At 71.1% G+C, this 55,692-nt stretch carries 51 protein-coding genes and 6 pseudogenes (1 of these 57 only partly in view); 24 read left to right on the top strand and 33 right to left on the bottom strand.

The genetic code is table 11. From position 1 onward, the window contains the following. Positions 1-1,368, top strand: partial view of a glycosyl hydrolase family 95 catalytic domain-containing protein gene (locus ADK65_RS08750; protein ID WP_053669379.1) — the 3' portion only. Its footprint begins 1,002 nt before the window's first position; 1,368 of the gene's 2,370 nt are visible here — the last part of the coding sequence; the start codon falls outside the window, past its left edge; the stop codon is at positions 1,366-1,368. A 99-nt stretch (positions 1,369-1,467) separates the two neighbouring features. On the opposite strand, the gene ADK65_RS08745 is transcribed toward ADK65_RS08750, so the two are convergent. From ADK65_RS08745 to ADK65_RS37965, 5 genes and pseudogenes are all read right to left on the bottom strand, one after another. Continuing rightward, positions 1,468-3,231, bottom strand: a complete 1,764-nt coding sequence (locus tag ADK65_RS08745) for a cellulase family glycosylhydrolase (protein ID WP_053669378.1) — start codon at positions 3,229-3,231, stop codon at positions 1,468-1,470. Positions 3,232-3,334: 103 nt separating this feature from the next. After that, positions 3,335-4,846 (bottom strand): glycoside hydrolase family 43 protein, encoded by a 1,512-nt coding sequence (locus ADK65_RS08740; protein ID WP_053669377.1) that lies wholly within the window; start codon positions 4,844-4,846, stop codon positions 3,335-3,337. Positions 4,847-4,864: 18 nt separating this feature from the next. After that, a complete protein-coding gene (locus ADK65_RS08735; protein ID WP_053669376.1) occupies positions 4,865-7,000 on the bottom strand; it encodes an alpha-galactosidase in 2,136 nt (711 codons plus the stop codon). A 28-nt stretch (positions 7,001-7,028) separates the two neighbouring features. Next, entirely contained in the window at positions 7,029-9,014 is a 1,986-nt protein-coding gene (locus ADK65_RS08730; protein ID WP_053669375.1) for a beta-galactosidase, read from the bottom strand. 141 nt (positions 9,015-9,155) lie between these two features. Next, a pseudogene (locus ADK65_RS37965) lies at positions 9,156-9,257 on the bottom strand (LacI family transcriptional regulator); the annotation flags it as partial. 192 nt (positions 9,258-9,449) lie between these two features. Between ADK65_RS37965 and ADK65_RS39160 the strand changes: the two are divergent. Continuing rightward, positions 9,450-9,783: pseudogene (locus tag ADK65_RS39160) on the top strand (glycoside hydrolase); the annotation flags it as partial. A gap of 273 nt (positions 9,784-10,056) precedes the next feature. Here ADK65_RS39160 and ADK65_RS08720 read toward each other — a convergent pair. Beyond that, positions 10,057-10,595 (bottom strand): annotated as a pseudogene (locus ADK65_RS08720) (amidohydrolase family protein); the annotation flags it as partial. A gap of 2 nt (positions 10,596-10,597) precedes the next feature. Between ADK65_RS08720 and ADK65_RS08715 the strand changes: the two are divergent. Next, positions 10,598-11,050: pseudogene (locus tag ADK65_RS08715) on the top strand (DUF3533 domain-containing protein); the annotation flags it as partial. A gap of 47 nt (positions 11,051-11,097) precedes the next feature. On the opposite strand, the gene ADK65_RS08710 reads toward ADK65_RS08715, so the two are convergent. Together ADK65_RS08710 and ADK65_RS08705 are read right to left on the bottom strand one after the other, a co-directional pair. Next, positions 11,098-12,006 carry an SDR family oxidoreductase gene (locus ADK65_RS08710; RefSeq protein ID WP_053669371.1) on the bottom strand — a complete coding sequence of 303 codons (909 nt, stop codon included), beginning with the start codon at positions 12,004-12,006 and terminating at the stop codon, positions 11,098-11,100. 58 nt (positions 12,007-12,064) lie between these two features. Beyond that, the gene (locus ADK65_RS08705; RefSeq protein WP_053669370.1) at positions 12,065-12,841 is read right to left on the bottom strand and encodes an SDR family oxidoreductase; all 777 of its coding nucleotides are present in this window, start codon (positions 12,839-12,841) and stop codon (positions 12,065-12,067) included. Between the two features lie 79 nt (positions 12,842-12,920). On the opposite strand from ADK65_RS08705, the gene ADK65_RS08700 reads away from it, so the two are divergent. Genes ADK65_RS08700 through ADK65_RS08685 form a run of 4 tightly spaced genes read left to right on the top strand, consistent with a single transcriptional unit; the run spans position 12,921 to position 16,397 of the window. Further along, positions 12,921-13,712 carry an enoyl-CoA hydratase family protein gene (locus ADK65_RS08700; protein ID WP_053669368.1) on the top strand — a complete coding sequence of 264 codons (792 nt, stop codon included), beginning with the start codon at positions 12,921-12,923 and terminating at the stop codon, positions 13,710-13,712. Continuing rightward, the gene (locus ADK65_RS08695) at positions 13,709-14,572 is read left to right on the top strand and encodes a CoA transferase subunit A (RefSeq protein ID WP_053669367.1); all 864 of its coding nucleotides are present in this window, start codon (positions 13,709-13,711) and stop codon (positions 14,570-14,572) included. The genes ADK65_RS08700 and ADK65_RS08695 overlap by 4 nt, the downstream gene beginning before the upstream one ends. Further along, positions 14,569-15,336, top strand: a complete 768-nt coding sequence (locus tag ADK65_RS08690; protein ID WP_053669364.1) for a CoA-transferase subunit beta — start codon at positions 14,569-14,571, stop codon at positions 15,334-15,336. The genes ADK65_RS08695 and ADK65_RS08690 overlap by 4 nt, the downstream gene beginning before the upstream one ends. Then, positions 15,333-16,397, top strand: coding sequence for an NAD(P)H-dependent flavin oxidoreductase (locus ADK65_RS08685; protein WP_053669362.1), 1,065 nt, complete (start codon positions 15,333-15,335; stop codon positions 16,395-16,397). Before ADK65_RS08690 ends, ADK65_RS08685 begins: the two co-directional genes overlap by 4 nt. An 18-nt stretch (positions 16,398-16,415) precedes the next feature. On the opposite strand, the gene ADK65_RS08680 is transcribed toward ADK65_RS08685, so the two are convergent. Genes ADK65_RS08680 through ADK65_RS08670 form a run of 3 tightly spaced genes read right to left on the bottom strand, consistent with a single transcriptional unit; the run spans position 16,416 to position 19,443 of the window. Next, entirely contained in the window at positions 16,416-17,417 is a 1,002-nt protein-coding gene (locus tag ADK65_RS08680; RefSeq protein ID WP_053669360.1) for an acyl-CoA dehydrogenase family protein, read from the bottom strand. Next, complete coding sequence (locus ADK65_RS08675) at positions 17,417-18,586, bottom strand: acyl-CoA dehydrogenase family protein (protein WP_053669358.1); 1,170 nt, start codon at positions 18,584-18,586, stop codon at positions 17,417-17,419. Before ADK65_RS08675 ends, ADK65_RS08680 begins: the two co-directional genes overlap by 1 nt. After that, positions 18,586-19,443 (bottom strand): enoyl-CoA hydratase, encoded by an 858-nt coding sequence (locus tag ADK65_RS08670; RefSeq protein WP_053669356.1) that lies wholly within the window; start codon positions 19,441-19,443, stop codon positions 18,586-18,588. The genes ADK65_RS08675 and ADK65_RS08670 overlap by 1 nt, the downstream gene beginning before the upstream one ends. A gap of 128 nt (positions 19,444-19,571) precedes the next feature. On the opposite strand from ADK65_RS08670, the gene ADK65_RS08665 reads away from it, so the two are divergent. The 4 genes from ADK65_RS08665 to ADK65_RS08650 all read left to right on the top strand — a co-directional run bounded on the left by ADK65_RS08665 (position 19,572) and on the right by ADK65_RS08650 (position 23,171). Then, complete coding sequence (locus ADK65_RS08665; RefSeq protein WP_053669354.1) at positions 19,572-20,360, top strand: SDR family oxidoreductase; 789 nt, start codon at positions 19,572-19,574, stop codon at positions 20,358-20,360. A 54-nt stretch (positions 20,361-20,414) separates the two neighbouring features. Continuing rightward, entirely contained in the window at positions 20,415-21,002 is a 588-nt protein-coding gene (locus ADK65_RS08660) for a TetR/AcrR family transcriptional regulator (protein WP_420708992.1), read from the top strand. A 38-nt stretch (positions 21,003-21,040) separates the two neighbouring features. Further along, entirely contained in the window at positions 21,041-22,198 is a 1,158-nt protein-coding gene (locus ADK65_RS08655) for an acetyl-CoA C-acetyltransferase (RefSeq protein ID WP_053669350.1), read from the top strand. Between the two features lie 190 nt (positions 22,199-22,388). Beyond that, a complete protein-coding gene (locus ADK65_RS08650) occupies positions 22,389-23,171 on the top strand; it encodes a sulfite exporter TauE/SafE family protein (protein ID WP_053669348.1) in 783 nt (260 codons plus the stop codon). Between the two features lie 80 nt (positions 23,172-23,251). Here the strand turns inward: ADK65_RS08650 and ADK65_RS08645 are convergent, their stop codons facing one another. Beyond that, positions 23,252-23,617 (bottom strand): STAS domain-containing protein, encoded by a 366-nt coding sequence (locus ADK65_RS08645; RefSeq protein ID WP_107092241.1) that lies wholly within the window; start codon positions 23,615-23,617, stop codon positions 23,252-23,254. A gap of 171 nt (positions 23,618-23,788) precedes the next feature. Between ADK65_RS08645 and ADK65_RS08640 the strand changes: the two genes are divergently transcribed. Further along, positions 23,789-24,292 carry an ATP-binding protein gene (locus tag ADK65_RS08640; RefSeq protein ID WP_234352828.1) on the top strand — a complete coding sequence of 168 codons (504 nt, stop codon included), beginning with the start codon at positions 23,789-23,791 and terminating at the stop codon, positions 24,290-24,292. A gap of 281 nt (positions 24,293-24,573) precedes the next feature. On the opposite strand, the gene ADK65_RS08635 is transcribed toward ADK65_RS08640, so the two are convergent. Continuing rightward, positions 24,574-25,011: a glutaredoxin domain-containing protein gene (locus ADK65_RS08635; RefSeq protein ID WP_053669345.1), complete on the bottom strand. Its 438-nt coding sequence runs from the start codon at positions 25,009-25,011 to the stop codon at positions 24,574-24,576. Between the two features lie 35 nt (positions 25,012-25,046). Beyond that, entirely contained in the window at positions 25,047-25,580 is a 534-nt protein-coding gene (locus ADK65_RS08630; protein WP_053669483.1) for an AAA family ATPase, read from the bottom strand. Between the two features lie 371 nt (positions 25,581-25,951). Here ADK65_RS08630 and ADK65_RS08625 point away from each other — a divergent pair, with 371 nt between their 5' ends. From ADK65_RS08625 to ADK65_RS08610, 4 genes are all read left to right on the top strand, one after another. Next, entirely contained in the window at positions 25,952-27,367 is a 1,416-nt protein-coding gene (locus ADK65_RS08625; protein ID WP_053669342.1) for a family 2B encapsulin nanocompartment shell protein, read from the top strand. A gap of 80 nt (positions 27,368-27,447) precedes the next feature. Then, positions 27,448-28,818: a family 2 encapsulin nanocompartment cargo protein terpene cyclase gene (locus tag ADK65_RS08620; protein ID WP_053669340.1), complete on the top strand. Its 1,371-nt coding sequence runs from the start codon at positions 27,448-27,450 to the stop codon at positions 28,816-28,818. Between the two features lie 15 nt (positions 28,819-28,833). Continuing rightward, the gene (locus ADK65_RS08615) at positions 28,834-29,709 is read left to right on the top strand and encodes a geranyl diphosphate 2-C-methyltransferase (RefSeq protein WP_053669338.1); all 876 of its coding nucleotides are present in this window, start codon (positions 28,834-28,836) and stop codon (positions 29,707-29,709) included. 166 nt (positions 29,710-29,875) lie between these two features. After that, complete coding sequence (locus tag ADK65_RS08610; RefSeq protein WP_234352827.1) at positions 29,876-30,271, top strand: DUF6281 family protein; 396 nt, start codon at positions 29,876-29,878, stop codon at positions 30,269-30,271. A gap of 50 nt (positions 30,272-30,321) precedes the next feature. Here the strand turns inward: ADK65_RS08610 and ADK65_RS08605 are convergent, their stop codons facing one another. Then, positions 30,322-31,497: a spore photoproduct lyase family protein gene (locus tag ADK65_RS08605; protein WP_053669337.1), complete on the bottom strand. Its 1,176-nt coding sequence runs from the start codon at positions 31,495-31,497 to the stop codon at positions 30,322-30,324. Between the two features lie 298 nt (positions 31,498-31,795). Here ADK65_RS08605 and ADK65_RS08600 point away from each other — a divergent pair, with 298 nt between their 5' ends. Beyond that, a complete protein-coding gene (locus tag ADK65_RS08600; protein ID WP_053669335.1) occupies positions 31,796-32,371 on the top strand; it encodes a hypothetical protein in 576 nt (191 codons plus the stop codon). 30 nt (positions 32,372-32,401) lie between these two features. Then, positions 32,402-32,806, top strand: a complete 405-nt coding sequence (locus ADK65_RS08595; protein WP_159038748.1) for a hypothetical protein — start codon at positions 32,402-32,404, stop codon at positions 32,804-32,806. 39 nt (positions 32,807-32,845) lie between these two features. On the opposite strand, the gene ADK65_RS08590 is transcribed toward ADK65_RS08595, so the two are convergent. Further along, positions 32,846-33,502 (bottom strand): DUF1326 domain-containing protein, encoded by a 657-nt coding sequence (locus tag ADK65_RS08590; RefSeq protein ID WP_053669331.1) that lies wholly within the window; start codon positions 33,500-33,502, stop codon positions 32,846-32,848. Between the two features lie 114 nt (positions 33,503-33,616). Further along, a complete protein-coding gene (locus ADK65_RS08585; protein WP_053669328.1) occupies positions 33,617-34,453 on the bottom strand; it encodes a DUF2182 domain-containing protein in 837 nt (278 codons plus the stop codon). A 339-nt stretch (positions 34,454-34,792) separates the two neighbouring features. On the opposite strand from ADK65_RS08585, the gene ADK65_RS08580 reads away from it, so the two are divergent. After that, positions 34,793-35,818, top strand: a complete 1,026-nt coding sequence (locus ADK65_RS08580) for a 6-phosphofructokinase (RefSeq protein WP_053669326.1) — start codon at positions 34,793-34,795, stop codon at positions 35,816-35,818. Positions 35,819-35,822: 4 nt separating this feature from the next. Here ADK65_RS08580 and ADK65_RS08575 read toward each other — a convergent pair whose 3' ends face one another. From ADK65_RS08575 to ADK65_RS08565, 3 genes are all read right to left on the bottom strand, one after another. After that, the gene (locus tag ADK65_RS08575) at positions 35,823-36,710 is read right to left on the bottom strand and encodes a universal stress protein (protein ID WP_053669324.1); all 888 of its coding nucleotides are present in this window, start codon (positions 36,708-36,710) and stop codon (positions 35,823-35,825) included. 120 nt (positions 36,711-36,830) lie between these two features. Next, entirely contained in the window at positions 36,831-37,895 is a 1,065-nt protein-coding gene (locus tag ADK65_RS08570) for a fatty acid desaturase family protein (RefSeq protein WP_053669323.1), read from the bottom strand. A 156-nt stretch (positions 37,896-38,051) separates the two neighbouring features. Then, positions 38,052-39,575: an alpha/beta fold hydrolase gene (locus ADK65_RS08565; RefSeq protein WP_053669321.1), complete on the bottom strand. Its 1,524-nt coding sequence runs from the start codon at positions 39,573-39,575 to the stop codon at positions 38,052-38,054. A gap of 120 nt (positions 39,576-39,695) precedes the next feature. Here ADK65_RS08565 and ADK65_RS08560 point away from each other — a divergent pair, with 120 nt between their 5' ends. Then, entirely contained in the window at positions 39,696-40,682 is a 987-nt protein-coding gene (locus ADK65_RS08560; protein ID WP_107092240.1) for a MerR family transcriptional regulator, read from the top strand. On the opposite strand, the gene ADK65_RS08555 is transcribed toward ADK65_RS08560, so the two are convergent. The 3 genes from ADK65_RS08555 to ADK65_RS08545 form a co-directional block, all read right to left on the bottom strand. Next, positions 40,642-41,415: a polysaccharide deacetylase family protein gene (locus tag ADK65_RS08555; protein ID WP_053669317.1), complete on the bottom strand. Its 774-nt coding sequence runs from the start codon at positions 41,413-41,415 to the stop codon at positions 40,642-40,644. The genes ADK65_RS08560 and ADK65_RS08555 overlap by 41 nt on opposite strands. 210 nt (positions 41,416-41,625) lie before the next feature. Beyond that, entirely contained in the window at positions 41,626-42,429 is an 804-nt protein-coding gene (locus ADK65_RS08550; protein ID WP_199825592.1) for a phosphatidate cytidylyltransferase, read from the bottom strand. Then, positions 42,426-44,183: a histidinol-phosphate aminotransferase family protein gene (locus tag ADK65_RS08545; RefSeq protein WP_053669315.1), complete on the bottom strand. Its 1,758-nt coding sequence runs from the start codon at positions 44,181-44,183 to the stop codon at positions 42,426-42,428. The genes ADK65_RS08550 and ADK65_RS08545 overlap by 4 nt, the downstream gene beginning before the upstream one ends. Positions 44,184-44,356: 173 nt before the next feature. Here ADK65_RS08545 and ADK65_RS08540 point away from each other — a divergent pair, with 173 nt between their 5' ends. Continuing rightward, positions 44,357-44,977 carry a LysE family translocator gene (locus ADK65_RS08540; RefSeq protein WP_053669313.1) on the top strand — a complete coding sequence of 207 codons (621 nt, stop codon included), beginning with the start codon at positions 44,357-44,359 and terminating at the stop codon, positions 44,975-44,977. A 52-nt stretch (positions 44,978-45,029) separates the two neighbouring features. Here the strand turns inward: ADK65_RS08540 and ADK65_RS08535 are convergent, their stop codons facing one another. The 5 genes from ADK65_RS08535 to ADK65_RS08515 form a co-directional block, all read right to left on the bottom strand. After that, positions 45,030-45,791: a class I SAM-dependent methyltransferase gene (locus ADK65_RS08535; RefSeq protein ID WP_053669311.1), complete on the bottom strand. Its 762-nt coding sequence runs from the start codon at positions 45,789-45,791 to the stop codon at positions 45,030-45,032. Positions 45,792-46,386: 595 nt separating this feature from the next. Continuing rightward, positions 46,387-46,845: an SRPBCC family protein gene (locus ADK65_RS08530; RefSeq protein WP_053669309.1), complete on the bottom strand. Its 459-nt coding sequence runs from the start codon at positions 46,843-46,845 to the stop codon at positions 46,387-46,389. Between the two features lie 181 nt (positions 46,846-47,026). Continuing rightward, positions 47,027-48,535, bottom strand: a complete 1,509-nt coding sequence (locus ADK65_RS08525) for a cryptochrome/photolyase family protein (protein WP_053669307.1) — start codon at positions 48,533-48,535, stop codon at positions 47,027-47,029. 476 nt (positions 48,536-49,011) lie between these two features. Continuing rightward, positions 49,012-49,245, bottom strand: a complete 234-nt coding sequence (locus ADK65_RS08520) for a hypothetical protein (RefSeq protein WP_053669480.1) — start codon at positions 49,243-49,245, stop codon at positions 49,012-49,014. A gap of 131 nt (positions 49,246-49,376) precedes the next feature. Next, positions 49,377-49,949 (bottom strand): DUF6328 family protein, encoded by a 573-nt coding sequence (locus ADK65_RS08515; RefSeq protein WP_053669306.1) that lies wholly within the window; start codon positions 49,947-49,949, stop codon positions 49,377-49,379. A gap of 203 nt (positions 49,950-50,152) precedes the next feature. On the opposite strand from ADK65_RS08515, the pseudogene ADK65_RS08510 reads away from it, so the two are divergent. Continuing rightward, positions 50,153-50,938, top strand: a pseudogene (locus tag ADK65_RS08510) (phytase); the annotation flags it as partial. A gap of 114 nt (positions 50,939-51,052) precedes the next feature. On the opposite strand, the gene ADK65_RS38460 reads toward ADK65_RS08510, so the two are convergent. The 4 genes and pseudogenes from ADK65_RS38460 to ADK65_RS08490 all read right to left on the bottom strand — a co-directional run bounded on the left by ADK65_RS38460 (position 51,053) and on the right by ADK65_RS08490 (position 53,330). Next, entirely contained in the window at positions 51,053-51,514 is a 462-nt protein-coding gene (locus ADK65_RS38460) for a hypothetical protein (protein ID WP_159038747.1), read from the bottom strand. 499 nt (positions 51,515-52,013) lie between these two features. Beyond that, complete coding sequence (locus ADK65_RS08500; RefSeq protein ID WP_053669301.1) at positions 52,014-52,280, bottom strand: hypothetical protein; 267 nt, start codon at positions 52,278-52,280, stop codon at positions 52,014-52,016. 87 nt (positions 52,281-52,367) lie between these two features. Continuing rightward, a pseudogene (locus tag ADK65_RS38770) lies at positions 52,368-52,592 on the bottom strand (IS5/IS1182 family transposase); the annotation flags it as partial. Between the two features lie 273 nt (positions 52,593-52,865). Continuing rightward, the gene (locus ADK65_RS08490) at positions 52,866-53,330 is read right to left on the bottom strand and encodes an SRPBCC family protein (RefSeq protein WP_053669297.1); all 465 of its coding nucleotides are present in this window, start codon (positions 53,328-53,330) and stop codon (positions 52,866-52,868) included. 55 nt (positions 53,331-53,385) lie between these two features. Here ADK65_RS08490 and ADK65_RS08485 point away from each other — a divergent pair, with 55 nt between their 5' ends. Both ADK65_RS08485 and ADK65_RS37960 read left to right on the top strand, forming a co-directional pair. Further along, positions 53,386-53,985 carry a TetR/AcrR family transcriptional regulator gene (locus tag ADK65_RS08485; protein WP_053669294.1) on the top strand — a complete coding sequence of 200 codons (600 nt, stop codon included), beginning with the start codon at positions 53,386-53,388 and terminating at the stop codon, positions 53,983-53,985. Between the two features lie 445 nt (positions 53,986-54,430). After that, positions 54,431-54,835, top strand: coding sequence for a DUF6336 family protein (locus ADK65_RS37960; RefSeq protein ID WP_053669479.1), 405 nt, complete (start codon positions 54,431-54,433; stop codon positions 54,833-54,835). 190 nt (positions 54,836-55,025) lie between these two features. Here the strand turns inward: ADK65_RS37960 and ADK65_RS08475 are convergent, their stop codons facing one another. Then, the gene (locus tag ADK65_RS08475) at positions 55,026-55,514 is read right to left on the bottom strand and encodes a hypothetical protein (protein ID WP_053669292.1); all 489 of its coding nucleotides are present in this window, start codon (positions 55,512-55,514) and stop codon (positions 55,026-55,028) included. Positions 55,515-55,692: the final 178 nt, after the last annotated feature.

The following is a 55,692-nucleotide window of genomic DNA, read 5'->3' as shown; positions in this document are numbered from 1 at the left end:
CTCCTCATCGCCTCCTCCCGCCCCGGCACCCAGCCGACGAACCTCCAGGGCATCTGGAACACCGAGGTCCAGCCGCCCTGGCAGTCCGACTGGACCACCAACATCAACCTCCAGATGAACTACTGGCACGCCGAGACCACCGGTCTGCCCGAATGCCACGAGCCGCTGTTCGACCTGATCACCGACCTCGCCACGGCCGGGCGGCGCACGGCCCGGGCCTACTACCGCTGCGGCGGCTGGACCGCGCACCACAACGTCGACGTCTGGCGCAGCACCAACCCGGTGCAGGGCGGCCCCCAGTGGGCCAACTGGCCGATGGCCGGCGCCTGGCTGTGCGCCCACCTGTGGGAGCACTACCGCTTCACCGGCGATCGCGCCTTCCTCGCCGAGCGGGCCTGGCCGGTGATGCGCGAGGCCGCCGTCTTCCTGCTCGACTTCCTCGTCGAGGACGCCGACGGCCACCTCGTCACCTGCCCCTCCACCTCCCCCGAGCACCGCTTCCAGGTGGAGACACCGGGTGGGCCGGCCCTCGTCGCGACCACCGCCGCCGTCACCATGGACCTGTGGCTCATCGACGAGCTCTTCGGCAACTGCCTCGATGCCATCGACGACTTGGGACTCACCGATTCGCTCTCGGACAGCCTGGACAGCGCCCGGCGACGGCTGCCCCCGCTGCCGTACCGTCCCGGACAGCCCCTCGCCGAGTGGCGTCACGACGCCGTGCCCGAGGATCCGGGCCACCGCCACCTGTCCCACCTCTACGGGCTGTATCCCGGCGACCGGGTCGACGCGGAGCGCACTCCGGAGCTCTTCGCCGCCGCCCGGGCCGCCCTCGACCTCAGGCTGGCGCACGGGGGAGGAGGCACCGGCTGGAGCCTGGCCTGGGTAGTCGCACTCGCCGCGCGGCTGGGCGACAGTGCCCTGGCACACGAGAGCCTGCGCAGGCTGCTGGCCGACTCCACCTCCGACAACCTCTTCGACCTGCACCCGCCCGAACTCTTCCAGATCGACGGCAACTTCGGAGCCACGGCAGCCGTCGCCGAGATGCTGCTGCAGAGCCACACCGGCGAACTGCGGCTGCTGCCCGCGCTGCCGGACGCCTGGCCCAGCGGCACCGTCCGCGGCCTGCGCGCCCGCGGCGGCGTCACCGTCGACCTCGACTGGCGGCACGGCCGGCTCTCGCACGCCCGCCTGCACCTCCCGCGCCCCGGCCGGTACCGCGTCCGGCTCCCCGCGTCCGACCCGCTCCCGGCCGTCACCGACGACCTCTCCGACAGCATCGAGACGCGGTGGACCGCACTGGAGGGAGGCTTCGTCCTCGCCGAGTTCACGGCGAAGCGCGCCACCGTGCACCACGTGCGTTGCTGAGGCGGCGGGCAGGTGAACGGTCGGCCCGGCGGTCAGGCCGGTGTGATGCCGGGCGTGGGCCAGGCGCCCGTCACTCATCCGGGGCGAGGCGAGGCACGGTCAGGCGACGGTTCCCGTCACCGAGCCTCCGTTCTTCGTCACCCGGTACGTCACGGTCGAGCCGCTCCAGAAGTGGAAGGTCAGCGTCACCTGCTCACCGTCACGCAGGGCGTTGAGGTAGGCGGGGGTCAGGTCGATCGCGTTGCCGGAGTAGAGGGGTGAGAAGGCGCCGTTGAACTCCTGGTAGGGGGTCCAGGAGGTGTTGCCGGCGACGCTGCCGTCGGCGTACTTGGACTCCATGGTCGCCAGCTCGTCGCCGCGGAAGCGGGTGGGGATGCCGAGCCCGTCGGAGGTGTTGCCGCTCGCGCCCGAGAGCACCGGCTTGTCGTACGTGGTCACGTAGATGTTCCAGGGGACGCCCGCGGAGAAACGGGCCTGGATCGTCGCGTTGATCCCGTAGGCGCGGTTGCCCGCCAGTCTGGTGAGAGCGGAGGCCGTGAGGGTGAGCTGGTTTCCGGAGACGGTGTAGTCCCGGCCCCGGACGAGTGGTGTGTTGCCCTGCCAGAGGCCCCGGAAGGTGGTGCCGTTCGGGTTCAGCGTGAGCGATGTGGCCGTGATGGCGCTCGACTTCGCCAGGTAGAGCCGGTCCGAGGAGGCGGTTCCCGAGCGGGTGGTCCAGCTGGACTTGATCGCGGCGAACAGCTCGGGGTCGGACCACCGCAGGGTGGTGCGGTTCAGGTAGTTCCAGCTTCCGGCGTCCCACAGGGCCGTGGTCACACCGGCGGTGCGGGCGTCGTAGCCGAGCTGCTCGTAGAACTTCAGCGCCTCGCCCCGCTCGATGCGGGAGGGGTGGTTGGAGTCGGGGAACTGCAGCAGGCCGTACTCGCCGAGGTAGACGGGGATGCCCTTGGACGTGAAGGTGGCACGGATCCTGGAGAAGTTGTCCCTCATGTCCTGCTGCGAGGTGGCGTCGAAGGTGGTGCCGCCCGCGACGTTCACGCTGAACGGGTAGTAGCCGTAGTAGTGCACGGTGGCCACGAGATTCTTGTCGTCCAGCGCCTTCATCTCGCCCGCCAGGGCGTCCAGGAAGGCCTGGCCGGAATTGGTGTGCAGGGTGGGCAGGACGAGCAGCCGGGTCGCGTTGTTGCCGCCGGACCGGCGTACCACGGTGTGGAACGCGGTGTTCAGCTCCCTGTTGTACCGGATGCCCTGGGCGTCGGTGGTGTTGTCGAACTGCGGCTCGTTGTTGCTCTCGAACAGCAGCCTCTGCGGGGAGTTCCTGAACTTGGCGGCGATCTGGGTCCAGCTGGCCTTGAAGCGGGCCAGGACGCCGTCGTGGTCGGTGGGCATGTCGGCGATCCACTGCCACGAGTCGTGATGCACGTTGATGACGACGTACAGACCGTCGGCCAGGGCCATGTCGACGACTTCCTTGACGCGGTTCATCCACGTCGCGTCGATCGTGTAGGGGGCCGTGGAGGACTGGTGGTCGGTCCAGGTGACGGGAATGCGGACGCTGCGGAAGCCCTGGGCCTTGATGGTGTCGAACACGGCCTTGGTGGCCTTCGGGTTGCCCCAGGACGTCTCGTCGGGAATGGCGTCCAGCGTGTTGCCCAGGTTCCAGCTGGGCTGCATCGCGGCCACCGTGTCCATCGGGGTGGCGGCGAGTTTCGGGAGCCGTGTCGGGAGCGAGCCCCGATGGCCGGGAGCGGCGAAGGCCGTGGTGCTGGTCAGCCCGATCATGGTGACCAGCGCCAGCAGGAGGCCGAGCACGCGGCCCGGGCCGCGACGACGGCGGCCGGTCAGGTGGTGCGATCTCTTCATGTCTGACCCTTCTCTGTCAGCCGGGCGGAACCCGCCCGTGGGGGGATGGTGCCTTCAGGCAGGTCGAGGAAGAGCGGCTCGCGCGGTGCGCCCCGGCGCCGGATCAGGAGCCGAGGGGCTCGTAGTCGAACCAGTCGAAGTGGACCGTGCCGGCCCCGGCGTACAGGCCGATGACGCGGCCGGTGAAGCCGCCGGCCACCTCGGTCGACAGGTAGCGGCCGTCGAGGGTGCCGAGTTCGGTGAACGTGCCGTCCGGCTCCTCGACGCCGAACGTGAGGGTGTCCGGCCCGGTGCGGGCGTCCCGTGCACGGGTGGGGGAGACGTGGAGCCCGAGGACCACGGGCCCGGCGGGCACGGACCGTGACGCCACGACGGTGCGCAGGGGCCCCACCCGGGCGAGCATCCGCACCTCTCCCGCGGACGCCTCGATCTCGTAGTGGTGCTCCTCGTCCAGGCGGACCGCGAGGCCGCCGCGGCCCTCCGCCGGGTCGACGCGGGTCCGCGCGTGGCACGTCAGGTGCTGCTGACGGCGACCCACGAACACGACGTCCCGTTCGTCGAGCGAGGCGCCGCGGGCGCGCAGGGTCAGCCAGCCGGCGCGTTCCTTGGTGGTGCAGTGCTCCACGAGACGGTCCCGCACGGAGATCCACTGCGGCCGCAGCTCAGTGAGGTCGAAGTCGTCACGGACGGGCTCGGTGGGCACGGGGACGAGCGGCCAGGCCGGTGCGGGCAGTTCGGACGGCACCTCGCCGACGACCGGCCATGCCTCCACCCACTCCACCGGCACCAGGAACGTCTCACGGCCCAGCACGTGCCAGCCCGGCGTGCCGCCCCGCGGCCGCACGGCGAGCAGCACCATCCACCACGAGCCGTCGGGTGCCTGGACCAGATCCGCGTGTCCGGTGTTCTGGACCGGGCGGTTGGTGCCGCGGTGGGTCAGGACCGGGTTGTGGGGGCACGGCTCGAACGGGCCGGAGGGAGACGTGCCGCGGGCGATCGAGACACCGTGGCCGCGCTCGGTGCCGCCCTCGGCGATGAGCAGGTACCAGTACGCGCCGATGCGGTACAGGTGCGGTGCCTCCGGGGCCATCGCGTCGACGCCGCCGGACCAGAGCGGTCGCGGCTCGCCGAGCGTCTCCCCGGTGGACGGGTCGATGCGCACCTGAGAGACCCCGGCGATCGTGCACCAGCAGGTGCCGTCCTCGTCCCAGGCGAGGTCCGGGTCGATGCCCTTGACGCCCGGCAGCCGCACCGGTTCGGACCAGGGCCCGGCGGGGTCGGTGGCGGTGAACAGAAGGTTCCCCTCGCCCTTGGCCACATTGGTGACGATCAGCCAGAAACGGCCGTCGTGGTGGCGCAGAGTGGGGGCGTAGATGCCGCCGGACGACGACATCTCCGTGGGCAGACGCAGCTGGCTGGGCCGGTCCAGGGCGTTGCCGATCTGCGTCCAGTGCACCAGGTCGCGACTGTGGAAGACGGGGATGCCGGGGAAGTACTCGAAGCTGGAGCACACCACGTAGTAGTCGTCACCCACCCGGCAGACACTGGGGTCGGGATGGAAGCCGGGGATCACGGGGTTGGTCACGGCGGTCTCGGGGAGCTGATGTTCTGGCACTTGGTCACATCCTTCTGGTCAGCGGTCGGTCGACGTGGTGCCGAGACGGATCAGCACCGCGGACGGAGCCGTGGGCAGCGTCAGCATGAGGTCGGATGTGCCGGGATCCCAGTGGGCGGCGGCCTGGCTCGCGGCCGGGTAGAGCACCTCGATGCGCGCCGCGGAGCCGTGCAGGTGCGGTAGGGGAAGACGCGTGGTGGCCTCGGCGCCGGAGCGGCGCCACACCGTGAGGTACGTGGTGTCGGAGGTGCGCAGGGCCAGGGCGAGCCACGGATCCTCCCAGGCCGGCAGGCCGAGCGGCCAGAGGGGGACGGCCCGGGCCAGGTCGCTGCGGATGGCCTTGTACACGGCGACGGCCTCGTGCACCAGGGCAAGGGCCTCGGGCCGCAGGTCCGGCAGCGGACCCGACAGGTGGATGCGCCCGAGGAGGGCGTTGGCCAGGGTGAAGGCCACCTCGTCCAAGGAGTCCTGCGGCAGCGGGTAGGCCCAGACGGCGCCCTGCTCGGGGGTGACCGCTGTGGGGGCGGAGGCGGCGATGGGCGCGTACAGCCGGAGGTTCTGCTGATCACTGGTGGACTGCAGCTGCAGCCGGGACAGCAGGGCGTAGTCCCAGCGCATACCGCCGGACGAGCAGTTCTCCACCACGAGCTGCGGAAAGCGGTCCAGGATGCCGTCGAGCCAGTCGAGGTGGGCCCGGTTGTGACCGAGCAGACCGGCGCCCGGTGTTTCCCCGGGGTGGGCACTGGTACCGGAGCCCGGGTCGATGTTGTGGTCGAGTTTGAGGTAGCCGACGCCCCACTCGCCGACCAGTCGGTCCACGACCTGGTCCAGGTGGGCGCGGGCGGCGGGGTGGCGCAGGTCGAGGTGGTGGCGGCCGGTCTCCGTGACGCGGACACCGTCACGGCGGAAGAACGCCTCGTCCGGGAGGGACTTCGCCATGGGGCTGCGGACGCCGATCACCTCGGGCTCCAGCCACAGACCGGGCACCATGCCGCGCTCCCGGATGCGGTCCAGCACCTCGTGGATCCCGCGCTCGCCGGGAAAGCGCGAGGCGGCGGGCTCCCAGGCGCCCACGCTGTCCCACCAGCCGCCGTCGTCGCCGTCGTACCAGCCGGCGTCGATGACGAAGTACTCCGCCCCCGCGTCGGCGGCCGCGTCGATCAGCGGCAGCAGCTTCTCCGTCGTCGGGTCGCCCATCAGGCAGTTCATGTAGTCGTTGAAGATGACGGGGAGCCGCTCGTGGTCCGGATGCGGGCGGCGGATGAGGCGCCGGTAGCGGGTGAGTGCGGCGAACGCCTCGTCCGGGCCGCCGTCGTCGCCGAAGGCGAGGGCGACCGGTACGGTGGCGAACTGCGCACCGGGCTCCAGCGGCTGCCGCCAGCCGTGGTGGGTGTCGTTCGGGCCGTACAGGGCCACGTAGACCAGCGTGTCGCGTTCGCCGCACTCCCAGTGCCAGCCGCCGCCGTTGTGCTCGATCTGCCACAGCCAGGTACGGCCCGTGCCACGACCGGTTAGGCCCCCCATGGGGAGCCGGCCGCAGCTGGACCACACGCCCCGGCCGGTCCGGGTGAACTCGCCCTTGCCGTTGTCGTAGACGACGCGGTCGCCGAGGAAGGGAGAGGTCACCCGCATCGGCTGCCGCTGCCACCGGCATTCGGCGACCCAGTCGTTCTCGGCCCACAGCAGGTCCGCCGCCTCGACCGCATCCGGCCCGTCGGCTAGCGCGCCCACGACGAGGGAGGAGACCGACTCCAGGTGGAGGGTGGCTTCCCCCTCGTTGCGCAGGGCCACTTCGGCACGCAGCACAGGCACGCCGCCCGGGGAGCGGTAGGTGACTTCCGCGGCGAGACCGCTCTCGGGGTCGTGAAGTCCGACCGTGAGCAGATGCCACTCGCCGTCACGCGTCACTCGGTGCTCGCGGTACCGCAGACGCGTGCCGAGGGAGGTGTCGATGAGGCGCCCGCCCGACCAGGCGCGGCCGTGACCCGCGGCCGTCACCTCCACCAGGGGCAGCGGAGGCCGGCTACGCGGCTCGGGAGGCGTGCCACCGGGGCGGCCGATCCGGGTGAGGCGGGCGATGCCGTCCTCGGCGACGCCGATCTCGACCTCCAGGGCCCGGTGGCCCCATCGGAGGATCTGCGGTGCGCTGGTCATGGGTGCCCTTCCGATCGGTCGGCGGGGTTCAGGCGATACGGAGCACGACGCAGCCGCCGGGCGGCAGTTCGGACACCGGGCCGCCCGTGAGCAGGTCGTGGGCGGGCTCGGGCAGCGGCACGGGTTCGGTGCGATGGCTGATCAGGAAGCGCCAGCGGCGGCCGTCCGGGGCGTGCCGGGTCACGGCCTCGACCCGGCGAGGCAGACCCTGCACCTCGGGTCCCACGCCCGCCTCGCCGAGGAGCCGGGCGACCAGGGCCGCGTATGCGGTGTCGTCGAGGAGGGTGGAGAGGTACCAGCCCTGACCGGTGCCGAAGCGGTGACGGGTGAGCGCCGGGCGGTCGGCGAGCATGCCGTGGGTGTACGCGGCGAGCGTCTGCGCACCGTCGGCGCGCACGGACTCGCTCCACACGGTGCCGTGCGACCCGTCCGACAGGGTGAGCCGCTCGTCCCGCCGCAGCGGCCGGTACTCCTCGACGCGGATGCCCAGTGCCTCGCGCAGGGGAGGCGCCGGATACCCGCCCAGACGGGCGTGCAGGCGGTCGTCGACGTATCCGCTCGCGTGCTGCACCAGAAGCGTTCCGCCGCCCGCGACGTAGCGGCGCAGGTTCTCGGCTGCCTCGTCGGAGAGGAGGAAGAGGGCCGGTGCGACGACGAGCGGGTACCGGCCCAGATCGTGTCCGGGGTGGGCGAAGTCGACCGTGACACCGGCGTCCCACAGAGCGCGGTGGGCCCGGCCGAGTGCCGCGTGGTAGTCGAGGCCCGCAGACGGCAGGCCGTCCACGCCGAGTGCCCACCATGCGTCCGCGTCGTGCAGGACCGCCACCGAGCCGGTGACGGTCGACCCGGCCAGCTCGCCGAGCCGGGCGACCGCCTCGCCGGTCTGCGTGACCTCGCGGAAGATCCGGCTGTCCGATCCCGCGTGCGGCACCATCCCCGAGTGCCATGTCTCGGCACCGGCCCGGGACTGCCGCCACTGGAAGAAGAGGGCGCCCTCCGAACCGCGCGCGATGTGGCCGAGGGTGTGGCGCAGGACGTCCCCGGGCTCCTTGGCGAGGACCCGGTCCCGGTCGTACACCGTGTTGGTGCCCTGTTCCATCAGCAGCCACGGCCGTCCGCCGCCCAGTGAGCGGGCGCGGTCGGCGTGGAAGGCGGCGTCGGCGGCGGCATCCAGACCCGGAGCGCTCGGGTACTGGTCGGAGCTGACCACGTCGAGCTCGCGGGCGAGGGCCCACAGATCCATGTTCTGGTAGGCGGGCAGCATGAGGTTGGTGGTCACCGGGCGGTCGCTGTGCGCGCGGATCGTCTCGCGCTGCTCGCGGTAGGCGGCGATCACCTCGTCGGACCAGAAGCGGTGGAAGTCCAGCTGCTGGCCGGGGTTCTTGTGCCAGTTGGTCGCGCGCGGCGGCAGCACCTGTTCCCAGGAGCCGTAGCGCTGGCTCCAGAATGCCGTCCCCCACGCCTCGTTGAGGGCGTCCAGTGATCCGTGGCGGTCACGCAGCCACACCCGGAAGGCGGCCGCCGTGTGGTCGCAGTAGCACAGCGTGGCGTACTCGTTGTGCACGTGCCACAGTGCGAGGGCGGGGTGGTCGCCGTAGCGTTCCGCGAGGGCCCCGGCGATCCGGCGGGACGCGTTCCGGTACGCGGGAGCCGTCAGGCAGTAGGTGTCCCTGCTGCCGTGGGTGAGGCGGGTGCCGTCGGGCCGGACGGTCAGCGCGTCGGGGTGGGCCAGGGTGAACCAGGGCGGCGGGGAGGCGGTGGGGGTGGCCAGGTCGACGGCCACGCCGTTCGCGTGCAGCCGGTCGACGTGGGTGTCGAGCCAGGCGAAGTCGTAGCGGCCCTCCTCGGGTTCCAGCAGGGCCCAGGAGAAGACACCGACGGTGGCCAGGTTGACCCTGGCCCGGCGCATCAGCTCGTCGTCCTCCTTCCAGACCGGTTCGTCCCACTGCTCGGGGTTGTAATCGCCACCGAAGGCGAGTCCGCCCAGACGGTCGGTGAGGTGTAGCGAGGTCATGACGGGCCCTCCCGATGGATCGACGTGGCAAAGCTGCTGCTCTGGCGCACCGTCAGAAGCGGTGTGAGGAGCAGCCGTTCGTCCGCGGCGACTCGCCCCGGGACGTGGCGTCGGGCCGACGCATCAACTGCCTGACCGCCTCTCCATCATGATCGGGACGTGCACGTCGGTGCGCAGCGGCACCGCCAGGGCGATGACGTGCGAGCGGCGGCCCGCCAGGGCCCGGGCGCCGGCGTCGGGGTGCTCATGAGCGGCCTTCTTTCTCAAAGCGTCGAAGCGCTTCACTTGTCGGCGAACGTTAATGACATGTTTCTCTCGAAACAAGAGGGCGTGATACCAGAGAAAGCATCCCTTTCCGCCTGTGCATTGACAGTTCGTGAGACCGGTGGCATTGTCGAAGCGCTTCAACACTCCAAAACCGGCCTGCTTCAAGGGATGTGCCTCGTGGCTTCTGCGTCCCTGCCCGCCGCCGATCGGCTTCCGCTCCGTGGCCCCGCGCTGCCCGTGGCGAAGCGCGTCGACGACCTGCCGGGGCGGCTCACACTCGACGAGCGGATCGCCCTCCTGCACCAGTACGCCCCGGCCGTCGAGCGACTCGTCCTCGCCTCGTTCCGCACCGGCACGGAGGCACTGCACGGTGTGTCCTGGCTCGGCGAAGCGACCGTTTTCCCGCGGGGCCCTGGGGCTCGGGGCGACTTGGGACGAGGGCCTCGTGCGGGAGGTCGCCCAGGCCGTCTCGGTCGAACTGCGTGCCTTCCACCGCCACCGCAGCCGGCTGTCGGCGCCTGTCGGCGCTCGTGTTTGTCTTCGGGCCACCGGTGTCGTTCCACCGGATGCCCGCGTCCCGGCCCGCGTCCACGGCGGCCGACGCTGCCTGGGCGGGAGTCAGCTGGTCGAGGTTGCCGAACACCGAGGCCCGAACACCCAGGCCCCGAAGCCCGGTTCTGTCACGGCGATCGAGATGTTTCCCATGGTCCGCCGCGCCACGTGTCCTTCGCGGGCCGCAGGCGGACGGAGACGCAAGGTCAACCGTCCGCCCTCGTCATGCGCCTCGTGAGGTCGCCTCCTGCCGAGGCGGCGTGAGGCGGTAGAAGGCGGTCGCGGTGCCGGACAGGACGGACTGGATCTCGTCATCGGTGCAGCCGTCGAGCAGTTCGTCCACGGTGGCGGCCAGCGCTTCCAGCCGCCCGCGAGGTTCGCGACCGGCCAGTCCGAGCCGAACATCAGCCTGTCGGGGCCGAAGGAGTCGAGCAGGACCTCCCGGACGGGCCGGATGTCGGCCGTGGTCCAGCTGTCGTGGTCGGCTTCGGTCATCAGTCCCGACACCTTGCACACCACGTGGGGATGACCGGCCGGCCGGCGCACCTCGCGTTCCCAGCCCGACAGGTCACGCGCGGCGATGGGCGGCTCGCCCGCGTGGTCGAGCACCTGGGGCAGGTCCGGGAACCGTTCGGCCAGCCGGATCGCCTGGTCGAGCTGGTGGCTGCGGACGAGCACGTCGTAGCCGAGCCCGCGGTCCCGGAGTGCCGCCAGGCCACGCTCCACATCGGGCCGCTGCAGCCATCCGGGGTCCGTCTCGCCCCATCGCCGGAGCGGCCGTCGTGGGACCGGTGTTCGGCGCGCTCGACGGTCACTTCTGGGCCCTGAGCGGCATCGGTGCCCTGGTCGTCCTCGCCTCGGCGGCGACCGCGCTCGCCCTGCAGACCCTGCTGGGACTGCTGGGCACCGGCGTGGTCATCCTGCTCTTCGTGGTGCTGGGCAACCCGAGCTCCGGCGGCGTCTACCCGGCACCGCTGCTCCCCGCGTTCTGGAGCGCGATCGGACAGGCACTGCCGCCGGGGGCCGGCACCACGCTGGTCCGCAACACGGTCTACTTCTCGGGCCATGCGGTCACGTCCGCACTCTGGGTGCGCGGGGCCTACGCCATGGGCGGCGCGCTGCTCTCCTGGGCGGCCTCGTGGCGAAACGAACGCCGGCACCCGGACGCCCCCGCCACAGAACCCGAGACGCTGCCGGAGACGTCCCTCGCGGGCTGACGTGCCGCCCGCGGGCACGTACCCGAGGTGGCACACCCGTCCGGTGTTCACCTCGCCCCGTACACCGGCTCCGGAGTCGCCGCCTCCGCAAGGAGTCTCCGTGCGGCCTCCCCGGCTTCGGACGGGGACCAGCGGGCGCCCTTGTCCGCCGTGGGACCGGGGCGCCACCCTTCCATCACCGTGATGCGACCGCCCGACGCCTCGAAGACCCGCCCCGTCACACCGGCGGAAGCCGCGGAGCCGAGCCACACGACGAGTGGGGACACGTTCGCCGGTGCCATGGCGTCGAAACCGGCGTCGGGAGCCGCCATGGTCTCGGCGAACGTCGCCTCCGTCATGCGGGTGCGAGCCGCCGGGGCGATGGCGTTGACCAGGACGCCGTAGCGGCCCATCTCGGCGGCGGCGACCAGGGTCAGCCCGATGATCCCGGCCTTGGCCGCGGAGTAGTTGCCCTGACCGAGGCTGCCCGACAGCCCGGCCCCGCTGCTGGTGTTGACGACCCGGGCCGCGGGGGCACGGCCCGCCTTCGTCTCCGCGCGCCAGTGGGCCGCCGCGTGCTTCAGCGGCAGGAAGTGCCCCTTGAGATGGACGCGCATGACGGCGTCCCAGTCGTCCTCGTCGAGGTTCACCAGCATACGGTCGCGCAGGAACCCGGCGTTGTTGACCAGGGTGTCGAGGCGGCCGTAGGTCTCGACGGCGGTACGGATCAACGAGGCCGCGCCCTCCGCCGTGGCGACGTCCCCGCCGTGGGCGACCGCCTGCCCGCCGCGAGCGACGATCTCGTCGACGACCAGCCGGGCGGGCCCCGCCTCGGTGCCGGTCCCGTCGAGACCGGCACCGAGATCGTTCACGACGACCTTCGCGCCCTCGCCGGCGAGAGCGAGGGCGTGCGCCCGGCCCAGCCCGCGCCCCGCCCCGGTGACGATCGCGACACGTTCGCTGCACAGTCCGGACATGCTCTGATTCCCTTCGCTGAGAAGTCTGGGAGACCGGGGAACGGGCGTGCTCGGCACGTCAGTTGTCGGCGGTGGCGGCATCGAGGAAGGCCGGGCGTTCGCCGCCGCCGTGGACGAGCAGACTCGCGCCACTGATGTACGCCGCGCGTTCGGAGGCGAGGAAGACACAGGCGTCACCCACCTCCGCCGGGTCGGCGAGCCGGCCGAGCGGCACGGTGCGGCCGACGGCCGCGACGCCCTCCTCGTCGCCGTAGTGCAGATGCGACAGCTCGGTGCGCACCATGCCGAGGACCACGGTGTTGACCCTGACCCGCGGGGCCCACTCCACGGCCATGCTGCGGGCCAGCTGCTCCAGCCCCGCCTTGGCGGCGCCGTAGGCCGCCGAGCCCGGCGAGGGACGGCTGCCGCTGACACTGCCGATCATGACGATCGACCCGCCGCCGGGCCGGCCGCGCATGTGCTCGTAGGCGGCGAGGGAGGCGGTCAGGGGAGCGAGCAGGTTCAACTCGACGACCCGGGCGTGCCGTTCGGCGCCGCCCCCCGCGAGCATCCGGTACGGCGTGCCCCCGGCGTTGTTGACGAGGATGTCCAGCCCGCCGTACTCGCCCTTCAGGCGGGTGAAGAAGGCACCGACGGTGTCCGCCTCGCGCAGGTCGACCGGGAAGAACCGGGCGGTGCGCCCGGCCGCTTCGACGGGCCGGGCCGGGGGGCGCCGGGCGCAGGTCACCACCTCGGCACCGGCCTCCAGCAGGGCCCGGGTGATGCCCGCGCCCACGCCCCTCGTGCCGCCGGTGACCACCGCCACCCGTCCGCTCAGGTCGGTGATCGTTGCCATGAGGGGCCTCCCGCGACGTGTACCGCGCTGCTACCTTCACACCTAACAAACGTTTGGTGGAAAGGTAGCTGATCCGCCCATGGGTGTCTCCACCGCAAACCCCGAAGAGGGCATCACCGTCATCACCGTGGACTTCCCACCCGTCAACGCCGTCCCCGTCCAGGGGTGGTACGACCTGGCCGCCGCGGTGCGCGCGGCCGGTTCCGACCCCGCCGTGCGCTGTGTCGTCCTCACCGCCGCGGGGCGCGGGTTCAACGCCGGCGCCGACATCAAGGAGATGCAGCGCACCGAGGGGTACACGGCGCTCGTCGGCACCAACCGCGGCTGCTACGAGGCGTTCGCGGCGGTCTACGAATGCGAGGTCCCCGTGGTCGCCGCAGTGCAGGGCTTCTGCGTGGGCGGCGGCATCGGCCTCATCGGCAACGCCGACTCGATCGTGGCGAGCGACGACGCGACCTTCGGACTGCCCGAGCTGGACCGGGGCGCGCTCGGCGCGGCCACCCACCTGGCCCGGCTGGTCCCCCAGCACCTGATGCGCACGCTCTACTACACCTCGCGCACCGTGACGGCCGGGGAACTCCACCGCCACGGCTCGGTGTGGCGGGTCGTCCCGCGTGAGCAGTTGCACGCCGCGGCGATGGAGCTGGCCAGGGAGATCGCCGCCAAGGACGGGCTCCTCATCCGTTTCGCCAAGGCCTCGATCAACGGCATCGACCCGGTGGACGTCCGCCGCAGCTACCGCTTCGAGCAGGGCTTCACCTTCGAGGCCAACCTCCGGGGCGTGTCGGACAGCTACCGCGAGGCCTTCGTGTCGTCGACGTCCTCCGAGCCGTCCACACCGCCCAAGCCGTCCGAAGGGGAGACGCGTTGAGCGACAAGACGATGACGGCCGAACAGGTGGTCGGCCGGCTCCGCAGCGGCATGACGCTGGGCATCGGAGGCTGGGGATCACGCCGCAAGCCGATGGCCCTGATCCGCGCACTGCTGCGCTCCGGCGTCACCGACCTGACCGTGGTGTCCTGCGGCGGTCCCGACGTCGGCCTGCTCGCCGCGGCGGGACGCATCCGTACCCTCGTCGCCCCGTTCGCCACCCTGGACTCCATCCCGCTGGAGCCCCACTTCACCGCGGCCCGGCAGCGCGCGGCCTTCGACCTGGTCGAACTGGACGAGGCGATGTTCATGTGGGGTCTGACCGCCGCCGCGCAGCGGCTGCCTTTCCTGCCCGTCCGGGCCGGTCTCGGCTCCGACGTGATGAAGGTCAACCCGCACCTGCGCACGGTGGTCTCGCCCTATGCGGACGGCGAGGAGTTCGTCGCGGTTCCGGCGCTGCGCCTGGACGCGGCGCTGGTGCACCTCAACCGGGCGGACGCACAGGGCAACGCCCAGTACCTGGGGCCAGACCCGTACTTCGACGACCTGTTCTGCCAGGCGGCCGACGCCGCCTACGTCTCCTGCGAGCAGCTCGTCGACACGGCCGACCTGCTCAAGGACGCGGCCCCGCAGACCCTGCTCGTCAAGCGCGCCTTCGTGACAGGGGTCGTCCGGACACCCGACGGCGCCCACTTCACCTCCTGTGCCCCCGACTACGACCGCGACGAAGCCTTCCAGCGCGCCTACGCCGTCGCCGCCCGCGACCCGGAGGCGTGGCAGGCGTTCACGGAGCGCTGGCTGTCCGCAGACGAAGAGACCTACCAGATGGCGGTCACGGCATTCCACGAGGAGCGGGCATGAGCAGTCCTGCAGACAAGGCGACGCGCGCCGAGCACTGCGTGGTGGCCTGCGCGGAGGCATGGCGCCACGCCGGGGAGGTCCTGGCCGCACCCATGGGCACCGTCCCCACCGCCGGCGCCCGCCTGGCGAAGCTGACGTTCGCGCCCGACCTGTTGCTCACCGACGGCGAGGCACTGCTGATCGGCGACGTCCCGGCGCTCGGTGCCCGGGCCCAGGTGGTGGAGGGCTGGCTGCCCTACCGGCAGCACCTGGCTCTCGTGGCCACGGGACGGCGGCACGTGATGATGGGGGCCAGTCAGATCGACCGCCACGGCAACCAGAACATCTCGTGCATCGGCGACTGGACCCGACCCGCCCGGCAACTCCTGGGGGCCCGGGGCGCCCCCGTCAACACCCTGAACAATCCGACCAGTTACTGGGTACCCAAGCACTCCCGGCGGGTCTTCGTGGAGCAGGTCGACATGGTGTGCGGAGTCGGCTACGACCGTGCCGCCGAGGCCGGCCCGTCGGCCACCCGCTTTCACCACGTCCCGCAGGTGATCAGCAATCTGGGCGTCTTCGACTTCGCCACCCCGGACCGCTCGATGCGGCTGCGCTCGCTGCACCCCGGGGTCACGGTCGGACAGGTCCTCGCGGCCACCGGTTTCGCCCTCACCGTCCCCGACGAGGTGCCGTACACCCGTGAACCCACCACCGAGGAGCTGCGCCTCGTCCGGGAGGTCATCGACCCGGAGGGCGTCCGAGACCGGGAGGTGCCCGCATGAGCGACACCCCGATCGCCACGGCCTTCACCGAACTCGTCGGTGTGCGCACTCCCATCGTCCAGACCGGCATGGGATGGGTGGCCGGCCCCCGCCTGGTCTCCGCCGCCGCCAACGCGGGGGCCCTGGGCATCCTCGCGTCCGCCACCATGACCCCGGAGCAGCTCCGCTCGGCCGTGCGCGAGGTCAGGTCCCGCAGCGGCGCGCCCTTCGGTGTCAATCTGCGGGCCGACGCCTCGGACGCGGGGGAGAGGGTCCGGATCATCCTCGACGAGGGCGTCAAGGTCGCCTCGTTCGCGCTCGCGCCCCGGCCGGAGCTGATCGCCCGGCTGAAGGACGCCGGAGTCGTCGTCATCCCCTCCGTGGGCGCCCGCCGGCACGCCGAGAAGGTCGCGGCCTGGGGCGCCGACGCCGTACTCGTGCAGGGCGGCGAGGGCGGCGGCCACACCGGCAGCGTCGCCACCACCGTGCTGCTGCCGCAGGTCGTGGACGCCGTCGACATCCCCGTCATCGCCGCCGGCGGCTTCCGGGACGGACGCGGACTCGTCGCGGCCCTCGCCTACGGCGCCGCCGGCGTGGCCATGGGCACCCGCTTCCTGCTCACCTCCGACAGCACCGTCCCCGACGCGGTCAAGGCCCGTTACCTCGCCGCGGGCGTCCAGGACGTCACCGTCACCACCAAGGTCGACGGCCTGCCCCACCGGATGCTGCGCACCGACCTCGTGGACGCGCTGGAGCGCTCCGGCCGTACGGCCTCCCTGCTGCGTGCCCTGCGGCACGCCTCCGCCTTCAAACGGGACTCCGGCATGAGCTGGGCCGCCGTGATACGCGACGGCCTGGCCATGAAACACGGCAGGGAACTGACCTGGAGCCAGGTCCTCCTGGCCGCCAACACCCCGATGCTCCTCAAGGCCGCGATGGTCGACGGCCGCACCGACCTCGGTGTGATGGCCGGCGGCCAGGTCGCAGGACTGATCGACGACCTGCCGTCCTGCGCCGAACTGGTCGAAAGGATCATGGCAGAGGCACACGCCACTCTGGGCCGTCTGCCGACGGTCGTGTGAGGGTGCTGCGCGCGCCGCTCATCGCTGACCGTGCGCCGCCAGGACGCGTGCACGGCAGGCGGCCGGCGTGCCCCAAGCGCTGCGCAGCGGGCGGGCCTTGCGGATCCACAGCGAGAGGTCGTATTCCTCGGTGTATCCGACAGCGCCGTGGAGTTGCAGTGCCGTTCTCGACGCCGCGCACGCCGCTTCGCAGGCCGACACCTTCGCCGCGGCGACCTCCCGGCCCGCCGCAGGGTCGTCCGCGGCCAGGGCCAAGGCGGCGCCGTACACGAGGGGTTGGGCGAACTCCAGGGCGATCAGGGTGTCGGCCAGTCGGTGCTTCACCGCCTGGAACGAACCGACGGCCACGCCGAACTGGGTGCGCTGCCGCACATACCCCACCGTGCGTTCCAGCAGCGCACGTCCCAGCCCGAGGGCCTGCGCGGCCGTCGCCAGCGCCGCGACATCGGCGGCGTACGCGGCAGCCGCCACCACCGCGGGCCCCCGCACGAGCACGGCTTCCCCCAGCGGACGGGCAAGCCGCCGTGCCGGGTCGGCCGACGGCTGCACCGGACCGTGCGACCGGGCGAGCCCCAGAGCGGCGCCGTCCACGACGAACACCGCGTCCGCTGCGTCGGAGTCCAGGGCGTACGGGCTGCCCCCTGGGGACCGGACGTACAGGGACGCCACCGCCTTGCCGGACGCGAGCTGCGGCAGCCAGGCGTGGGCCACGTCGCCCCCGAGCCGGCCCAGCAGGGTACCGACGGCGGCCGCCTCGGCCAGCGGACCGGGCACGGCATGCCGGCCCAGCTCGGTGAAGGCGACGGCCAGCTCCACGGGGAGCGGTCCCAGGCCCTCGTACTCCTCCGGAACGGAGAGGGCGAAGACGCCGGCCTCCGCGAGCCCGGCCCACAAGGCCCGCCCCGGGCCGTGGTCGCCGGCCGCCCAGGACCGTACGACACCGGGCGTGCCCGCGGATCCCAGCATGCGGTTCAGGGTGCGGGCGAACTCCCGCTGCCCGTCGTCGAGGAGGAAGCGCATCACCGGCGGCCCTTCGGCAGGCCGAGCAGCCGTTCGGCGATGATGTCGCGCTGGATCTCATTGGTGCCGGCGTAGATGGGGCCGGCGAGCGAGAAGGTGTGGCCCTCCGCCCAACTGCCGTGCGCCGGAGCCTCACCGGCCTCGTCGGACAGCTCGCCCCAGGGGCCGAGCAGATCGAGGGCGGTCTCGTGCAGCGAGATGTCCAGCTCCGACCAGAAGACCTTGTTCAGGCTGGACTCGGCGCCGATCGACCCACCGGCGGCGATGCGTGAGGCATGGGCGTAGGTGAACAACTGGTAGGCGCGCGCACGGATGACCGCGTCGGCGACCCGGTCGCGCAGCGCTGCGGCACCGGGCTCGGCGCCGGAGCGCCACAGCTCCGTCAGCCGGCCGGCGGCGGCGGTGAAGCGGCCGGGGCTGCGCAGGGTCAGCCCCCGCTCGTTCCTGCTGGTGCTCATGGCGACCGGCCATCCCTGTCCCGGCTCCCCGATGACGTCCTCGTCGGGCACGAAGACGTCGTCCAGGAACAACTCGGCGAAGGCGGGCTTGCCGTCCAGCCGGCCGAGGGGCCGCACGGTCACCCCGTCGGCGTCCAGCGGGAACATCAGATACGTCAGGCCCAGGTGCGGCCGGCCGGCGTCCGGGTCACTGCGGAACAGACCGAACGCACGGTCCGCGAAGGCCGCCCGGGACGACCACGTCTTCTGGCCGCTGACGCGCCATCCTCCCTCCGTCCGCACGGCCGCGGACCGCAGCGAGGCCAGGTCGGACCCCGCCTCCGGCTCGGACCAGGCCTGTGCCCAGATCACCTCACCGCTCGCCATGGACGGCAGGACCCGCGCACACTGCTCTTCGGTGCCGTGCTCGAAGAGCGTGGGGGCCAGGAGGCTGATGCCGTTCTGGGAGACCCGGCCGGGCGCGCCGGCCCAGTAGTACTCCTCCTCGAAGATCAGCCACTCCAGCAGGGAGGAGCCCCGGCCGCCGAACTGCTCCGGCCAGGAGACCACCGACCAGCGGTCGGCGAAGAGCGTGCCCTCCCACTCCCGATGGGCGGCGAACCCCTCGGCGGTCTCCAGCGACGGCAGCGGGACGGACGGCACACGGGCGGCGAGCCAGTCCCGCGCCTCCGTCCGGAACGCCTCCTCGGCGGCGCTGAAGTCGAGATCCATCAGCGGCGTGCCTCCTTCATCGCGCGCACGTCCATCCCGCCGAGCGGGTCGTCGCTCGTCTCGGCGTTGTGGGCGTGGGCGAGATGGTGCAGCCCGAAGACCGAGTCCAGCCCCGCGTGCAGGCCCTGGAGGTCCTCGGCCTGGTTGACGGCACGCTTCGTCAGCGCCAGGCCCAGCCGGGGCATCGCCGCGATCCGCTCCGCCAGTTCCAAGGCGTGCCCGGCCAGTTCCTCGCGGGGCACGACCCGGTTGACCATGCCGACCTCATAGGCGCGCCGCGCGCTCATCCGGTCGCCGGTGTAGAGGAACTCCTTGGCGATCCGCGGCGGCATCACCCACGGGTGGGCGAAGTACTCGACGCCCGGTATGCCCATGCGTACCACCGGGTCGGCGAAGAAGGCGTCCTCGGAGGCGACGATCAGATCGCACACCCATGCCAGCATCAGCCCACCGGCCACACACGCGCCCTGCACGGAGGCGACGAGCGGCTTGGGCAGTTCGCGCCAGCGCCGGCACATGCCCAGGTACACCTCGGACTCGCGGGCGAAGCGGTTCTCGGCCCCCGTCGTCCGCGAGTGGTCCCACCACAGTCCCGCCCTGCGGTCGAACGGCAGATGAGCGTCCCGCTCGGGAGTGCCGATGTCATGGCCGGCGGAGAAGTGCTTTCCGGCTCCGGCGAGGACCACCACCTTCACCTCGTCGTCGTCCGACGCGCGGTAGAAGGCCCGGTCCAGTGCGTAGGTCATCGCGGAGTTCTGGGCGTTGCGGTACTCGGGCCGGTCCATCGTCACCAGGGCGACGGCTCCCCGGCGCTCGTAACGGACGGGTTCGGTGGGCGCGGGGCGGGCAGTGGACATCGCCCCCTCCTTCCCTAACAAGTGTTTGGTAGGTTAACGTACGAGGCGTCGGCCGTCGAGCGTCGTCCCGGCGCCACAGCCCGCCGAGGGAACGGACACCGGCGGCACGCTGTCCGAGGAGGCAGGCCATGACCGCGGCCCCACCGCCCTATCTGCCCGGCCACCACCTGCTCGCCGGCCGCGCCGCCGTCGTCACGGCAGCCGCGGGCGCCGGGATCGGAGGCGCGACCGCCCGCCGGCTGCTGGAGGAGGGCGCACGGGTCGTGATCTCCGACGCCCACGCCCGCCGCCTGAAGGAGTCCGAGGCGGAACTGGCCACCGAGTTCGGAGCGGACCGCGTCACCGCACTGCTCTGTGACGTGACGGACGAAAACCAGGTCACCTCGCTGTTCGACCATGCCGAGGAACACCACGGACGCCTGGACATCGTGGTCAACAACGCGGGCCTCGGCGGCACGGCCGACATCGCCGACATGACCGACGAACAATGGCACAAGGTCCTCGACGTCACCCTCAACGGCACCTTCCGCTGCACCCGCGCCGCACTACGCCGCATGAAAGCCGCGGGCACCGGCGGCGTCGTGGTCAACAACGCCTCGGTGATCGGCTGGAGGGCGCAGCAGGGGCAGGCCCATTACGCCGCCGCGAAGGCCGGTGTCATGGCCCTCACCCGCTGTGCCGCGATGGAGGCCGCCGCCTACGGAGTGCGGGTGAACGCCGTCTCGCCGAGCCTGGCCATGCACCCGCACCTCGCCAAGGTCACCACCCCCGAGCTGCTGGAGGAACTCACCGGCCGGGAGGCCTTCGGGCGCTGTGCCGAACCGTGGGAGGTGGCCAACGTGATCGTCTTCCTGGCCAGCGGCTACTCGTCGTACCTGACCGGCGAGGTCCTGTCGGTCAGCAGCCAGCACCCGTGAGGCGAGAATGGTCCCGTGCCGAAAAGCAGCGACAGCGACCACAAGAAGTCCACGGTGAGCCCGGCCGAGCGGCGCGAGGAACTCCTGGCCATCGCGGCCCGGGTGTTCGCCGCGCAGGGCTACAACGCCACGACCGTCCGCAAGATCGCGGACGCGGCGGGGATCCTGGCGGGCAGCCTCTACTACCACTTCGACTCCAAGGAGTCGATGCTGGACGAGATCCTCTCCGGCTTCCTGGACGAGCTCTGGGCCCGGTACGACGCCGTGCTCGGTGCCGGTCTCGGCCCCAGGGAAACCCTGGAGGCCCTGGTCACCGAGTCCTTCCGGGAGATCGACCGGCACCTCGACGCGGTCGCCATCTACCAGAAGGAATCCAGGCACCTCGGTACCCGGCCGCACTTCGCCTACCTCGTCGAGTCGCAGCAGAAGTTCGAGAAGGCATGGCTGGGAACCCTGGAGCGCGGAGTGGCCGCCAAGGTCTTCCGGCCCGACCTGGACGTACGGCTCACCTACCGCTTCGTTCGCGACACGGTCTGGGTCGCCGCGTCCTGGTACCGGCCGGGCGGCCGGCACAGCCCCGAGGAGATCGCCCGCCAGTATCTGTCGATGGTGCTGGAGGGCATCGCCCTGCACGACTCCTAGGCAGTCCTGCAACGCGCAGACACAGAGAAGGAGACGTCATGGCCGAGGCCTACATCGTCGAAGCGGTGCGCACCCCGGTCGGCCGACGCGGCGGCGGACTGTCCGCCGTTCACCCGGCCGACCTGGGCGCCCATGTGCTGACCGCGCTCATGGATCGATCGGGCGTCGATCCGGCCGCCGTCGAGGACGTGGTGTTCGGCTGCCTCGACACCGTCGGCCCGCAGGCCGGTGACATAGCACGCACCTGCTGGCTGGCCGCCGGACTGCCCGAGGAGGTGCCCGGTGTGACTGTCGACCGCCAGTGCGGCTCCTCTCAGCAGGCCCTGCACTTCGCCGCGCAGGGGGTCCTGTCGGGCACCCAGGACCTGGTCGTGGCCGGCGGCGTGCAGAACATGTCGCAGATCCCCATCGCCTTCGCCACCCGGCAGGCCGCCGCACCGCTCGGCCTGACCGAAGGCCCGTTCGCCGGATCGGCCGGGTGGCGGGCCCGCTACGGCGACCGGCCGGTCAACCAGTTCCTCGGTGCCGAGGAGATCGCCCGCAAGTGGGACATCTCCCGCACGGCGATGGAGGAGTTCGCGTTCCGCTCCCACCAGCGGGCGATCCGGGCCATCGACGAGGGCCGCTTCGACCGGGAGACCGTCGCGTACGGCGACGTGGCCCACGACGAGGGGCCGCGCCGCGACACCAGCCCGGAGAGGATGGCGGGCCTGCAGCCGCTGGTGGAGGGCGGCCGGCTGACGGCCGCCCTCTCCTCGCAGATCTCCGACGGCGCTTCGGCCTTGCTCATCGCGTCGGAGCGGGCCGTACAGGAGCACGGTCTGACCCCCAGGGCCCGTGTGCACCACCTCTCCGTACGCGGCGAGGACCCGATCCGCATGCTGACCGCCCCGATCCCGGCCACCGCGTACGCCCTGAAGAAGTCGGGGATGACGCTCGACGAGATCGACCTGGTCGAGATCAACGAGGCCTTCGCCTCCGTGGTGCTGGCGTGGCTGAAGGAGACCGGCGCCGACCCCGCGAAGGTCAACGCCAACGGTGGCGCCATCGCCCTCGGCCACCCGCTCGGAGCCACCGGCACCCGGCTCATGACCACCCTCCTGCACGAGCTGGAACGCACCGGCGGCCGCTACGGGCTGCAGACGATGTGCGAGGGCGGCGGCCAGGCCAACGTGACCATCATCGAACGCCTGTGACCGAAATACAGGCGCTGGAGGACGTCAGCCGGCCCGAGCGGGCTCAGGTGGCCGTCGCCTGCCGGGGAACGCTCGTCGTGCCGGTCGGGGTCAGACCGTCCCGACTCCGTCCATCAGGTCGGGGGCCCCGACGACCGCCCCCGGTCCGCACCCGATACTGGACGGAGGCTCGGGAAAGGGCGGGAAACGGTTGGACTGGTCGGCACCGCTGCTCGCCTTCGCCGCAGGCGCCCTGATCGCGCTGGTCACCGCACCGGTCGGAGTGTCCGGCGCCGTGTTCCTGCTGCCGGTCCAGCTCAGCGTCCTCGGCGTCCCCAGTCCCGCCGTCACCCCCACGAACCTGCTCTACAACGTCGTTGCCGGACCTGGCGCGCTGCTGCGCTACCGGCGTGACGGCAACCTCTTCGGCCCGCTGACCCGCCGTCTGATCGCAGGCACGCTCCCGGGCGTCGTCCTCGGCGCCGTCATCCGTGTGTTCGCCGTTCCCGGGCCGGGCGTGTTCCGCCTGCTGGTCGCCGTCCTGCTGCTCCCCCTCGGACTCTGGCTGATCACCCGCACGCTCCGCACACCGACCGCCCTCGGCACGACCGGGCCCTCCCCGCGCACGATCACCATGCTGGCGCTGGCCGTCGGCACGATCGGCGGCATCTACGGCATCGGGGGTGGTTCCATCCTCGGACCCGTCCTGGTCGGCCGGGGCATGCCCATCGCCCAGGTAGCACCGGCCGCCCTCGCCTCCACCTTCCTGACCTCGCTGATCGGCGCCGGCACCTACGGACTCCTCGCCCTCACCGGCGGCGACGACATCGCCCCTCACTGGTTCCTCGGACTGGCCTGCGGACTGGGCGGGCTGACCGGCGGCTATCTGGGCGCACGTCTCCAACCCCGTCTGCCGGAAGCGTTTCTCCGCCTCCTGCTGGGCACCCTCGCCGCCACGATCGGCGCGCTCTACGCAGCGCAGGCACTCACCTGAACCGCATTGCCGGGAGCCGGGCACGGCCGCGCGGTGCCCGGCGTCCCTCTGCGCCGCCCGACACCGCTCGACGGCAGATGTCAGGCAGTCAGAGCCTGCTCGGTCGTGGGGTGGCAGGAGATGAGGGTGTCGACGCCGACCAGTTGCAGGACGCGCAGGACGGAGTCCTGGGCCCCGGCGATGCGCACCCAGCCGTCTGCGTCGCTCAGTTCCTGATAGGCCGCGACGAAGACGTTGATGCCGCTGGAGTCCATGAACGTCACCGCGTTGAGGTCTGCCACTATCCGCGGCGGAGCGGCCCCGCCCTCGGCCTGCAGGGCTCGCCGCAGCACATCCTGGACGTCGTGGTCGATTTCGCCCCGCAGCGTCACGACACGGATGCCCTCGACCATGCGGTGTTCGACGGAGAGCCGTTCTGGCCGGTCCGCTGGTTCGATGTGGGCCACGGTCTCCTCGACTGCGATTTAGGCTTGTCACCGGTTCAGGACGTGCGCGGATGATTCTGCCCCACCGATCGCCCGGATGCACCCACGGGATCGTTTCCGACATCCCCGTGCGGCATGCATGCCGGCCAGGGGGGTAGTCGCGCGCGAAACGGGGGAGTGAGGGCGAGGCCAGTGGCAGATGGTACCGACGGTGACGGCTGTACAGCACGCGACGAGCATGTGGTGCGTGTCGGCTTCGCCCTGGGCGGCGACGACGGCTGCATCGCCGACGCACGCCAGCACGCGGCCGCTTTCCTCGACCAGGCGGGCGAAGAGTACGGCCTGCTGATCACCGCGCGTGTGAGGGACCTCACCCAGCTGGTGGTCAGCGAGCTGGTCACCAACGCGTGCAAGTACGCTCCTGGACCCGTCCTGGTGGAGCTGGGTCTGACCGCGGGCGCCGTGGAGGTGGCCGTATGGGACAGCGGCCCCGAGCTCCCGACGGCCCGCGCCGCGGATCCCGGCAGGATCGGGGGTCACGGCTTGGAGATCGTCAAGGCCGTGTCGGAGGGTTTGTCCGTCGACCGGGAGGCGGTCGGCAAGCGCATCACCGCCCGCATCGCCCTGACCGAACCCTCCGCCGTCACCGGTGCCTCCGGCTCCGGGCCTGCCGTGACGACGGCTCCCCCCGGATGAAGCGATCAGGACCTGCGCCCGCCCCGCACGGGAACGACGTGGCGCTGTCTCCCCAACAGGCCACCATGCCTCTGGACAACCCGCCCCGGCGGCACCTCCCCGACGGCGCACCGGTCGGAGATGCCTGACGAGCCCAGCCGGCGGTCTTGGCACGGACCGTGCATGAAGCGGTATGAAGCGAGGCAGCGCACCTCGCCGTTCCACGGCGGCATGCAGGTCCTTTCCATCGAAAGGACACCGGCGCCCCGTGGCACCACCGGCCGGTGGCCGGGGGCTCCGCGTCATCGGGACGGGGAGACCCGGCCGCGTACCCACGCCGGATCGGGGTTGGTGTGCGGGCTGCCGTCCACGACGACCGTGGGTACGGTCTCGTTGCCGTCGTTGACCTCCCTGACCGCTGCCGCTCCGGCCGGATCCCGCCAGATGTCGACCCAGTGCAACCGGCGAGCGCTCCGCCCCAGCCTGATACGCAGGCGCAGGCAGTACACACAGCCCGGGCGCCAGAACACCACCGGCCGGCCGTCGACCGTGCTGCGCCGCTGTGCCTCCCGCGCACCGATCGATCGCGGGAAGACCAGCGGCGAGTTCACGCCGGCGAGCAGCAGGAAAACCGGCAGGAGTGCGGCTGCTGTACCCGGGCTCCCCGCGACAACCAGTCCGGCCGCGGCGAACGCGCCGCAGAGCACGAGCAGTACCGGCAGGATCCACACACGCGTCATGGTGAAGCAGGCTACCGATGAGCAGCGCCGACCGGTCAGGGGCGGTGTGCGCCGACGGCCTCCGCGATGTGCGCGGCGGCCTGGGCAGGCGTGAGGTGCGTCGTGTCGACGACTTCGGCCGCGCCGTGCAGCCATGTGCGGGCCGCCTCGGCGTACGGCGCGAGGTGTGCGAGACCGAACGGGGAGGGCACGACATGCTCCCCCTCGATACGCCCGCGCAGAGTGTCCTGATCGGCGTGGAGGACGAAGTGCCGTACCTCGATGGAGTGCTGGGCGAGCCCGGCGCTGATCTCCCGCCAGTACTCCTCGACCAGGACGGTCATGGGAATCACCAGAGTTCCTCCCGTGTAGTCGAGCACGCGACGGGCCGTCTCGACTACCAGGGGCCGCCACGGCGGCCAGTGCTGGAAGTTCTCCGTGCCGCGCCCGGGCAGCGCCGGAGTGATGTCCATGAGTGTCTCGCCGACCTTCTCGGCGTCCAACACCCGTGCATTGGGGATCAGTTCACGCACGAGGGCACTTGTCGTCGTCTTGCCGGCGCCGTGAGTACCGTTGATCCATACGATCATGAGGTCCGACACTAACGCTCAGCGGTCGCCCGGGTGCGTCCGTCGCAGACATTCCGCGCCTCGTCCGGGCCGATCGTCCACAACCCTCGTCGCCTCCTGGTCACCGTTCGGCTTCCCGCGACGCCGCAAACATCCCGAGCGCTACCGGGCAACGACACGTGACGGACCGATAAACCGCATTCAAGTGATTGTCACCGCTTCGAGGTAAGCATCTCGTCTCGCCGGTGGATGCGAGCCCCCCAGCGGCTAGCTTTCTGCAGGTGGACGGATTCACGTGATCCGGTCCCGCTCGTTGCCCACCCCTCCCTGTCTCCCGGTCGGCGCACCCGTGTGCACCGGACGACCCGTCGTGCAAGGAGCACCTGCCCTCGATGACCGTCGACAGCATCCCGGAAGCCCGGACCACGTCCGACCCGCCGCAGCAGTCCCTCGGTACCGCCGCCGCCCGCAACCTCGCCACGACCACCAAGTCCGCCCCGCAGATGCAGGAGATCACCTCCCGCTGGCTGCTGCGAATGCTGCCCTGGGTCGAGGCCGACGGCGGTGCCTACCGGGTCAACCGGCGGCTGCGCCACACCCTCGGGGACGGGCACATCGAGTTCGTCCAGGAGGGTGCCACGGTCCGGGTGATCCCCCGGGAGCTGGGGGAACTGGCCCTGCTGCGCGGTTTCGAGGACACGGACGTCCTCACCGCCCTCGCCGACCGCTGCACGCAGCGCGACTTCGCGGCCGGGGAAATCCTCGCGACCCGCGGCAGCCCCGCAGACCGGCTCCACCTGATCGCCCACGGCCGGGTCGGCCAGACCTCCGAGGGCCGGTACGGCGGAGTGATCGCCGTCGGAGTGCTCGCGGACGGCGACCACTTCGGTGAGAGCGCCTTGCTCGACTCCGACGCCCGCCACGACTGCACGACCACCGCCGAGACCTCCGGCACCCTCCTCACCCTCACCCGCGCCGACTTCAGCGCGGTCCTGGCCACCGCCCCCCACCTCCGGGCTCATGTCGGAGAGTTCAGCGCCCGCACGCGGCTACGGCAGAACAAGCACGGCGAGGCCGAGATCGCCCTGTCGGCCGGCCACGTCGGCGAAGCCGAACTGCCCGGCACCTTCGTCGACTACGACCTGCACCCGCGCGAGTACGAACTCTCCGTCGCACAGACCGTTCTGAGGATCCACACCCGGGTCGCCGACCTCTACAACGGTCCGATGAACCAGAGTGAAGAGCAACTCCGGCTCACCGTCGAGGCCTTGCGTGAGCGCCAGGAACACGAGCTGATCAACAACCGCGACTTCGGGCTCCTGCACAACGCCGACTTCAAGCAGCGGATCCAGCCCCGCTCCGGCCCGCCCACCCCGGACGACATGGACGATCTGCTCTGCCGCCGGCGCGGCACCAAGATGTTCCTCGCCCACCCCAGGACGATCGCCGCCATCGGACGCGGCTTCAACGCATGCGGCCTCTACCCCGACCACGTGGACCTCGGAGGACAATCCGTCCCCGCCTGGCGCGGCGTCCCCATCCTGCCCTGCAACAAGATCCCGATCAGCAAGGAACAGACCAGCTCCATCATCGCGATGCGCACCGGCGAGAAGAACCAGGGCGTCATCGGACTGCGGCAGACCGGACTGCCGGACGAGTACGAACCGGGGCTCTCCGTGCGGTTCATGGGGATCAACGAACAGGCGATCATCTCCTACCTCGTCACCACCTACTACTCCGCCGCGGTGCTCCTGCCCGATGCCCTGGGCGTGATGGAGAACGTGCAGATCGCCCCCAGACCGCGCTGAAGCCGTGACGCGCGGCAGCGGCACGCCTGTCGCCCCCGCCTGCCACCGAGCGCCCACCCCACCGCAGCAAGGAGCCGCCGATGCCCGACTCCGGGCACCTCGGAACAAGCCCACCCGAACAACGGCCGACGCCACCGACCGTCCTGCCGGACGCCCCGGCCCCGTCGGCCCCCGACCGTCAGATCACGCCGACCGTCCGGCACTTCCTGGCCGCGCTGCATCCGCCGGTCACGATCCCCGGCCCGCCGACGCCACCGCCGTCGATGCCCCCCTCCGCCGTCTCGGCCGCGCCCGACACGGCCGCCGTCGGCTCGGCCGTACCGGCCACGCCCGATGCGACCGCGGCCGGCTCCGCGCTGCGGCGAATCCTGCGCGGCCCGACCGGACCGGGCACCAGTTCGCTCTCCGTGGCGAGCAGGTTCGCACCCGACCTCCCGGAACCGCCGTCCCCGGCTCCCGCCGAGCCCGCCGCGGGGAAAGCCGTGCCCGGCCTCTACCACCACCCCGTCCCGGAGCCGGACCCGGTGCGTGTCGAGGAGGTGAGCCGCCGGATCAAGGCCTGGGCCGAGGACGAGGTCCAGCTCTACCCCGAGGAGTGGGAGGGGCAGTTCGACGGCTTCTCCGTCGGCCGCTACATGGTCGCCTGCCACCCCGACGCGCCGACGGTCGACCACCTGATGCTCGCCACGCGGCTGATGGTCGCGGAGAACGCGTTGGACGACTGCTACTGCGAGGACCACGGCGGGTCGCCCGTCGGACTGGGCGGCCGGCTCCTGCTCGCGCACACCGCCCTCGACCACTTCCACACCACCGCGGAGTACGCGCCGGCGTGGCAGGAGTCGCTCACCTCGGACGCCCCGCGCCGGGCGTACCGCAGCGCGATGGACTACTTCGTCCGCGCGGCCACGGACTCCCAGGCCGACCGCTACCGGCACGACATGGCCCGGCTGCACATGGGCTACCTCGCCGAGGCCGCCTGGGCACAGACCGACCACGTCCCGGAGGTGTGGGAGTACCTGGCGATGCGCCAGTTCAACAACTTCCGACCCTGCCCCACGATCACCGACACCGTCGGCGGCTACGAACTGCCCGCGGACCTGCACGCCCGCCCGGACATGCAGCGGGTCATCGCCCTCGCCGGCAACGCGACCACCATCGTCAACGACCTCTACTCGTACACCAAGGAACTGAACAGCCCCGGCCGCCACCTGAACCTGCCCGTGGTCATCGCCGAACGCGAGCGGCTCTCCGCGCGCGACGCCTATCTGAAGGCCGTCGAGGTCCACAACGAACTCCAGCACGCCTTCGAGGCCGCCGCGGCAGGCCTCGCGGAGGCCTGCCCCCTGCCCCCCGTGCTGCGCTTCCTCAAAGGCGTGGCGGCGTGGGTCGACGGCAACCACGACTGGCACCGCACCAACACCTACCGCTACAGCCTGCCCGACTTCTGGTAAGGAACGGACATCTCTGTGACCACTGAAACGACCCCCTCCCTCTCCGCGAAGATCCCGGCCCCGGCGACGCCGTACCAGGGGGACATCGCGCGGTACTGGAACAACGAGGCGAGGCCGGTCAATCTCCGTCTCGGTGACGTGGACGGGCTCTACCACCACCACTACGGCATCGGCGCCGTGGACCACACCGCGCTCGGCGACCCGGCCCACAGCGAGTACGAGAAGAAGCTCATCGCGGAGCTGCACCGGCTGGAATCGGCACAGGCGGAGTTCCTGATGGACCACCTCGGCCCGGTCGGGCCCGACGACACCCTCGTCGATGCCGGCTGCGGGCGCGGTGGGTCCATGGTCATGGCCCACCGCCGCTTCGGCTGCAGGGTGGAGGGCGTCACCCTGTCCGCCACCCAGGCCGACTTCGGCAACAGGCGCGCGCGAGAACTGCGCATCGAGGACCACGTGCGCTCCCGCGTGTGCAACATGCTCGACACGCCCTTCGAGAAGGGCGGCGTCACCGCGTCGTGGAACAACGAGTCGACGATGTACGTCGACCTGCACGACCTGTTCGCCGAGCACTCCCGCTTCCTCAAGGTGGGCGGCCGGTACGTGACGATCACCGGCTGCTGGAACCCCCGCTACGGCCAGCCCTCGAAGTGGGTCTCCCAGATCAACGCCCACTTCGAGTGCAACATCCACTCCCGCCGCGAGTATCTGCGCGCCATGGCGGACAACCGGCTGGTGCCGCAGACCATCGTCGACCTCACCCCGGACACGCTGCCCTACTGGGAGCTGCGGGCCACGTCCTCGCTGGTCACCGGGATCGAGGAGGCGTTCATCCAGTCCTACCGGGACGGCTCCTTCCAGTACGTCCTGATCGCGGCCGACCGCGTGTGAGCGCGACCTCGCGGGGCCGGGACCGTCTGTACGGGACCGGCCCCGCGAGGTAGGCCCAGAAGTCGCCCGAACGAACAGGACCTCCAGTCCGTCGTTGTCGATGAGGCCGGACGAGTCTTCGCAATCAGGCACGCCGGTCGAGAACTCGAAACCTGGAGGTCCGATCATGAGCTGGGTCAAGCGATCCGTGCTCGCACTGCTGACGGCGGCCGCAGCGGCGTCGATGTCCGCCTGCGACCCGGAGGAGGACAGCGGGGAGGCCGCGCCGTCGTGCGTCTACGTGGTGACCTACGAAGGGCGCACGTACCGCGATGTGGCGAATGTGGAGTTCACCGTGGGCAACGAACTGGGCACGGCGACCCAGCCGCCCTGTGACGACACGGGCGGCCAGAACCGGGGCGAGGAGCCATCCACCACCGAAAACGCCTACGCGGTGGACGGCGTCTCTCCCACCGTGGCCATCGCCGTCGGCGACGCACCCGACGACGTCAGGTTCGTTGCCGTCCACTCGGGCGGCGAGCTGCCGCCCGAGGTGGAGAAACTGATCGCCGACTCCTGGTGACCTCGGCGTTCCCGTGTCCGCCGGCGGCCGCCCGGGAGACCCCCGGCGGATCAGAACGCATAGCGCACCCGCAGCCACGGCGCATGGCGGTCGATCAAGGTGTGCAGCGCCCGTACGGCCTCGCCCTTGACGCCGTTGCGGTAGCGGAGGTTCAGCGCGCCGTTCTCGGAGCGCTTGGCCTGTTGCAGTTCCGGCCGCCACAGGGCCTCCTCGGCACGGGGATGCCAGCCGAGGTTGACCTCGTGCAGCTCCTGGTTGTGCGTCAGCATGATCACCTCGGCGGCGGCCTGCTCCTTCACGCGCCGGGGCAGGACGTCGTCGAGGTGGATGAGCAGCTCCGTCCAGGCCTCCTGCCAGCCCGGCCGGACGACCACGGGGGAGAGGTTGAAGTGCACCTCGTACCCGGCGTCCAGGAAGTCCGCAGCGGCGGCGATCCGCTCGGCGACCGGTGAGGTGCGCACATCGAGCAGCCGGGCGTCGTCCGGCGGCATCAGCGAGAACCGGATGCGGGTGCGGCCGCGAGGGTCGAGGGCCAGCAGGTCGGGGTTGACGAACTTGGTGGCGAAGGACGCCTTCGCCGTGGGCCACTGCCGGAAGGCGTGCACCATGTCCGCGGTGTTGTCGCAGATCAGCGCGTCCACCGAGCAGTCGCCGTTCTCCCCGATGTCGTACACCCACGCCTTGGGGTCGCACTGGTTCGGCTCGGACTTGCGCCCCTGCCGCGCCACGTGGCGGCCGACGTGACCGATGATCCGGTCGATGTTGGTGGAGACGGTGATGGGGTTCGCGTATCCCTTGCGCCGGGGCACATAGCAGTAGGCGCAGGCCATGGCGCAACCGTTGGAGGCGCCGGGAGCGATCCAGTCCGCGGACCGGCCGTTGGGACGTGTGGTGAGGGTCTTCTTCTCACCGAGGACCAGCGTCTCCCCCTTGACGCGCACCCAGCGCTCGATGTTGCCCTGGTTGCCGTGCAGCCCTGGGATGCCCCAGTGGGACTGCACCATGGTCACCCGGGCGTCGGGAAACCGTGCGCTGATCTGCCTCCCGCGCGGGGACGCGGCAGCCGCGGGCTCGGCGTAGATCTCCCGCACGGGCAGCAGCCGGCCGGCCACGGCGGAAGCACGGAACGAAGAGCGTCGATCGGCTGGGACGGGCCCGGGGGAGAGGGCGTCCAGCCCGAACAGTGCGTCGGGGTCGTCGCCCGGGCTGCCGGACGGGTGGTGCATGAGTGCTCCCGTACAGATGGGTGCGAGGGAAGAGAGAAGCTTCCCGTCATCCAACTGTACGAGGCACTCACCGCTCCCGCTCGAAGGGACCGCCCTGGGTACGGCCGACCTCTCCACGCCCACCCCCACAGGACCAGGCCGGCTCTCCGTACCCGTGATCGCGCCCAACTCGTCGTCCTCGTTTACGAATCCGGCTTGGTGACCCCGCACAGCGCTTGACCCCGCGTCCCCCGAAGAGTGGTGCCGGCACCGGAAACTCAGGCGACCCCGGGCGGCGCCGACTGCGAGACTTCACGCCATGACGCGACGTGCCCTCACCCAGAGCGAATACTTGAGCGAAGTCGAGAGGCTCGCCAGAGAGGTCCGGTCTGCCGCGTCGGACGAAGGCTGGCTCTGCTACGGCCATGACCCTGACGACGCGACGACTCTTCAGCGGGCGGTGAACGCGCTCGCTCGGGCTCTGCAGCACCATCACTTCCCCGGTGACGGGTGCGTCGAGGAGGAGGATCGCCCCCTGCTCGAGCTGGCGGGCGTCGTGCTCATTCGGCCGGGAGTCATGCCGGCCGCGCTGGACGAGACCTATGAGCAGGCGTGTCTCCGGATCGGGGTGGAGCCCCGCGGGGAGGGCTGGGCACTGTGGAACACCTGGGGCAACGGGCAGTCCCGCATCACCATGGTTGTCTCGGCCGTCGACACCACCGAGGGACTGCTCGCGAACTGGGCGCGAGGTGTGGACGCGGCCCCGGTCCAGCCCTTGCCCTCGCAGGTCGCGCTGATCCAGCAGGGCTGGGCCGGACCCATGACTCTGTCTCCCCGCGCCGTGAAGAGGACAGGCCTGCTGGATCCGGCGGTGAAGCGCGCAAGCACGTTGTAAGACGAAGGAGAGCTTGGCATGGTCACGGGTATGGAATCCCCAGTGCTCGGTTCGGATGACTACGCTTCGATCCGTGACGCCGGGCAGGCTCTGGCCGATCGATACGGCATGGTGACGCTCAACGCCATGCTGGAGCGCTGGACGTCCTTCATCGAGGACGTCGAGGACGGGTTCGACGCGGACAGCGCCTTCGACTACCCACATGACCTGCGGTGCCGGGACTGGCTCGCCGAGGCATGGCCCATGCTGACCGAACCCGTACGCGCGCTTCGCGATGCGGAGCTGAGAGCTCTGGACGCCCGCTACCTCGATGCGACCGTGCCCCTTCGAGGAGCCGGCGCCGACCGGGCGCAACCCGGAGGCGGGCGATGGTGGCGCCACCGGCGGCCGCGGCTCGTCGACGGCGGGGAGCCGGGGCTGCCGCCCGGATGGTGAGACGGCCGGTGACGTGCAGGGGTGGCGAAACGCCCGCGCTCAGTCGGGCCCGCTCCAGTCGAAGGGGAAGTACTTGCTCGACTTTCCCGAGCGTTCCCACGAGAAGCCGAAGGCATCCGCGCGGTCCGCGGTGGCCCTGCCCCACGTGGCGACCTGGCCCGGCCCCACCTCGGCGCCCGGGGCGTTGTGGACCTGGACGCGAGCGCCTCCCGGTGTCGTCGGGCCGGTGAGCGCTTCGGCGGTGGCCGTGACCCGGCCGGGAATCTCGGCTCTCCAGGTGGCGAGGTCCTCGTCGATCTCCACGCGGATCGGCACGACGTCCATGCCGCGCATCTCGGGCCTGAGCATCTCCCCGAACCGTGCCGGCCAGCCTCCTGCCTCACCGCCGAAAACGGTCCCGAGCGCGGCGCGCTGCCGGTCGTCGGCGCGTTCGTCGAGGAAGACCGCGGCGTACGCGTCGCTGTGCTCGCCGGCCCAGACGTTGCCCACGAAGACGCCCAGCATCAGGACGTTGAGATCGTCGAGGCGGACGTCGCCGTAGTTGCCCTCGCGAATGTGCCAGACCAGCACGCCTTCGCAGTCACCGTAGGTCGGGGGCTGTGCGAACGTGCAGGGGCACGGTATGGAGCACTTGCACACGTCGAACCAGTCGCCCACCAGATGCCAGCTGGTCCCGTTGCCGACCTGTTCCGTCATCTCGCATCCCTCCCGTCGAGCCCGAGGGAGCCCCATCGGAGTGCCGAGACCGCACGGCCGAGCCCGCACGCGGATCGTGAGGCGGCGGCCTCTTCTCCAGCTTGCCGCAGATGCTCACATGTCGCTCATCGACGGCGCGGACCGCTCCAGCCCCGGCAGCAGCCAGTCCTGGAACGGCGCCAGCACCGCGAGAACGAGGAAGACCACACCCACCACTCCTGCGAGCAGCGGCCCCCGCGACCACAGCTTCTCCAGGAAGATCACCACCGCCAGCCCGGCCATCGCCGCCACGTTCATCACCCCGAGCGGTATGAGGACGACCATCAGACCCGCGCAGCAGCCGACGCAGTAGCCGCCGTGGTGGAGGCCCACCCGAAGATCGCGGGCCGGCTGCCGGAACCCGGCGTAGCGCACCAGCTGGCCCATCGGGTCGCGACAGTGCCGCAGACAGACGTTCTTGAGAGGGCCCAGCTGGTAGAGGCCCGCCAGGAGGAAGGCCACCGCTCCGATCCAGCGGCCCGCCGCCGGATGGTCGCCCACCAGATCGCCGGTGAAGTCCAGAGCGACGTAGGCGAGCAGCCCGAAGGCGGTCCACACCAGCAGATACCCGCTCACGAATTCCAGGATGCGCCCCGCCCGGCTCCATCCGGACGACCGGCGTCCGAGCCCCCGTACCCAGGTGACGGCCACCGGCGCCATGGACGGCAGCATCATGGCCGCCGTCATCGCCACCCAGAGCAGGAGGAACAGTGGCAGCGCCAAACCCATCGTGCCGGGCTCGACGCCCATGTCCCGGGCCTGCCCGACGGTCAGTACCCAGGCGGGAACCGTGATGAGGACGACCACCGACCAGGCGAGCGCGAGCTGTCGGGCCGGCAGCAACCCCCCGCCCGACCCGGTGGGTGCGGGCGACCGCGCGGAGACGAGGACGGAAGTCCGGAAACGCCGCATCGCTGCACTCCCTGCGTACTACTTCAGGACAACACGCCCTCCGCCACACCGCGACGTCAGGACGTCCGGTGAAGCGCTGGTGCCGGCGCAGCCGATCGACCGCCCCCGACCGACTGTGCCGGCGCGGCTTCACCCGCGCGACGGACGGCAGGCCCGGACCGCGTGGGGCGATCCGGCCGTCCCCGGGGGGCGTAGGGCCCCCGCAGGTGTCCTCCGAGTGGCCATCGCGGACGGAACCGAGGGACGCTGTAAGCGAGGGGGCCGGTTCCTGTGCCCCGGCTCGCCACGGCCGTCGCGAGGGCCGTCGGCGGGCAGTGTGCGGCGGATGGGAGAGGACCCATGAAGGTCGGAGTGCTGACCGGCGGCGGTGACTGCCCCGGCCTCAACGCCGTGATCCGCAGCGTCGTCCGCAAGGGCGTGCAGGAGTATTCGTTCGACTTCGTCGGGGTGCGTGACGGCTGGCTCGGTCTGCTCAAGAACGATGTCGTCCCCCTGGACATCGCCGGCGTTCGCGGGATCCTCCCCCGCGGCGGGACCATCCTCGGATCCTCCCGCACGAACCCCTTCAAGCACGACAACGGGCTGCAGCGCGTACGGGAGACCCTCGCCGCGCACGAGGTGGACGCCCTCGTCGTCATCGGCGGCGAGGACACGCTGGGGGCGGCCACGGAACTCAGCCGGCAGGGAATCAACCTGGTCGGCGTGCCGAAGACCATCGACAACGACGTCACGGGGACCGACTACACCTTCGGATTCGACACGGCTGTCGGCATCGCGACAGAGGCTATCGACCGCCTCCACACCACCGCCGAATCACACATGCGAGCCCTCGTGGTGGAGGTGATGGGACGGCACTCCGGCTGGATCGCCCTGCACGCCGGCATCGCGGGCGGTGCCAACGTGATCCTCATCCCGGAGCGGCCCTTCGACATCGAACAGGTCTGTGAGCAGGTCAGGAGCCGGTTCCAGATCAACTACGCGCCGATCGTCGTCGTGGCCGAAGGTGCCGTCCCCAAAGAAGGGCAGATGATCCTCAAGGACCAGTCGCTGGACGAGTTCGGTCATGTCCGGCTCTCCGGAATCGGGGAATGGCTGGCCCAGGAGATCTCGGCGCGCACCCAGAAGGACGCCCGCACCACGGTGCTCGGGCACATCCAGCGCGGTGGCACTCCGAGTGCCTTCGACCGATGGCTGGCCACCCGCTTCGGGCTGCACGCGATCGAGGCCGTCAAGGAGGGGGACTTCGGCTGCATGGTCGCTCTCGAGAGCACGCGCATCGTCCGGGTGCCCTTGGCGGCCGCAACGGCGACGAACAAGGTGGTGGAGCCGTCGCTGTACGACGAGTTCGAGGTGTTCTTCGGCTGAGTCGTCATGCTCCGTGCGGTACGACCGCGACCGGACGGCGGGCATGGTGCAGCACGGCGTGTGTGACCGGGCCCAGCCGTCCCTCGGCGGCGCCCGGGTCGGTGCGGCGCCCCACGACCAGCAGGTCCGCCTTCCGGGAGGCGTTCAGAAGCGCCTCCGCGGCATGGAGCAGCATGAGATCGGTGGCCACCGCCACGCGCGGGTACTTCTCCTGCCACGGACGCAGCGCGTCGGAGAGCCTCAGCACCTCCTGGTCCTCCCAGGTGGCCCGGTCCTCTTCGGTCACCACGTAGGTGCGCGGCGACACCGACTCCGCGGGAAGGGCCCAGGCCTGCACCACGCGCAGGTTCGCCGTGCGGGCGTCGGCGGCCGCGAACGCGAAGCCGGCCGCTTCACCGGCCGGCCGGTGGGCGTCGAAGCCCAGCACGATCAGGCCGGTGCCACGCGTCGCGGACGTTCCCTCGGCGAAGGAACTGGCAGGGGGAGGGACGAGCACGACGGGGCAGGGGGCCGCTGCGGCCATCCGCAGGGCGACCGAGCCGACCGCCAGATCCCGGAAACCGCCTGTTCCGCGCGTGCCCACGACGAGGAGCCCGGCATCGCGTGCCGTACCGAGCAGCGCCGCGGCGGGGGCCTCGTCCGCCTGCTCGCCCGTCACTTCGAGGTCCGGGTGGCGGGCGAGGAGGTCCTCGACCGTCCGCCGGACCAGCTGGGCGCCCATCCGTTGCAGGCGTTCCAGCGCAGGGCCCGGAACCGTGGTTCCGGAGAGCCGCGGGGCCACTTGCAGCAGCCGCAGCGGAACACCGCGCACAGCGGCTTCCTCCGCCGCCCAGCGGGCCGCTGCCGCCGCACACTCGGATCCGTCGATACCCGCCAGCACAGAGGGGCGCATCCCGGCCTCCTTCGTCCGGCCCGCACCCTCGAGGGCGCGTGTCTCCTCGTCTCCACTGTTCCACGCCGGGACCGCTCCGGCGCCCGGGCCGGGAAGGTCACCACCGGGGGCCCCGCCGAGTCAGCCCGCCGCCGGTGCGCGCAGCGGCTCACCGACGCTCCTGAGATGGCGCAGCGCCTCCCGGTGCGAGGCGATCAGCCCGGCCTGGTGGTAGGGGATGCCCAACTCCGCGCAGTACCGCTCGGTGATGACCTGGGCCCTGGCGAGTGCGGGTGTCGGCATGCTGGGGAAGAGGTGGTGCTCGATCTGGTAGTTGAGCCCGCCCATGAAGGCGTCGACCACCGCCCCGCCCCGGACGTTGCGCGAGGTGAGAACCTGGCGGCGCAGAAAGTCCAGCCTGGTCCCCTCCTCGATCATCGGCATCCCCTTGTGGTTGGGCGCGAACACCGAACCCAGGTAGATCCCGAACAGGCCTTGGTGCACCGCGAGGAAAAGAAGCGCCTTGGCGGGGGAGAGGACGGTGAAAAGGCCGCCGAAGTACACCACGAAATGCGCAACCAGGAGCGTGCCTTCGAGTACGGGCCTTTTCATCGACGGACTTCTCAGCGCTCGAAAGCTGCTGAAGCTCAGATTCAGCCCTTCCAGAGTCAACAGCGGGAAGAACAGCGCGGCCTGATGCTTCCCGACGAAACGCGGCAGACCCCGGGCCGCACGCGCCTGCCGGCGCGACCAGACGAGAATGTCGGGCGAGACGTCCGGGTCCTTCCCTTCGTGGTTGGGGTTGGCGTGATGCCGGGTGTGCTTGTTCATCCACCACCCGTAACTCATGCCCAGCAGCAGGTCGGCGACCAGCAGTCCGCCCGCCTCGCTGGGCCGCCGACCGGTGAACACCTGTCGGTGAGCCAGGTCGTGCGCGGCCAGCCCGAGCTGACCGAAGACCACGGCCAGCGCGACGGCGACGAACACCTGGCCCCAGCTGTCCCCCAACGCGGCAAAGGCTCCCACGCACCCCGCCAGAGCCAGGGCGACCAGTCCGAAACGGACCGTGTAATACAGCGGACGCCGCCGGAGAAGACCGGCCTCGGATATGCGCCGAGACAATTCGGAGAAGTCACTTCCCCGCTTTCTCTCCGGTCGTTCTCCTCGCGTCGGCGGGACTGCCGGAAGCACCAGTGGATTGGTCATGCGACTCAGTATCCGAGCCGTTCCCCGGCGGCAGAATGGTGTCCGCCCCCTGCCTGAGGTGGAGCTAGCGCCACCATGGGTCCGGGGGAAAGACCGCAGCGCGGCCGCCGATCGCCGTCCCTTCCCGGCCTGATCCCTTCGCCGTGGCTGCGGCCGTCACTCGGTCAGGTGCCCGACCACCGAACGCATCGCCCGTTGCAGGGCCGGGATCGTCTCCTCAGGTGCGTCGAGGGTTTCGAAACCGTGATGCCCATGGGGGACGTCGACCACTTCGAGTCGCGCCGAGCACTTCTCGGCCGCGGTCACGAACGCGTCGACGGTCGCGGCGATCTCGGGCTCCTCCCGCCCGGCACGGAGGAGGACCAGAGGCAGGGAGCCCGCCTCCTCGACCGCCCGGGCAGGGTGGAAGCGGCTGCCGGACAGCCCCCAGGCGGGAAGAGGCGCCAGGACGGGATAGGAGGCGGCCAGGCAGCGCAGCCAGGCCGGGGGCCGTGTCAGCCAGTCCGTGACGAGGAGGCCGCCGCCCGAGAAGAACCACAGCGCTATCCGGTCCGCGTCCACCCGGGCATCGGCCCGCACCCGGTCCACCGCGGCGGCGACGTCCGCGGCGGCGCGTTCATAGTCCGTGACGTCGTACAGGCTGTGGTCAAGGGTCACGCCGACCACCCCCGCCGCCGCGGCCGATCGGGCGTAGCCCACCAGGGTCGGCCACTCACGCGGCCTCGGCCGCGCCCCGGCGGGCACCGGCCCTCCGTGCACCAGCACCACGGCCGGCCTCGGGCCCTCACCCTCGGGAACGTACAGATCGACACAGCCCTGCCGGTCGCGAGGCAGTTCGGGAACGTCCAGCGGGAACGGGCGCAGATGGGCGGGCACCGGCGCATCGCCCCCCACCGGCCGCAGACGGTGCCCCTCACCGGCTGCGGCCCGCAGCAGGACCTCTGCCAGTTCACCCGGGCACGACAGCATCGGCCAATGCCCGGTGGGAAGTTCGAAGAACGTGACCTGAGGTCGGGTCAGGGCCGCCAGCGCAGGGTCGCCCAAGTCGACGAGCCTTTGCACCATGCCGATACCGGGGCCGTTCCCGGTGCACAGCACGCCGGTCACGGGAACCGCGGCGACCGCTCCCGTCAGCCGCAGCGGCTGCAGCAGGGTGCCCAGCGGCTGGGGCGCCGCCAGAGCGGTCAGCCGTTCCAGAGCCGCCTCGCCGATGCCATCGGTACTGCCCCAGCGCCCCCACCCGTCACGAGCCGGTGGCGCCAGCACCCCCTCGCGCTCGCCTGCCTCCGCGCGCTCGGCCAGCTGCGCGCGCAGCGCCTGGTCCGGCACGGCGGCCAGCGCCGGAACACCGTTCTGCGGCATCCCGCTGTCCAGGTACACCACCCGTGCGATGCGCTCCGCCCGCCGGTCGGCGGCGCCGAGCACCGGGTGGATCCCGTAGTCGTGCCCCACGAGCACGATCTCCCGAGCGGACGCCACGTCCACCGCGTCGATCGCCGCGATCACGTCCTCGATGTGCGTCTCCAGACCGACGTGGGCCGGTGCGGCGGGCCGGACCGGGTCGACGCCCGTCAGCGGGACCGCGTGCGCCGCGCTGCCCGCCGCTACCAGCCGCGCGGCCGTCTCCTGCCAGACATGAGACCCGGTGAACACACCCGCCACCATGATGAACACCCGCACAAAGCCCTCCCCGGACTCGTCCAGGACGCCACGCCGATCGCGTACGCCCTCGTCCGCGGGCTACGGCGTCTGCCGGCCCGCGCCCCGGTACCGTAGGAACTCCCCCTGAGGGAGGTTCAACTGTCTATTTCACACGAGTCGTTGTGGAGCATCGGAGAGCTCGCCGAGCGTGCCGGTGCCACCGTGAAGACCGTCCGCTTCTACTCCGACCAGGAGCTGCTGCCCGAAGCCGCCCGCACCGGTGGCGGACACCGCCGCTACGGCCCGCAGGCCCTGGAACGACTGCAGCTGATCCGCTCCCTGCGCACCCTCGACCTGCCCCTGCCCGAAGTACGCCGCATCCTCGACGACGAAGAGGCAGCCGGCCGGGCACTGGAGGGCGCCCTCGACAGCCGCCTGCGCGAGCTCGGCAGTGAGCTGAAGGCACTGCGCTGGCGGGAAGCGGCCCTCCAGCTGGTGCGGGACTGCCCCCCGGCGCAGCGCGCGGACCGGCTGCGGCTGCTCGGCACGCTGAACACCCCGCCGAGCACCGCACCACTGGCCAGATTCTGGCGTACCTGGCTGCCGGCCCGGATGCCGCGCCGGGCAACGGCCGCATTCCTGGAAGCCGCCGTCCCCCAACCGCCCGACGAACCACACCCGTCCCAGGTCCTCGCCTTCGCCCGGCTGCACGCGATGACGACGGCTCCCTGCCCGGGCGGCCGGCAGCCCCAGCCGGACGTCCACCGAGCCGCAGGAGCCGACGGCGCCGTCCTGCTGTACGCGGGCCTCACCGAAGCCTTCGACCTCGCCGCCCCGCACCTGCGCCGGGCACACGACCCGAAGCCGGGCGAAGCCCTGGATGCCTACGTCGCGGCCTACGCGAGCGCCTACCGCAGCCGCGACACCCGCGCGTTCCGCCGCTCGCTGGCGACCAGGCTGTCGGCGGAGGCGCGCCTGGACCGGTACTGGGAACTCGCCGCGATCGTCCTGACCCCGCCCGGCAGCCCGCCGCAGCCGACTCCGGGCTCCTCGGACGACTGGCTGCGCGCGGCACTGCGGCTGGACAACGCCGGGGAAGGCCCCCTCAACGCACCGGGAAGCCGCAGGAGTAGCCCTGTTCCTTGAGCCAAGGGAGGATCCGGCGCAGCGCCTCGACGGTCTGCGACCGGTCACCTCCCGCGTCGTGGAAGAGGAGGGTCGGCCCGTTGGTCAGTTCGCGCTGCACGGTGGCGACGATGGCGTCCGTCCCGGGCCGCTCGAAGTCCTTGGTGTCCACGTTCCAGCCCAGCGGCCGCATCCCCCGGGACGCGGCGAGCTTGCGGCTGTACGGGGTGAACGCTCCGCCCGGTGCCCGGTAGTACATCGGCCGGACCCCTCCGGACGCCTTGGTGATCATGCGTTCGGCGTCGAGGATCTGCTGTGACTGATACGCCTGGGAATTCTTGTCCATGGTGGTGTCGTGCGACACGGAGTGGTCGCACAGCCGATGCCCGTCCGCGACGACCTTCCTCACGAGGTCAGGATGCGCCTGCGCCTGCGTCCCCACCATGCAGAACGTGGCCTTCACCCCGAACTCCCGCAGCACGTCGAGCACGTGCGGGGTCCACACGGGGTCGGGCCCGTCGTCGATGGTGATGTTGACGCCACGCGCCCCCTTCTCGGAGGCGTGCGCGATACCGGCGGCGACCGGCTCGGAGCCACCGCCGGGCGAGACGGACGCCGTCGCGTTCGGTGCCGGACTGCGGGTGGCGCCGGCCTGCGCGGTCCACACCGACGCGCCGGTGGCGAGCACCGTCACCCCGAGCGCCGCCCCGATGACCTTGCCGTACCAGCCCCGCCCACCACCGTGCCGCGCCATGTCCGCCCCGCTCCCTGGAAGTTGCTCGCCCGATCCCCGGCCACCTTGCGACCACCTGACAGGACGACGGACGGCGGCTGAGGGATCCCTCCGTTACGGATCTCGGACAATTCCGCGGGAGGCCACGGACAAACCGGCTCCCTGACCCGTCCGGGCAGCGAAGGAAGCTGATCACTCGGTCGGACTTCCGTCCTCGGCCTGCCGCCCCGCTCACCCCAGCACGACGGCCACCGCCAACGCCCCCACGAGCGAGTCGATCCGGTCCAGCAGCCCTCCCGCTCCCGCCAGCCACCGGCCCGAATCCTTCACCCCGGCGCCGCGCTTGACGAGGGACTCCACGAGGTCGCCCGCCGGTCCGCCGACGGCCACCGCGACCGCCGCCGGCCAGCTCCACGCCGAGAGCAGCGCGAGTACGGCGAGCCCCGCCGCGGCGCCGCACAGCGTTCCACTCCACGTCTTGGCGGGGGACAGGGGCGACAACCGCGGCCCGCCCAGCCGTCGGCCGGCGAAGTACGCCACCACGTCGGCGATCGACACCGCGGCGAAGAGCGCCAGAGCGAGCGCCCCCATCGGCGCCAGCACGGCCGGCACACTCAGCCAGACCAAGCCGAGCAGACCGGTGCCGAGCCGGCGCAGTCCGTCCTCGGCGTCGCCGGCCACCAGCGGTACGGCGACCACCGCGAGCGCCCCGGCAGCGCCCACCCGTCCGACCTCTTCCGGCGCCCACGCGGCGGCGGCGATCAACCCTGCCACGGCCGTGGCGAGCACTGCCCGGTCGACGCGGGGAAGCCGGGCCAGCACCCCGAACTCCAGCACCGCGACCACCGCGACCACCCCGGCGAGCAGCGCGATCCCGGTCCGCCCCCACCAGAACGCGGCTGTCACCACCGGCACACCCACGGCCCACGCACACCACCGGACCATCAGCTCCCGCCGCCGCGACGCCCCCACCGCCACACCGCTCACCAGCAGCGCGCCGCCCAGCCACGGCGCCAGCGCGGCCACCGAGGTCACCGTGCCGCCCCGGCACCCTGCACAGCGCGGCCGTCCGTGCGCACGTCACCGAGGGCAGCCCGGAAGGCGTCCACGATGCGCGCGTTCTCGCCGGTGTCGCGGACCGCGACGCGCACGGTGCGGCCCTCGTACACCGGAGACAGCGGCGACAGATCCCGCAGGTACACACCGTGGCGCCGGCACCCCGCGACCAGGGAAGCGGCGCTCGGCCCGTCCTGTGGCAGCGTCAACGTCAGGAAGTTGGCCACCGACTCCTCGACCATGACGGAGGCATCCACCGCGCCCAAATCAGCGGCCAGCCGGCCGCGCAGCTCGTGCGTGCGCCGCAGCGCGGCTGCGTAGTAGGCGGGGTCGCGCAGAGCCGCCACGGCCGCGAGCTGGGCCGGAAGCCCGACCGCCCACGGCGGCGTCCACCTGTTCAGTTCCGCCGCCGTATGCGGGTCGGCCACGAGGTAGGCGGCCCGCACGCCAGACAGCGCATACGTCTTCGACATCGAGGTGCAGACCACCACGCGCGAGTCCCCCGAGGCGAACGGGGCGAGCGACTCGGCGGGATCGACGTAGCCGAGGTACGCCTCGTCGATCCACCACCGTGTCCGGGCCGGGGCGCCGGTGATCACCTCGCGCAGCTCGGCGGCCGGTGCGTGACGACCGGTCGGGTTGTTCGGATTCACCACGACCACAAGGTCGTACGCCCCCTCGGCGACGGCCGCCGCCAACCTCACCGGATCAATGCGCCAGCCCTCGTCGCGCCGCAGCCGGAACCGGTCCACGCGGCAGCCGATCACCCGCTCCGTGACATGGGCGTACTCGCCGTATCCGGGATCCATCAGCAGGACCCGACTCGTCGGCGCCAGCCACCGGCCGAAGGCCCGGAAGATCAGATCGGAGGAGCCGGCGCCCACCGCGAGCGACTCCGGGGGCAGGCCACGGACCTCGGCGAGCTGCGCGAGCAAGCCCTCAGCACCGGTCGGCGGTGAGGTCCGGGCGACCCACCCCACGTCACCGGCGAGCGCCTCGCGCGCCCCGGGAGCCGGCGGGAACCAGGCGTCGAGCACGTCGGCCGTGACCACCTCGCGACGCCGTTCGAGAGTGCGGAAGTCCGCGCCGATCGCGGTGAACGAGGCCCCACCGTGCTCACAGCCGTCCGGCCGGGGAGCGAACGGCGCGTCCAGCCGCCAGTCCACGCAGGCCGCCAACCGGGCCACCGTCGCCGCATGCCGGCCCGCGGCACCCCGCGACAGCTCCGCCACCTCCCCGGTCAGTACCTCGAAGTCGACCGCCCCGCTGCGGACGGTGCGGCCGACGGGACGCAGACCCGCCGCCCGGTACATGCCGAGCAGGTCGGCACGGCCCATCGCCACCACTCGCCGCCCGCCCCGGGACGCGATCCAGCGCAGCGCCGCGTACATCAACAGTGCGCCCGCCGCGCCCGCCCGCGCGTCGGGATCGACGGTCAGCAGCCGCACCTCGAAGACGTCCGCCTCGTCGAGGAGCGGAAGTTCCGCCCGGCTCAGGTACTTGTCCAGCCCGTACCGGCCGGCCCAGGGCGGCGTCACGCTCACGAACCCGGCACGATCCGCACCCCGCGCCGCGACCAGGTAGACGTTGTCGCCGTCCAACCCGTCGACCAGCCGCCCCTCGGCATTGGGCACGTGCTGGCCCAACTCCTCCGCGTAGACGCGGTGCCGCAGTTCATGGATCCAGGACATGTCGCCGGCAGTGGCGGAACGCAGAACGAGGGCACGGGCCATCGGAACCTCTTCGTACGGGGACAAGGCGGTCCAGTGTGGCTACGAGCGGCCCGAGGACAGCAGGGGCGAACAGCTCGGGCGGTCTGAGTACGCGTACTCAGGCGCTTCCGCTCGCCGGGTGTCCGGGCCGCCGCGATCCCGTGCAGCGGGCCACGGGATGTGAAACTGCTGGCATGCTCATACAGTTCCTCACGGCGGCCGGTGTGCTCGCCGTGCTGACCATGGTGCCCGGGCCGGACATGGCCGTGGTGACGAAGCGGGCGGTTTCCTGCGGAGCGCAGGACGCGCTGCGGACGGTCGGCGGCATCACCGCCGGACTGCTCGTCTGGGGCGTGCTCACGGTCGTCGGCCTGGCCGCGGTCCTCGCCGCTTCCGCCGTCGCGTACACGGTGGTCAAACTGGCGGGGGCCGCCTACCTGCTCTTCCTCGGCGCCCAGGTGCTGCTCCACAGCCGACACTCTCGGGCTCAAGGCCCCGGCGGCCACCCCGACGCCCCCGCCGGCAACCCCTGGCGGACCGGCCTGGTCAGCAACGTCTTCAATCCCAAGATCGCCGTCTTCTACACCGGCCTGCTGCCGACGCTGGCCCCGTCCGGGCTTTCCCCTCACAGCGGGATGGCACTGCTGGTCCTGCTCCACGCGGCGCTGACCGCCGCATGGCTCAGCGGCTACGTGATGCTGCTGGCCAGGGCAAGCGTCTTCTTCCGGAGGCCCGCCGTGCGCCGGACCATGGACCGGTTCACCGGCGTCGTCCTGATCGGCTTCGGCGTGAAGGTCGCGACGACGCAGCCCTGACCCACCACGTCGTTCCGTTCGGGATGACCGGGCCGGGTCCACACAGCATGACTCACACCCGGCGAACCGCGTATCCCAGGTACGTGACGACCGGCCTGCCCTTCGGCTCGAGCACCATGCCGACGAGCTCCGGCAGCTGGTCGTCGGTCAGTGTGCCACGCCGGAGCCCACGTGTCGCGCGCACCAGAGCGCGCACGTCGCGCGGCTTGAACGACGAGACGTCCCGCGCGCACAACCCTGCCCGGCCCAGGGACTCGGCAAGGTCCACGGGGCGGCGCAACCGGTGAGCGGCGTAGCGGCCCCTCGGCATGATCCGTGTGCTCGGGATGGCTTGGAAGGCGCCGAGGTAGATGAGCCGGGACACGGGGGTGCGGTTCACCGTGTCGTAGACGAAGGCACCGCCGGGACGCAGGACGCGTGCCGCCTCCGTGAGGACCGCATCGGGCCGTTCGGTGATCTCGAGGGTGTCGGTGCAGTACACGAGGTCGAAAGAGTGGTCCGCCAGGTCGAGTTCCTCCGCGGACATCGTCACGTACGTGACGCCCGGCCCGCCGCCCGCGTCCCGGGCAAGAGCCGTCGCGGCGGGGGAGGGATCGACGGCCACCGCCTCGAACCCCAGCCCGGCGAGACCACGGGCAAGAAGACCGCGCCCGCTGCCGACGACGAGTGCCCGGCTACCGGCTGCCACGAGGCTCAGCTCCCCGAGCACACGCCGCAGATACTCCATCCGTACGGACTGGAAGGTCACGGCCCGGATATGGCGTCCGTCGACGGCCCCAGGCGAATCGAGTGCGATGTGCGGGGCGGTGGGCATGGCGAACTCCCTCGACGATCGACACCAGGTTCGCACAGCGCACCTCGGCCCTGACAAGTCCCCTCAAGCCCACGGGCAGCTCCTACCGCTGCCCGTCGTGCGCGTCGCTGGTCATGGCGGCGACCGCGACGGCCGCCACGTCCCGCGGGTCGACGATGGCCTGCCGAGACGCGCCGATCAGGGCGGGGATCGGCTCTCCGGCCTGGATCAGCGCGCGGAACCGCGAGATTCGGCACGGTGGTGGGCCGCGTGAGCACCCTCAACCTGCCGCCCCGCCTGCTGCGTTGGACAGCCGGGATCGATGTCGTCACCGCGTCCGGTGCGGCGGCGGTCGATGTGCCCGATCACGCCACCACACTTCTCCTGCGCACCGACAAGCACGGGCTGATCGTCATGGGACCTCGTACGCGCGCCGCCTGCCACGTGGCCGCGCCCGGCCACTCGTGCGTGCGGATCCGCCTGCGGCCGGGTCGTGGGGAAGCGGCACCCCGCGTCGATCCCACGGCGGTTGGGCCCCTTCTCGGCAGTCACGATGAGCCCCTGGCCCCTCACTGATGCGCCCTGCCCCAGGTAGCTGTTCCGGGCGAGGGTTCAGTCAACGTGGCTGGATCGCCGCCTCGGCCGCCGCCTTGATCCGGGCACCGAATGCGGGGGCGTCCTTGCGGGCCGCGGCGAGAGCCAGGCCGACGAACAGCCTGCCGAGCCCGTGCCCCTCCAGCGTGTTGTGCAGACGGACCCGCGTCCTGCCGTCGGCCAGCGGCTCCAGATCGTAGCCGCCCTCGGCCACCGCCACGCTGTTCTTGGACACCTCGGTCCATCGGATCCGCCCCGGTGCCGCGATTTCGGTGATCCGGAACTCCCTGGCTGTCTTGACCCCTGCGTCCTTTACCGTGCTGCGGAAGACCGTTCCCACCGCGGTCGGCGTGTCGGGAAAACGCTCGATCCTCAGCACACGGGGGCTGAACTGTGGGTCGTTACGCCCGTCGGCGAGGTAGTCGAACACCGCCTCGACGGGCCGGTCGATCTCGGTGGTCGCTTCGAACAGTCCTGACATGAGGGCTCCTCGGTCACTCGGTCCGCGCGGGTCGTGAAGGGCCGTCAGTGCGTTCTGCGCAACGGTATCGAGACCCTACGGGAGCGCTGGTCATCCCGCGAGGCGACAAGCACATCACCAGACGCGGTCCGGGTGGGAGCCGTTCAGCGGGGGGCGCGTACCCTCCGCCACGCGACCTGTGTCACGGCGCCTCGTCTCCTCGGCGCCGCTCCTGACGCAGCACGTGCTCCAGGTCGCCGAGCCGGTCCAGACCCTGCACCGCGCGCCGCATACGGGCATTGCCGGACAACCGGTGCCGGTGCCGGTGCAGGAAGGCCCAGTACCCGGCGGTGAAGGGGCACGCGCGCGGGCCGGTGCGCTCGGCGGGCCGGAAGGCGCAGCCGCCGCACAGGTCGCTCATGCGGTGGATGTAGGCACCCCCCGAGGTGTAAGGCTTGGTGGTCATCCGGCCGCCGTCCGCGTACTGGGACATGCCGACCACATTCGGCACCATCACCCAGTCGTAACCGTCGACGAAGCAGCGGTGGAACCAGTCCGTGACGGCTGCCGGATCCCAGCCGCGCTGCAGGGCGTGGCTGCCCAGCACCATAAGGCGGGGGATGTGGTGCGTCCATCCGGTGTCCCGGACCTGGGCGAGCACTTCTGACAGGCAGCGGGCGGTGACCGCGTCCGCGTCGAGTTCGCTGAAGTAGGCAGGCAGTTCCTCCGTGTGCCCGAGAGCGTTGCCGTGCCGGTAGCCCTCACCGAAATGCCAGTACAGCTGCCAGACGTACTCCCGCCAGCCCGCGACCTGCCGGACGAACCCCTCCGCGCTGTTCACCGGGACGGTGCCCTCCCGCCAGGCGGCCTCTGCGCGTTCCACACACTCGGCGGGGTGCAGCAGGCCCAGGTTCATCGAGGACGACAGCAGACTGTGGGCCATCACCGGGTCGCCGGCCAGCATCGCGTCCTCGTACGGCCCGAAGGCGGACAGCCGGTGCGCAACGAAGCGGCGCAGCGCAGACAGGGCCTCGCGGCGGGTGGCGGGGAAGCGGCGGCGGCCGTCCCGCCCGACGAACCACACCCCGTCCTCACGCTCCCATCGGTCGAGGTCCCGGCGCACCCCGGCGTCGATGTCGTCCTCCCGTGGCAGGTACGGTCCCGGCACGTCCAGTGCCGTGGCGCCGCGCGGCGGCGGCTCACGGTTGTCGTGGTCGTGGTTGAACCGGCCCCCGGCCGGGCTGCCGCCGTCCATCAGCAGGTCGTGCCGCGCACGCACCCAGCGGTAGAAGTTCTCCTGCAGCAGCCGCCGCCCACCGAGCTCCCCGGCCCAGCCGGCGAACTCCTCGTGCGAGACCAGGAAGCCCCGGGCAGGCAGCACCCGCACCCCCGGCAGGGAACGCACCAGCCGCAGGGCCGCGTACGAGGTGGGGTGGCACACGGTCACCGGCGCGTCGCCCACCGCCCGGCGCAGACCCTCGCGATAGGTCTCCGCCTGCACGTACGTCACACGCTCACCCAGCGACGCCGCGCGGTGCCGCATCGCCGAGAGCACCAGATGGGCCTTGGCCCGGTGAAAACGCCTGCGCCGGAAAACCGACCTTGCCTCGATCATCACCACAGGCGCCCCACGGTCGGGGCCGTGCTCACCGGCGGGAGTGAGGAAATGCGGGCCGAGCTGGTCACCGAAGAGCCAGTGCGGGGTGGGCATGGGAGCAAGCCTTCCGCCAGGGGTAGGGCACACGTACGGGTGATGAGGTTTCCCCTCCGGACCGGCGCCGGATGCGGTCGACCACTGAGCGTCCCCCGTTCGGGCGCCGGGGCGCGAGCGGCGCCGACTTGCGCTGCGGCCATCGGGTCAAGGCCGAGAGCCTTCGCCAAAGGCGTCGTATCCGCTGCCACAGGCGCCGTTGAAGTCAGTGGGAGTGGCGACCGAGGCCGGTGAGGTGGCGGCGATGGCTGCCTTGCGGGGCGCCGACCAAGGCGAACCCTCACCCGAAGTCGGCGTGAGTCGTGAAGTACCCGTAGACCAGCGCAAACTGCCGGCCGGGCGGATCGAGGAACTCCTGGAGACCTACCCTCTTTCCAAAACCCTGACCTCGATGCCGTCCTTTCGCCATGCTCCGCGACGGAACCTTCCATGAACCCCAACCGGCTGCGGCCAGGTGAGGAGTCCAGACCGCTCGATCAGTCCTCCGGCCGAAGCCGCTGACGAGCGGCCTCCAGCCGCTGGTCATAGTCAGGCGCGAACAGCCCAGGAAGCGTCTTGTCTAGCGTTCCGGCGATTCCATGGATCGGTGCCCAGCCCGCCGGATCGTCGCCAACTCGGCTGAGTTCCGTCATCTCGAGCTTCTCCAGCCAGTGCGACAGCACCAGTGCCTCGTCGCTCGTGAGCTTGATCGTCACCTGGCTGTCAGCCATGCACACCCCTACGGCTCGGTCCGCCCTCGACCACACGAACCTACTGGGTTTCGACCTCGACCAAACACATAGGGGCGCCCCCCCCGCTCACGACCACCGACTACCGCGCCGCCGGAGCGAGGACGTCAAGATCATGACGCGTCGCGTGCGCGGGAGCGCCGATCGGCACGGCGCCGAAGGTAGAGCGGCAGCCCGTACCAGCACAGGCCGAACCACAGCATGACGCCGGTGACCAGCACTTCGGCGAGAACTCCGGGAACGACGAAACGGAGTATCAGCAGGAGCGTGCATCCGATGGTCAGGGCGAGGAGGACCATGCCGCACATCATCAGGCGGCCCGCGATTTCCACCACGTCGTCCTTCATGCGCTGACCGGACAGGAAGCGGTGGATGGAGACCGGCGCTATGAGCGATCCGGTGGCCGACGCCCCGAACACCACGGTGGCGACGTAGAGGCCGCGGTCCAAAGCCTCCAACTCCCTGAAGAGCGGCGTGAAGGCCACGCTGAGCAGAAAGCCGAACAGAATCTGCACGCCGGTCTGGGTGACCCGTGTCTCCTGCAGGATCTCGTTCCAGCGTCTGTTGACCCGCTCATGCGGTGTCTCGGGCGTTTCCCTGTCCGGCTTCGCTTGCCGGCTGTCGTGCCGCGCGCAGCAATCGGTGTTCCGGCCTTCCGGGCCGACGGACTGCTCCGTCATGGTCATCGCGTCCTCCCCATTTCAGAGACACCGTTTGCCCCGCCTGTGGGGGTTCCATGCAGGCGCGGAGGGGGAGGAGCGGCGCTCGCGGTGGCGAGAGGGCACGGGGCATGTCGGATCCGGCCACAACGGTGAGGGATGAACGGCAGTCGGCGTCTGACCGTCTTGTCGGTGCTCACGTGTACAGATCGAGGCCTGTTGCACGCGAGCGCACCTCCTACGGCCTGGCAACCTGGCAGGACAAGACCACCGGGCGTTCCGACGCCCTGATCAGCCGACGGGAGCGGACGCGTCTCGCGCTGGTCGAACTGAAGCCAACCGCGAACGGCACCGTCACCTACCACAAGGTCCGCACCCTCGACCTGCCCTCCTCCTTCCGCCTCCCGAACGGCGCCACCTGGTCCCCCTGCGCGGAGCCCGGCGAGCTCCCGCAGGTCGAGGGCATGGTGGTGGACCCCGCCACCGGCACGCTCTACGCCGGCCAGGAGGACATCGGCACCTGGCGGATGCGCGCCGACCTCACCGCCAAGCCGGTCCTGCTGGACAAGGTCCGCCAGTACGGCGTCCCCGCTGTCTACGACGAGGCGACCGAGGAGTGCACGGCCGGCGCAGACCCCGGCTACGGTGGCGCCCGGCTGTCAGCGGACGTCGAGGGCCTGACGCTCTTCCAGGAGCCGGACGGCGACGGCTACCTCTTCGCCTCCAGCCAGGGCGACAACACCTTCGCCCTCTACGACCGCGAAGTCGGCGAGGACAACGAGTACGAGGGCGGCTTCCGTGTCGGCGCGGCCTCACCGACCCTCGACGGGGCGGAGGAGTGCGACGGCGCCACCGTCCTCAACGCACCAATGGGCAGCCGTTTCCCGAACGGCCTGCTGGTCGTCCAGGACGGTCACGAGACCCCCGAGTTCCCGCCCGGCCAGGCAGGCGCACATGCCGCGACCGGCTTCAAGTTCGTTGACCTCGGCGACGTGGCGGACGCCGCCGACCTCTAGCCGACCGAACTCACCCGGCCTGACGTAACGGGTCCGGGCCGAGCAGGCCGGACCCTCGGGATGTGCCGCGCTCTCAGCGGCGCGGGGACGACCGCGCCCAGCGAGTGCCCTGCCTCACCGCAGGAGGAAGTCGACCATCTGGTAGGGGACGAGGAAGAGCCCGGCGGCGAAGAACGGCAGACCGAGGACGAGAGGTCCCGATGCCTGCAGGGCAACGTGCCAGCCGGGAAGCGCCGGTCTGGCACGGCTCGGACATCGGGGATCGAAGACGATCTCGATCCGTGAGGGGTCGCCTCGGTAGTGCCTGGGGGACAGGTACGGCTTGATCTCGTGCTTGCGGCCTTCCACATCGGCGTAGCTGAAGGCGCGCTTGTTCCCGTAGCCGTGGGAGTGCGTGGCCATGACGGAGATGCCCCGCCGGTTCAGGACAAGCCAGTCGTACACCCAAGTCAGCCCCGGCGTGAGGATGAGCGCACCAAAGGCGAGGGGCAGGACTCCAAGGCCCCACAGCGTCGCCCGGACCGGATCGTCCGCGACCAGGAAGAGGGTCAGACCACCGAGATAAACGAGGAGCACGCACACGACGACCGGCAGGGCTCGCCTGTGCCCGGCCGGAGGTCCGGGCTTCGCCCCCGGAACCGGCCCGACCAACTCGACGAGTCCGTTCCCGTCCCGCGGTGAACTCCCCGGTTCCCGCCGCGGCAGCACTCCGTTGACGACCTCCGCGAAATGGACTGCCGACTTCGCATTGCCGCCGTCCAGCCGGTATACCGTAGCGGTGGTACCAGGGCTTGCGGTGAGGACGACTTCGACGGACCCCGCCGACGTTACGGCGCCCCGGACCTCCTGGATCGCCGCGAGCGGTATGCGCCGCCGCAGACCGTCCTGCGTCAGCTGGACCGCCCCACCGTCGAGCCAAACGCTCCCGTCCCGCCCGCGCACGGCAACGGACGGTACGGAACTCCCGGCATCCTGGCCCACGTTCACCCCCGGTCAGCACTCATGGCGCACTGTACCTGGGGCCCTCCACCACGGTCCTGCTCGTCCCGAATGCCTGGTGACGGCGACCCGCTGTTCACACGATGTTGAAGCCTCTGTCGGCGTCGTATATGTCGACCTCGACAATGACCACGGCGGATGGGGTCACAAGGTAGGCCACCATGAGGCCGTCGGCCCAGGTCGAGCGGGTCGCGTCATCGTCTCTGCAGGCGAGGTGAGTGTGTGGGCCTTGTGGATCGCCGGCGATCCGGTCGACGACGTGCAGCAGCTTCTTCCGATCGTCGGCTGGGAGGTAGTCGCGGAATCGCCCTGCCTGCTCGGTGAAATGAACACATCGCTTCATCGTGGGGGAGTCTAGGGCGGTCAGCTCGCTGCCGGAGCTGCGGATCGGAGATGTGGGGTCCTGGATTGGCTCGGGTCTTGCGTACGGGGACGGTCGGCCGTTCTTCAGGTACGTCGTGACGCAGAATGGCTTCACCGAGTCGATCGCGCAGCGGGACCAGTCCAACTCGCTGCGGGAGCCGAGCTCGTCCAGGACCAGGCGGTGGAGCTTGGCCCAAGCCCTGGCTTTCTTCCACTCGGAACAGCGCCGATGAGCCGTCACCCCCGACGGCCCGAATGACACCGACGGCAACCTCTGCCACATACAGCCGGATCGCCACACAACCGCACGCGACCAATTGGCCCGTCCGCAGACGGATCTGACCGTGGAGGTGGCCAAACTCGGTCGCCGAGCCAAATGTGCACGGCACGGGAGCCTGCTCTGTGGCCAGCTCGTAGTAGCCCATCGGACCCGCTCCCAAGCCACCCGCATTCGAGCGCGCGGCCGGTCCACTTGAGATGACCTCTTGGAGGAGTCCGTGCTCGAGGGCAGGGCCCCGGCGGGTGTCGGGCCTGCGCAGGGGAGAAGGGGCGGCACCTACCGCCGTCAGGACTCGGCGGCGGACACCTGGCAAGCCAACTCGGTGGCCAGGCGACGCATGACCGTGCGGTTGGCGTGCCGCATCGTGGCCCGTACGACGGGGGCCAGCAGTCGGTCGGCGAGCGGGGCGCGTACCCACGTGTACGTGAACGAGACGCGGGCCCCGCCGGTGGGCAGCGGCTCGATGGCGTACGTGCCGCGGCCCTGCCGCCGGCCGGCCGCGCTGACGTTGCGCTCGACGATGCGCCGAGGGGCCTCGGCCTCGACGACATCGATGGTGACGTCGGTCTTCGTGCCGCCCAGCGCGGCGGTGACCGTGGCGCACGATCCGATGCCCCTGGCGGGGCCGGTGTAGCGCCAGTTGGTCAGGTAGTGGTCGGTGAACCGCTCGTGGTTCGCCATGACGTCGAGGAAACCGTAGACCTGCTCGGGAGTCTGAGACACGTCGATCGACACGGTGACAGGCTTCATATACCACACGGTACATGCGGCATGTACCGATTGGTACAGTCGCGACGTGGTGACCATGGACGACTCGCAACCCGAGGGCGAGGCCGAGCAAGGCGCGCACGGGGCTCGGCGCGCACAACTGGTGGACGCGGCTGTCGATCACGTCGCGGCCCACGGCATCGCAAACCTGAGCCTGCGCAGGCTGGGTGCTGCGATCGGTGTCAGTCATCGCATGCTGATCCACTACTTCGGCTCCAAGGAACAGTTGCTCGTCGAGATCGTCCGGACCTCGGAGCGGCGCCAGCGCGAGGTGCTGTCCCGGCTCCGCCTGGAGCCCGGTCTCTCGCCCGCCGATGTCTCGCGGCTGCTGTGGCGGCAGCTCACGGACCCTCGGCTGGCCGGTCAGGAGCGGCTCTTCTTCGAGATCTGCGGGCACGCGCTGCGCGGCCGCCCCGAGGCCGTCCCGGTCCTCGAAGGGCTGGTGACGGACTGGCTGGAGCCGCTCGTGGCCGCCGAGGTCGGGGCGGGGGCGGACCCTGCCCTGGCCCGGAACCGGGCCAGGCTGGGACTCGCCACCGTCCGCGGCCTGCTGCTGGACCTGCTCGCCACGGGTGACCGCGCCGGCGTCGACGCGGCGATGGAGGAGTTCCTCCGGTTGTACTACGGCTCGGGGTGACGAGTCACCGATCAGGCGTACCGGCGGCTGGGCCAGACGTTGTACCACCGTCCTGACGACGGTCCCGGAGCTACACATACGCCTCGACCTGCCTGGCCGACTTTCGGAGACACGTACGAATTGTCTGGAGGAGGACCATCCCGCGAGGTCCTGCGGGTGCGGACCTCTCCCGCCTCGGTGCCGACGTCCGCGTCGGCATCGGCTCGACCATCACTGTCGCCGCCGCCTCCGCGCAGATCAACGCCCCCGGCGGCGTGCTCGCCACGCCCCCGCCCACCACGCTGCAACGCCTGCTGGGCGGCCGCCGGCGGCACGGCCGTCTGGACGCCGCCGCCCCTCCAGCGCGGGCGTCCGACCGGCCTCACGCTGAAGGGCTGCTCCAGGGGGCGGCGAGTGGTAGGACGCGGTGTGCTGCTGGTGGTGCGGTTGAGTTACGGTGCCGTATATGCGGACCGAGGACCCGATCATCCAGCCCCTGCTGCGGATTCGGGATGTGGCGGCGCGTGGGGCCCTGTACGGGCTGGCCGCCGTGCCCTTGCTCGGGGTGGCCTCCCTGTTCGTCGGCGACCACAACGACCGCAGGACGTTCCTCGGTGTGGTCGGATTGCTGGCCGCCTTCCTCGTCGGGGTGGGGATCCTTCTTGGCCTCTTCTTCTGGTGGGCCTGCCGGCCAGACATCCGCCGCTGCCGCGATTGGCACACCGTCACCGGCCAGGGCGGACCCATCACGGTCGCAGCCCCGGTCCTGCTACGGGTCGGCGTCTCGGCACTCGTGCTGCTCCCCGGAGCCTTCGGCCTGCACTTCCTCGTAGAGGGCGCCGAGTACGGCAGCTGGCTGTACGGCCGTTGAGTCACACGCGACCGGGCGCGGGCGCTTCGGAGACGTGGCCATGAAGGGGACGTTGGTGGGGGAGAGACCGGTGCTGGCAGCCGTGAGTTAGGAGGGTTGCAGGACGCCGCTCCATGCCATCGCGATCCCCGTCAGCCCAGCACCGCAGAGTCGTCTGTCGCGGGCTGGATCCACCTGACAACCACAGCTATCAGGCCTGGTTACACAGGAAACAGCCTTCCCAATACGGGAGTCCGCTGAGGACACGGTGACGCGTACACGACGCCATAGCCACGTCCGGTCCCGGGAAGTGTTGGTAGGGGCTGCTGCTGGTCGGCGGGGTGAAGTATTCCACCATGATCCTGAATTGATCCAGGTGGTCATGCACGCGGGTCGGGTGGTAGCCCAACTCGCCCCAGCGATGCCCGCTCGCTGCGAGAGCCGTGGCGCGTAGTACGAAGTCCTTGGAGCGAGCGCGCTCGGACTCGTTGGAGCCCCAGTCGATTTCCTCCAGGTGGAAGCCGACCGCACCACGGCCCATCACGTTCTGGTCCTGCAAGATCAGTAGCGCCGCAAAGCGAAAGTCCCAGGCTTGGGATGCAAGATCGGACGCAGCGAGCATCAGCACCTCGACAAACGCCTGGGTACCGCCGTTGGACAGATCCAGCTCTCGGTCTCCACCAGAGAAGATGTTCGCCACTTGATCACCGTACCGTCGGGCTAAGCCCCTCCTTCGATGGCCTCGAATGGGAAGCACTCGTGTGCAGCAGCTGGTACGGCGGCGGTCCGGAAGCCGGTTAGGGGTGTCGTGGAGTGTCCCGGTGCCGTGGGGCGGGGTTTGTCCCCCCTGCGGTGCCGGCGCTTTCCTCTGCCGTGTC

The organism is Streptomyces sp. NRRL B-1140, from assembly GCF_001280065.1.
Classification (GTDB): domain Bacteria; phylum Actinomycetota; class Actinomycetes; order Streptomycetales; family Streptomycetaceae; genus Streptomyces.
Note: the sequence above shows the minus strand (reverse complement) of the source record. Positions and strands in the feature narration are given on the sequence as shown.

What these genes read in the sequence shown, in the direction of transcription:
- ADK65_RS08745 (WP_053669378.1), bottom strand. Translation starts at nt 3,231, where the DNA reads ATGAAGAGATCGCACCACCTGACCGGCCGCCGTCGTCGCGGCCCGGGC.
- ADK65_RS08735 (WP_053669376.1), bottom strand. Translation starts at nt 7,000, where the DNA reads ATGACCAGCGCACCGCAGATCCTCCGATGGGGCCACCGGGCCCTGGAG.
- ADK65_RS08730 (WP_053669375.1), bottom strand. Translation starts at nt 9,014, where the DNA reads ATGACCTCGCTACACCTCACCGACCGTCTGGGCGGACTCGCCTTCGGT.
- ADK65_RS08710 (WP_053669371.1), bottom strand. Translation starts at nt 12,006, where the DNA reads ATGTCCGGACTGTGCAGCGAACGTGTCGCGATCGTCACCGGGGCGGGG.
- ADK65_RS08705 (WP_053669370.1), bottom strand. Translation starts at nt 12,841, where the DNA reads ATGGCAACGATCACCGACCTGAGCGGACGGGTGGCGGTGGTCACCGGC.
- ADK65_RS08700 (WP_053669368.1), top strand. Translation starts at nt 12,921, where the DNA reads ATGGGTGTCTCCACCGCAAACCCCGAAGAGGGCATCACCGTCATCACC.
- ADK65_RS08690 (WP_053669364.1), top strand. Translation starts at nt 14,569, where the DNA reads ATGAGCAGTCCTGCAGACAAGGCGACGCGCGCCGAGCACTGCGTGGTG.
- ADK65_RS08685 (WP_053669362.1), top strand. Translation starts at nt 15,333, where the DNA reads ATGAGCGACACCCCGATCGCCACGGCCTTCACCGAACTCGTCGGTGTG.
- ADK65_RS08680 (WP_053669360.1), bottom strand. Translation starts at nt 17,417, where the DNA reads ATGCGCTTCCTCCTCGACGACGGGCAGCGGGAGTTCGCCCGCACCCTG.
- ADK65_RS08675 (WP_053669358.1), bottom strand. Translation starts at nt 18,586, where the DNA reads ATGGATCTCGACTTCAGCGCCGCCGAGGAGGCGTTCCGGACGGAGGCG.
- ADK65_RS08670 (WP_053669356.1), bottom strand. Translation starts at nt 19,443, where the DNA reads ATGTCCACTGCCCGCCCCGCGCCCACCGAACCCGTCCGTTACGAGCGC.
- ADK65_RS08665 (WP_053669354.1), top strand. Translation starts at nt 19,572, where the DNA reads ATGACCGCGGCCCCACCGCCCTATCTGCCCGGCCACCACCTGCTCGCC.
- ADK65_RS08655 (WP_053669350.1), top strand. Translation starts at nt 21,041, where the DNA reads ATGGCCGAGGCCTACATCGTCGAAGCGGTGCGCACCCCGGTCGGCCGA.
- ADK65_RS08635 (WP_053669345.1), bottom strand. Translation starts at nt 25,011, where the DNA reads ATGACGCGTGTGTGGATCCTGCCGGTACTGCTCGTGCTCTGCGGCGCG.
- ADK65_RS08630 (WP_053669483.1), bottom strand. Translation starts at nt 25,580, where the DNA reads ATGATCGTATGGATCAACGGTACTCACGGCGCCGGCAAGACGACGACA.
- ADK65_RS08625 (WP_053669342.1), top strand. Translation starts at nt 25,952, where the DNA reads ATGACCGTCGACAGCATCCCGGAAGCCCGGACCACGTCCGACCCGCCG.
- ADK65_RS08620 (WP_053669340.1), top strand. Translation starts at nt 27,448, where the DNA reads ATGCCCGACTCCGGGCACCTCGGAACAAGCCCACCCGAACAACGGCCG.
- ADK65_RS08610 (WP_234352827.1), top strand. Translation starts at nt 29,876, where the DNA reads ATGAGCTGGGTCAAGCGATCCGTGCTCGCACTGCTGACGGCGGCCGCA.
- ADK65_RS08605 (WP_053669337.1), bottom strand. Translation starts at nt 31,497, where the DNA reads ATGCACCACCCGTCCGGCAGCCCGGGCGACGACCCCGACGCACTGTTC.
- ADK65_RS08600 (WP_053669335.1), top strand. Translation starts at nt 31,796, where the DNA reads ATGACGCGACGTGCCCTCACCCAGAGCGAATACTTGAGCGAAGTCGAG.
- ADK65_RS08595 (WP_159038748.1), top strand. Translation starts at nt 32,402, where the DNA reads ATGGAATCCCCAGTGCTCGGTTCGGATGACTACGCTTCGATCCGTGAC.
- ADK65_RS08590 (WP_053669331.1), bottom strand. Translation starts at nt 33,502, where the DNA reads ATGACGGAACAGGTCGGCAACGGGACCAGCTGGCATCTGGTGGGCGAC.
- ADK65_RS08585 (WP_053669328.1), bottom strand. Translation starts at nt 34,453, where the DNA reads ATGCGGCGTTTCCGGACTTCCGTCCTCGTCTCCGCGCGGTCGCCCGCA.
- ADK65_RS08580 (WP_053669326.1), top strand. Translation starts at nt 34,793, where the DNA reads ATGAAGGTCGGAGTGCTGACCGGCGGCGGTGACTGCCCCGGCCTCAAC.
- ADK65_RS08575 (WP_053669324.1), bottom strand. Translation starts at nt 36,710, where the DNA reads ATGCGCCCCTCTGTGCTGGCGGGTATCGACGGATCCGAGTGTGCGGCG.
- ADK65_RS08570 (WP_053669323.1), bottom strand. Translation starts at nt 37,895, where the DNA reads ATGACCAATCCACTGGTGCTTCCGGCAGTCCCGCCGACGCGAGGAGAA.
- ADK65_RS08555 (WP_053669317.1), bottom strand. Translation starts at nt 41,415, where the DNA reads ATGGCGCGGCACGGTGGTGGGCGGGGCTGGTACGGCAAGGTCATCGGG.
- ADK65_RS08545 (WP_053669315.1), bottom strand. Translation starts at nt 44,183, where the DNA reads ATGGCCCGTGCCCTCGTTCTGCGTTCCGCCACTGCCGGCGACATGTCC.
- ADK65_RS08540 (WP_053669313.1), top strand. Translation starts at nt 44,357, where the DNA reads ATGCTCATACAGTTCCTCACGGCGGCCGGTGTGCTCGCCGTGCTGACC.
- ADK65_RS08535 (WP_053669311.1), bottom strand. Translation starts at nt 45,791, where the DNA reads ATGCCCACCGCCCCGCACATCGCACTCGATTCGCCTGGGGCCGTCGAC.
- ADK65_RS08530 (WP_053669309.1), bottom strand. Translation starts at nt 46,845, where the DNA reads ATGTCAGGACTGTTCGAAGCGACCACCGAGATCGACCGGCCCGTCGAG.
- ADK65_RS08525 (WP_053669307.1), bottom strand. Translation starts at nt 48,535, where the DNA reads ATGCCCACCCCGCACTGGCTCTTCGGTGACCAGCTCGGCCCGCATTTC.
- ADK65_RS08520 (WP_053669480.1), bottom strand. Translation starts at nt 49,245, where the DNA reads ATGGCTGACAGCCAGGTGACGATCAAGCTCACGAGCGACGAGGCACTG.
- ADK65_RS08515 (WP_053669306.1), bottom strand. Translation starts at nt 49,949, where the DNA reads ATGACCATGACGGAGCAGTCCGTCGGCCCGGAAGGCCGGAACACCGAT.
- ADK65_RS08500 (WP_053669301.1), bottom strand. Translation starts at nt 52,280, where the DNA reads ATGAAGCGATGTGTTCATTTCACCGAGCAGGCAGGGCGATTCCGCGAC.
- ADK65_RS08490 (WP_053669297.1), bottom strand. Translation starts at nt 53,330, where the DNA reads ATGAAGCCTGTCACCGTGTCGATCGACGTGTCTCAGACTCCCGAGCAG.
- ADK65_RS08485 (WP_053669294.1), top strand. Translation starts at nt 53,386, where the DNA reads ATGGACGACTCGCAACCCGAGGGCGAGGCCGAGCAAGGCGCGCACGGG.
- ADK65_RS37960 (WP_053669479.1), top strand. Translation starts at nt 54,431, where the DNA reads ATGCGGACCGAGGACCCGATCATCCAGCCCCTGCTGCGGATTCGGGAT.